Annotated in this window: 58 protein-coding genes and 1 tRNA gene (2 of these 59 running past the window's edge); 29 read left to right on the top strand and 30 right to left on the bottom strand. The window is 68.7% G+C overall.

Translation table 11 applies throughout. From position 1 onward, the window contains the following. A protein-coding gene (locus ACZ5Z2_RS17005) for a hypothetical protein (RefSeq protein ID WP_464759757.1) crosses the window boundary here: on the bottom strand, positions 1–872 show its 5' portion. Its footprint begins 151 nt before the window's first position; the window shows 872 of its 1,023 coding nt (coding positions 1–872); it begins with the start codon at positions 870–872; its stop codon lies beyond the left edge, outside the window. Positions 873–995: 123 nt separating this feature from the next. On the opposite strand from ACZ5Z2_RS17005, the gene hemC reads away from it, so the two are divergent. Further along, entirely contained in the window at positions 996–1,907 is a 912-nt protein-coding gene (hemC, locus tag ACZ5Z2_RS17000; protein WP_464759756.1) for a hydroxymethylbilane synthase, read from the top strand. A 215-nt stretch (positions 1,908–2,122) separates the two neighbouring features. On the opposite strand, the gene ACZ5Z2_RS16995 is transcribed toward hemC, so the two are convergent. Then, positions 2,123–2,935: a DUF481 domain-containing protein gene (locus ACZ5Z2_RS16995; protein ID WP_464759755.1), complete on the bottom strand. Its 813-nt coding sequence runs from the start codon at positions 2,933–2,935 to the stop codon at positions 2,123–2,125. Between the two features lie 247 nt (positions 2,936–3,182). On the opposite strand from ACZ5Z2_RS16995, the gene ACZ5Z2_RS16990 reads away from it, so the two are divergent. Then, a complete protein-coding gene (locus ACZ5Z2_RS16990; protein ID WP_464759754.1) occupies positions 3,183–4,169 on the top strand; it encodes a helix-turn-helix transcriptional regulator in 987 nt (328 codons plus the stop codon). On the opposite strand, the gene ACZ5Z2_RS16985 is transcribed toward ACZ5Z2_RS16990, so the two are convergent. Together ACZ5Z2_RS16985 and ACZ5Z2_RS16980 are read right to left on the bottom strand one after the other, a co-directional pair. After that, a complete protein-coding gene (locus ACZ5Z2_RS16985; protein WP_464759753.1) occupies positions 4,166–4,714 on the bottom strand; it encodes a DUF488 domain-containing protein in 549 nt (182 codons plus the stop codon). The two genes, ACZ5Z2_RS16990 and ACZ5Z2_RS16985, sit on opposite strands and share 4 nt — an antisense overlap. Further along, positions 4,711–4,923, bottom strand: a complete 213-nt coding sequence (locus ACZ5Z2_RS16980) for a hypervirulence associated TUDOR domain-containing protein (protein ID WP_464759752.1) — start codon at positions 4,921–4,923, stop codon at positions 4,711–4,713. The genes ACZ5Z2_RS16985 and ACZ5Z2_RS16980 overlap by 4 nt, the downstream gene beginning before the upstream one ends. A gap of 124 nt (positions 4,924–5,047) precedes the next feature. Here ACZ5Z2_RS16980 and ACZ5Z2_RS16975 point away from each other — a divergent pair, with 124 nt between their 5' ends. Both ACZ5Z2_RS16975 and ACZ5Z2_RS16970 read left to right on the top strand, forming a co-directional pair. Then, on the top strand, positions 5,048–5,803 hold the full coding sequence (locus ACZ5Z2_RS16975) for a Bax inhibitor-1/YccA family protein (RefSeq protein WP_464759751.1): 756 nt from the start codon (positions 5,048–5,050) through the stop codon (positions 5,801–5,803). A 103-nt stretch (positions 5,804–5,906) separates the two neighbouring features. Continuing rightward, positions 5,907–7,781, top strand: a complete 1,875-nt coding sequence (locus ACZ5Z2_RS16970) for an MFS transporter (protein ID WP_464759750.1) — start codon at positions 5,907–5,909, stop codon at positions 7,779–7,781. A gap of 21 nt (positions 7,782–7,802) precedes the next feature. Here ACZ5Z2_RS16970 and ampE read toward each other — a convergent pair whose 3' ends face one another. The 6 genes from ampE to ACZ5Z2_RS16940 all read right to left on the bottom strand — a co-directional run bounded on the left by ampE (position 7,803) and on the right by ACZ5Z2_RS16940 (position 11,559). Continuing rightward, positions 7,803–8,672: a regulatory signaling modulator protein AmpE gene (gene ampE / locus ACZ5Z2_RS16965; RefSeq protein WP_464759749.1), complete on the bottom strand. Its 870-nt coding sequence runs from the start codon at positions 8,670–8,672 to the stop codon at positions 7,803–7,805. A gap of 51 nt (positions 8,673–8,723) precedes the next feature. Beyond that, complete coding sequence (gene nudC / locus ACZ5Z2_RS16960; protein WP_464759748.1) at positions 8,724–9,689, bottom strand: NAD(+) diphosphatase; 966 nt, start codon at positions 9,687–9,689, stop codon at positions 8,724–8,726. A 12-nt stretch (positions 9,690–9,701) separates the two neighbouring features. Beyond that, complete coding sequence (gene erpA, locus ACZ5Z2_RS16955) at positions 9,702–10,079, bottom strand: iron-sulfur cluster insertion protein ErpA (RefSeq protein ID WP_464759747.1); 378 nt, start codon at positions 10,077–10,079, stop codon at positions 9,702–9,704. Positions 10,080–10,155: 76 nt separating this feature from the next. Further along, the gene (gene bfr / locus ACZ5Z2_RS16950; protein WP_464759746.1) at positions 10,156–10,626 is read right to left on the bottom strand and encodes a bacterioferritin; all 471 of its coding nucleotides are present in this window, start codon (positions 10,624–10,626) and stop codon (positions 10,156–10,158) included. A gap of 98 nt (positions 10,627–10,724) precedes the next feature. Continuing rightward, positions 10,725–10,943 carry a (2Fe-2S)-binding protein gene (locus tag ACZ5Z2_RS16945; protein ID WP_464759744.1) on the bottom strand — a complete coding sequence of 73 codons (219 nt, stop codon included), beginning with the start codon at positions 10,941–10,943 and terminating at the stop codon, positions 10,725–10,727. Positions 10,944–10,998: 55 nt separating this feature from the next. Continuing rightward, positions 10,999–11,559, bottom strand: a complete 561-nt coding sequence (locus tag ACZ5Z2_RS16940) for an RNA pyrophosphohydrolase (protein WP_464759743.1) — start codon at positions 11,557–11,559, stop codon at positions 10,999–11,001. A 182-nt stretch (positions 11,560–11,741) separates the two neighbouring features. On the opposite strand from ACZ5Z2_RS16940, the gene ACZ5Z2_RS16935 reads away from it, so the two are divergent. The 16 genes from ACZ5Z2_RS16935 (at position 11,742) to glmU (ending at position 24,238) form a co-directional block, all read left to right on the top strand. After that, positions 11,742–11,818: transfer RNA gene (locus tag ACZ5Z2_RS16935), tRNA-Met, on the top strand. Positions 11,819–11,874: 56 nt separating this feature from the next. Next, a complete protein-coding gene (gene queD / locus ACZ5Z2_RS16930) occupies positions 11,875–12,231 on the top strand; it encodes a 6-carboxytetrahydropterin synthase QueD (RefSeq protein ID WP_464759742.1) in 357 nt (118 codons plus the stop codon). Positions 12,232–12,300: 69 nt separating this feature from the next. Continuing rightward, positions 12,301–13,344, top strand: coding sequence for a phosphogluconate dehydrogenase (NAD(+)-dependent, decarboxylating) (gene gnd, locus ACZ5Z2_RS16925; protein WP_464759740.1), 1,044 nt, complete (start codon positions 12,301–12,303; stop codon positions 13,342–13,344). Between the two features lie 201 nt (positions 13,345–13,545). Then, the gene (locus tag ACZ5Z2_RS16920) at positions 13,546–13,926 is read left to right on the top strand and encodes a phasin family protein (protein ID WP_464759739.1); all 381 of its coding nucleotides are present in this window, start codon (positions 13,546–13,548) and stop codon (positions 13,924–13,926) included. 245 nt (positions 13,927–14,171) lie between these two features. Next, positions 14,172–14,537, top strand: a complete 366-nt coding sequence (locus tag ACZ5Z2_RS16915) for a hypothetical protein (RefSeq protein WP_464759738.1) — start codon at positions 14,172–14,174, stop codon at positions 14,535–14,537. Between the two features lie 3 nt (positions 14,538–14,540). Further along, positions 14,541–15,362, top strand: coding sequence for a F0F1 ATP synthase subunit A (gene atpB / locus ACZ5Z2_RS16910; protein WP_464759737.1), 822 nt, complete (start codon positions 14,541–14,543; stop codon positions 15,360–15,362). Between the two features lie 64 nt (positions 15,363–15,426). Further along, a complete protein-coding gene (atpE, locus tag ACZ5Z2_RS16905) occupies positions 15,427–15,711 on the top strand; it encodes a F0F1 ATP synthase subunit C (RefSeq protein ID WP_449757836.1) in 285 nt (94 codons plus the stop codon). A gap of 93 nt (positions 15,712–15,804) precedes the next feature. Then, positions 15,805–16,275, top strand: a complete 471-nt coding sequence (locus ACZ5Z2_RS16900; protein ID WP_464759736.1) for a F0F1 ATP synthase subunit B — start codon at positions 15,805–15,807, stop codon at positions 16,273–16,275. 3 nt (positions 16,276–16,278) lie between these two features. Further along, entirely contained in the window at positions 16,279–16,809 is a 531-nt protein-coding gene (locus ACZ5Z2_RS16895; RefSeq protein WP_464759735.1) for a F0F1 ATP synthase subunit delta, read from the top strand. 88 nt (positions 16,810–16,897) lie between these two features. Beyond that, positions 16,898–18,448, top strand: coding sequence for a F0F1 ATP synthase subunit alpha (atpA, locus tag ACZ5Z2_RS16890; RefSeq protein ID WP_464759734.1), 1,551 nt, complete (start codon positions 16,898–16,900; stop codon positions 18,446–18,448). Positions 18,449–18,510: 62 nt separating this feature from the next. Beyond that, the gene (atpG, locus tag ACZ5Z2_RS16885; RefSeq protein ID WP_464759733.1) at positions 18,511–19,416 is read left to right on the top strand and encodes a F0F1 ATP synthase subunit gamma; all 906 of its coding nucleotides are present in this window, start codon (positions 18,511–18,513) and stop codon (positions 19,414–19,416) included. A gap of 122 nt (positions 19,417–19,538) precedes the next feature. Continuing rightward, positions 19,539–20,972, top strand: coding sequence for a F0F1 ATP synthase subunit beta (gene atpD / locus ACZ5Z2_RS16880; RefSeq protein WP_464759732.1), 1,434 nt, complete (start codon positions 19,539–19,541; stop codon positions 20,970–20,972). Positions 20,973–21,074: 102 nt separating this feature from the next. Continuing rightward, on the top strand, positions 21,075–21,497 hold the full coding sequence (locus ACZ5Z2_RS16875; RefSeq protein WP_464759731.1) for a F0F1 ATP synthase subunit epsilon: 423 nt from the start codon (positions 21,075–21,077) through the stop codon (positions 21,495–21,497). Between the two features lie 119 nt (positions 21,498–21,616). Then, positions 21,617–22,120: a hypothetical protein gene (locus tag ACZ5Z2_RS16870; RefSeq protein WP_464759730.1), complete on the top strand. Its 504-nt coding sequence runs from the start codon at positions 21,617–21,619 to the stop codon at positions 22,118–22,120. Positions 22,121–22,251: 131 nt separating this feature from the next. Then, positions 22,252–22,773 (top strand): hypothetical protein, encoded by a 522-nt coding sequence (locus tag ACZ5Z2_RS16865; RefSeq protein ID WP_464759729.1) that lies wholly within the window; start codon positions 22,252–22,254, stop codon positions 22,771–22,773. Between the two features lie 94 nt (positions 22,774–22,867). Further along, positions 22,868–24,238, top strand: coding sequence for a bifunctional UDP-N-acetylglucosamine diphosphorylase/glucosamine-1-phosphate N-acetyltransferase GlmU (gene glmU, locus ACZ5Z2_RS16860; RefSeq protein ID WP_464759728.1), 1,371 nt, complete (start codon positions 22,868–22,870; stop codon positions 24,236–24,238). Here glmU and ACZ5Z2_RS16855 read toward each other — a convergent pair. Beyond that, a complete protein-coding gene (locus ACZ5Z2_RS16855) occupies positions 24,235–25,158 on the bottom strand; it encodes a chorismate transformation FkbO/Hyg5 family protein (protein WP_464759727.1) in 924 nt (307 codons plus the stop codon). The genes glmU and ACZ5Z2_RS16855 overlap by 4 nt on opposite strands. Before the next feature lie 156 nt (positions 25,159–25,314). Here ACZ5Z2_RS16855 and ACZ5Z2_RS16850 point away from each other — a divergent pair, with 156 nt between their 5' ends. Continuing rightward, positions 25,315–25,587, top strand: a complete 273-nt coding sequence (locus tag ACZ5Z2_RS16850) for a phosphopantetheine-binding protein (protein WP_464759725.1) — start codon at positions 25,315–25,317, stop codon at positions 25,585–25,587. 12 nt (positions 25,588–25,599) lie between these two features. Next, positions 25,600–26,526 (top strand): LpxL/LpxP family acyltransferase, encoded by a 927-nt coding sequence (locus ACZ5Z2_RS16845; protein ID WP_464759724.1) that lies wholly within the window; start codon positions 25,600–25,602, stop codon positions 26,524–26,526. Positions 26,527–26,534: 8 nt separating this feature from the next. Here ACZ5Z2_RS16845 and pssA read toward each other — a convergent pair whose 3' ends face one another. The 11 genes from pssA to ACZ5Z2_RS16790 all read right to left on the bottom strand — a co-directional run bounded on the left by pssA (position 26,535) and on the right by ACZ5Z2_RS16790 (position 38,939). After that, the gene (gene pssA / locus ACZ5Z2_RS16840; RefSeq protein WP_464759723.1) at positions 26,535–27,932 is read right to left on the bottom strand and encodes a CDP-diacylglycerol--serine O-phosphatidyltransferase; all 1,398 of its coding nucleotides are present in this window, start codon (positions 27,930–27,932) and stop codon (positions 26,535–26,537) included. A 78-nt stretch (positions 27,933–28,010) separates the two neighbouring features. Then, positions 28,011–28,601 carry a hypothetical protein gene (locus tag ACZ5Z2_RS16835; RefSeq protein ID WP_464759722.1) on the bottom strand — a complete coding sequence of 197 codons (591 nt, stop codon included), beginning with the start codon at positions 28,599–28,601 and terminating at the stop codon, positions 28,011–28,013. Beyond that, positions 28,598–29,092: an RNA polymerase sigma factor gene (locus ACZ5Z2_RS16830; protein WP_464759721.1), complete on the bottom strand. Its 495-nt coding sequence runs from the start codon at positions 29,090–29,092 to the stop codon at positions 28,598–28,600. The genes ACZ5Z2_RS16835 and ACZ5Z2_RS16830 overlap by 4 nt, the downstream gene beginning before the upstream one ends. Before the next feature lie 6 nt (positions 29,093–29,098). After that, entirely contained in the window at positions 29,099–29,833 is a 735-nt protein-coding gene (locus tag ACZ5Z2_RS16825) for a hypothetical protein (protein WP_464759720.1), read from the bottom strand. Positions 29,834–29,974: 141 nt separating this feature from the next. Then, the gene (locus ACZ5Z2_RS16820) at positions 29,975–31,432 is read right to left on the bottom strand and encodes an efflux transporter outer membrane subunit (protein WP_464759719.1); all 1,458 of its coding nucleotides are present in this window, start codon (positions 31,430–31,432) and stop codon (positions 29,975–29,977) included. Continuing rightward, a complete protein-coding gene (locus ACZ5Z2_RS16815; protein WP_464759718.1) occupies positions 31,429–32,460 on the bottom strand; it encodes an HlyD family secretion protein in 1,032 nt (343 codons plus the stop codon). The genes ACZ5Z2_RS16820 and ACZ5Z2_RS16815 overlap by 4 nt, the downstream gene beginning before the upstream one ends. Before the next feature lie 8 nt (positions 32,461–32,468). Then, entirely contained in the window at positions 32,469–32,669 is a 201-nt protein-coding gene (locus ACZ5Z2_RS16810; protein ID WP_464759717.1) for a DUF1656 domain-containing protein, read from the bottom strand. Beyond that, a complete protein-coding gene (locus ACZ5Z2_RS16805; protein ID WP_464759715.1) occupies positions 32,659–34,764 on the bottom strand; it encodes an FUSC family protein in 2,106 nt (701 codons plus the stop codon). Before ACZ5Z2_RS16805 ends, ACZ5Z2_RS16810 begins: the two co-directional genes overlap by 11 nt. A gap of 3 nt (positions 34,765–34,767) precedes the next feature. Then, complete coding sequence (locus tag ACZ5Z2_RS16800; RefSeq protein ID WP_464759714.1) at positions 34,768–35,262, bottom strand: MarR family transcriptional regulator; 495 nt, start codon at positions 35,260–35,262, stop codon at positions 34,768–34,770. A gap of 163 nt (positions 35,263–35,425) precedes the next feature. Continuing rightward, on the bottom strand, positions 35,426–35,824 hold the full coding sequence (locus ACZ5Z2_RS16795) for a DUF4156 domain-containing protein (RefSeq protein WP_464759713.1): 399 nt from the start codon (positions 35,822–35,824) through the stop codon (positions 35,426–35,428). A gap of 235 nt (positions 35,825–36,059) precedes the next feature. Then, positions 36,060–38,939, bottom strand: a complete 2,880-nt coding sequence (locus tag ACZ5Z2_RS16790; RefSeq protein WP_464759712.1) for a M16 family metallopeptidase — start codon at positions 38,937–38,939, stop codon at positions 36,060–36,062. A gap of 250 nt (positions 38,940–39,189) precedes the next feature. On the opposite strand from ACZ5Z2_RS16790, the gene ACZ5Z2_RS16785 reads away from it, so the two are divergent. The 3 genes from ACZ5Z2_RS16785 (at position 39,190) to trmL (ending at position 40,167) form a co-directional block, all read left to right on the top strand. Further along, positions 39,190–39,387: a hypothetical protein gene (locus tag ACZ5Z2_RS16785; protein WP_464759711.1), complete on the top strand. Its 198-nt coding sequence runs from the start codon at positions 39,190–39,192 to the stop codon at positions 39,385–39,387. Between the two features lie 87 nt (positions 39,388–39,474). Next, positions 39,475–39,651: a hypothetical protein gene (locus ACZ5Z2_RS16780; protein WP_464759710.1), complete on the top strand. Its 177-nt coding sequence runs from the start codon at positions 39,475–39,477 to the stop codon at positions 39,649–39,651. Between the two features lie 48 nt (positions 39,652–39,699). Next, positions 39,700–40,167 carry a tRNA (uridine(34)/cytosine(34)/5-carboxymethylaminomethyluridine(34)-2'-O)-methyltransferase TrmL gene (trmL, locus tag ACZ5Z2_RS16775; RefSeq protein ID WP_464759709.1) on the top strand — a complete coding sequence of 156 codons (468 nt, stop codon included), beginning with the start codon at positions 39,700–39,702 and terminating at the stop codon, positions 40,165–40,167. Between the two features lie 134 nt (positions 40,168–40,301). Here trmL and aceA read toward each other — a convergent pair whose 3' ends face one another. Together aceA and aceB are read right to left on the bottom strand one after the other, a co-directional pair. Then, a complete protein-coding gene (gene aceA, locus ACZ5Z2_RS16770) occupies positions 40,302–41,597 on the bottom strand; it encodes an isocitrate lyase (protein ID WP_464759708.1) in 1,296 nt (431 codons plus the stop codon). Between the two features lie 143 nt (positions 41,598–41,740). Continuing rightward, the gene (aceB, locus tag ACZ5Z2_RS16765) at positions 41,741–43,369 is read right to left on the bottom strand and encodes a malate synthase A (protein ID WP_464759707.1); all 1,629 of its coding nucleotides are present in this window, start codon (positions 43,367–43,369) and stop codon (positions 41,741–41,743) included. Positions 43,370–43,483: 114 nt separating this feature from the next. Here aceB and ACZ5Z2_RS16760 point away from each other — a divergent pair, with 114 nt between their 5' ends. Beyond that, positions 43,484–44,533: a LysR family transcriptional regulator gene (locus ACZ5Z2_RS16760; RefSeq protein ID WP_464759706.1), complete on the top strand. Its 1,050-nt coding sequence runs from the start codon at positions 43,484–43,486 to the stop codon at positions 44,531–44,533. A gap of 31 nt (positions 44,534–44,564) precedes the next feature. Here the strand turns inward: ACZ5Z2_RS16760 and ACZ5Z2_RS16755 are convergent, their stop codons facing one another. From ACZ5Z2_RS16755 to ACZ5Z2_RS16730, 6 genes are all read right to left on the bottom strand, one after another. Beyond that, positions 44,565–45,161, bottom strand: coding sequence for a 1-acyl-sn-glycerol-3-phosphate acyltransferase (locus ACZ5Z2_RS16755; RefSeq protein WP_464759705.1), 597 nt, complete (start codon positions 45,159–45,161; stop codon positions 44,565–44,567). Beyond that, positions 45,158–45,580: an alternative ribosome rescue aminoacyl-tRNA hydrolase ArfB gene (gene arfB / locus ACZ5Z2_RS16750; RefSeq protein ID WP_464759704.1), complete on the bottom strand. Its 423-nt coding sequence runs from the start codon at positions 45,578–45,580 to the stop codon at positions 45,158–45,160. The genes ACZ5Z2_RS16755 and arfB overlap by 4 nt, the downstream gene beginning before the upstream one ends. Before the next feature lie 119 nt (positions 45,581–45,699). Continuing rightward, positions 45,700–46,416, bottom strand: coding sequence for a pseudouridine synthase (locus tag ACZ5Z2_RS16745; protein WP_464759703.1), 717 nt, complete (start codon positions 46,414–46,416; stop codon positions 45,700–45,702). 118 nt (positions 46,417–46,534) lie between these two features. Further along, the gene (gene ubiB / locus ACZ5Z2_RS16740) at positions 46,535–48,184 is read right to left on the bottom strand and encodes a ubiquinone biosynthesis regulatory protein kinase UbiB (protein WP_464759702.1); all 1,650 of its coding nucleotides are present in this window, start codon (positions 48,182–48,184) and stop codon (positions 46,535–46,537) included. Next, a complete protein-coding gene (locus ACZ5Z2_RS16735; RefSeq protein ID WP_464759700.1) occupies positions 48,181–48,873 on the bottom strand; it encodes a ubiquinone biosynthesis accessory factor UbiJ in 693 nt (230 codons plus the stop codon). Before ACZ5Z2_RS16735 ends, ubiB begins: the two co-directional genes overlap by 4 nt. Before the next feature lie 38 nt (positions 48,874–48,911). Continuing rightward, complete coding sequence (locus ACZ5Z2_RS16730; protein ID WP_464759699.1) at positions 48,912–49,637, bottom strand: ComF family protein; 726 nt, start codon at positions 49,635–49,637, stop codon at positions 48,912–48,914. 155 nt (positions 49,638–49,792) lie between these two features. On the opposite strand from ACZ5Z2_RS16730, the gene ACZ5Z2_RS16725 reads away from it, so the two are divergent. The 3 genes from ACZ5Z2_RS16725 to bioF all read left to right on the top strand — a co-directional run. Continuing rightward, complete coding sequence (locus tag ACZ5Z2_RS16725; protein ID WP_464759698.1) at positions 49,793–51,784, top strand: multicopper oxidase domain-containing protein; 1,992 nt, start codon at positions 49,793–49,795, stop codon at positions 51,782–51,784. A 159-nt stretch (positions 51,785–51,943) separates the two neighbouring features. Then, positions 51,944–52,987: a biotin synthase BioB gene (bioB, locus tag ACZ5Z2_RS16720; protein WP_464759697.1), complete on the top strand. Its 1,044-nt coding sequence runs from the start codon at positions 51,944–51,946 to the stop codon at positions 52,985–52,987. 126 nt (positions 52,988–53,113) lie between these two features. After that, on the top strand, positions 53,114–53,287 hold the beginning of the coding sequence (bioF, locus tag ACZ5Z2_RS16715; protein ID WP_464759696.1) for an 8-amino-7-oxononanoate synthase. The gene runs 1,020 nt beyond the window's last position; only the first 174 of its 1,194 coding nucleotides appear in the window; its start codon is at positions 53,114–53,116; its stop codon lies beyond the right edge, outside the window.

Below are 53,287 nucleotides of genomic sequence, written 5' to 3'. Positions count from 1 at the left end.
CGTGGATCAGTTGCCTCGACCGCGTTCAATAGAATTTGCACGATCTGCCGCTTAGGCACGTCTCGCCCCGAATACGCCTTCATGGCTTGCTGGATGTGCGTGTCGGGCTTGATGAAGCATGTCGCGCCCAAGTCGGCAAAAAAGCTTGGCGCCAGCGCTTCGCCGAAACCGGTTATGTCCTTTCGGGCCTGTTCGACCAGGGCAGACGCCCTGTCACGATCCGATTCGCACGATTCGATGATCGCCCACAGCTTGCCGGCATCCATGTCGAAGCGTTTCTGCAGGTAGACGAGGCCCGTGTGGATGCCGAGTACCACCTTGGCCCAGTTGTCGTGCACCTTGCCGGCATACTGCTTTTTTGCCGCGCCGGGCTGTGGGCCAAGGCGCGCCATCGCTTCGAGCGAATCCGTATCCTTCGCGTCGAACAGTTCAGGGTGCTTTTCGGCAAAGGCCAGCCAGTGCTTCAGCAGGTTCGCCCAATCGGCGAGCGCCAGAGGGTCGAAATCGCCATCGAAGGGGCCGAGCACGCGGCGCGCCAGCGTACGTTCATGCTTCGACTCGCCCCGGGTGACATGGCCGATGCCCTGCCGGTTGAGGTGTGTCCGCACCATCACGCGGCAGATGCCGTGTATCGAGCGCGTGTCCTCGAACTCGATGGCGTGGCGCAGTTCGTCGCTGGACAGGCCTTTGGCAAGGCCGTCTTTCAGGCGCGCCACATCACAGTGGCGGTGCATCGGGAAGTTCCTCGGGTCGAGATGGAGTTCGACCAACTGCTCGGCTGAATTTTCTGGCCAGTCCTTCCCGCAGATGTGCTTGCGTACGAGTTCGACCAATTTCCCGCGAGCGGCTTCGACGGGGAGCGGCTTGTCCATCCGCATTTTCTCCTGATGATCCAGACACGTGCTCCTTATGATCCAGGACACGTGGCCGCATGATCCGCAACGTGTCGATGAGTGACAATAGGCGCCTTGATGAAAGTCCTGCCTGGAGCATCTATGCGGCCCGACACCCTGCGCATCGCCACCCGCCAGAGCCCGCTCGCGCTGTGGCAGGCCGAGCACGTGGCGGCCTTGCTGCTCGCGGCGCATCCGGGTCTGGCGGTGGAGCTGGTGCCGATGACCACGCGCGGCGACGAGATCATCGACCGCCCGCTGGCGACGATAGGCGGCAAGGGCCTGTTCCTGAAGGAGCTGGAAGTGGCGATGCTGGAAGGCCGCGCCGACCTCGCCGTGCATTCGCTGAAGGACGTGCCGGCGGAATTGGAGCCGGGTTTCGCGTTGCCGGCGATCCTGCCGCGCGCGGATGCGGCGGACGCCTTCGTCAGCAACCGCTACGCCGGGCTCGCCGACCTGCCGCAGGGCGCGAAGGTGGGCACGTCCTCGCTGCGCCGGCAGGCGCAGTTGCGCGCGTTGCGGCCGGATCTGGAACTGCTCGACCTGCGCGGCAACGTGGGCACGCGGCTGGCCAAGCTGGACGCGGGCCACTACGACGCCATCGTGCTGGCTTGCGCCGGGCTGGAGCGGCTGGATCTCGCCGCGCGCATCCGCAGCCGGCTCGCCGCGCCGGACTGGCTGCCGGCGCCGGGCCAGGCGGCCATCGCCATCGAGGCGCGCGCCGACCAGCCGCGCACGCTGGCCCTGCTCGCCGCGCTGGACGATGCCGGTACGCGGCAGGAAACCGGCGCCGAGCGCACGATGAACCAGGCGCTGGGCGGCAGTTGCACGGTGCCGGTGGGTGCGTGGTGCACGCTCACCGAGCGCGGCTTGCATCTGCGCGGGCTGGTGGGCGACGCGGCCAGCGGCCGGCTGCTGCAGGCGCAGGCGGATGGCGAGGATGCCGTGGCGCTGGGCCGTGCGGTGGCGCAGGCGCTGTTTGCGCAGGGCGCGGCGGAGTTCCTGGGAGCCTGATTCCGGAACGAAAACGGCCCTGCAGGAGGCTGGGGCCGCTTTGTGTTTCGTGTCCCTTGTTCAATGTCAGGAAAGTGCTTTCCTGCACTTTCCTGACTCGCCAAGCCCAACCTGCGGCCGGCCTTGGCTCCGCTGATCAAGCCTGGGGCTTGATTGGCATGCGACCCATTCGTGGGTCGCGCAGCCCAGCGATCGGTTGATCGCTGGGCTGCGGGTCAGAAGTTGTAGACCAGGTTGGTGGTGGTCAGCGTGTCGGTTCGCTTGATGCCCGGCAGCACGGTGCTGTTGTGGCGTACCTGGAAACCCACCTTCAACGCCAGCTTCTTGGTCATGCTCACGGCCAGGCCGGCGTCGTTCTGCACGTAGGTGTTCTTGGAGCCGGCTTCGGTGAGGAACGTGTCCTCGAACGAGGTGTTGTCGGTGAGGCGGAACTTGTAGTTGACCAGGCCGCGGGCCACCGCCTCGTGTTCCACCGGCTGAACCTGCTTGACGGTGGTACCGTCGATCTCCACCGCCAATGCCGCCGGGCGGTATTCCTTGTAACCGGGGCCGATTTCGAACGACAGCTCGTTGCGCGCGTCCTTCAGCGCGATGTAGCCGTAGCCCAGCGACACCACGCCCTGCCACAGGTTGGCGCCGAACTCGTCGTGGTCGTAGCGCGCCGCGCCCACGATGTAGCTGCGCGGGTCGAGCTTGTAGCCCACCGAGGCGCCGCCGTCGTAGCGGTTGGCGGTGGTGTTGAACTGCTCGACGGTGTTGCCGGCCTGGTCGACCACCTTCTGCTGCACCTTGGTGCGCAGCACGTCGAGGAAGAAGCTGTTCTTCCACTGCTCGTTTTCCTGGCTCAGGCCGAGCTTGGCGTTGACGTTCTGCGAGCGCGTGTTGCCGGTGGCGGAGGCGTAGCCGAACTCGCCCGAGCCAGTCCAGCCGCCGTTGTTGGCGGCATTGCCGGCACCGGCGTCCTGGGCCTGCGCGGCAAGGCTGGTGCATGCCGCCAGCAGCAGGGCGGCCATCAGGGTCTTCTTCATGGGTGGGGATCCCGTTTGTTAAACAAATGTAAGTGGCACACCTTAACGGAAGCGCTTGAATTTGCAATGAACATGGAAGCTCGGGTCGCTGTCGTTGCCCGTGCCCTGGACTGCGCAGCGGTTGCCGCCACCGATCCGCTGGCGGCGGGCTTCGGCTGCGAAGTGCGGGCCGGCGCCCGGCAGGCTTGCGGGTGCCGGCGCGCGTACCCATAGTTCCGGCTTGCCCGCCGCGACTGCCGAGCCTGCCATGGATCGCTACGAACGCACCCTCACACTGCACCGCCTGCTGAAATCGGCGCACTATCCGGTGCCGCTGGCCAAGCTGATGGAAGAACTGGAATGCTCGCGGGCCACGGTGTACCGCGACATCGATTTCCTGCGCGACGCGCTGGGCGCGCCCATCGAGAGCATGGGCGGCAAGCAGAACGCCGCCTGGCGCTACGAGCAGGGCGAAGGCGAGCGCTTCGAGCTGCCCGGCCTGTGGCTCACCTCCGACGAGCTGGCCGCGCTGCTCGCGCTCAACGAGCTGATCGGCCGCAGCGGCCCCGGCGTGCTGGCCGGCTCGCTGGCGCCGTTCAAGTCGCGCATAGAGCAGCTGCTGTCCGGCCACGGCAGTGGCAAGCCGTTGCCGATCGAGCGCATCCGGGTGATCCCGTGGGGCGCGCGCAAGCTCGACCAGCAGGCGTTCCGCGTCGTGGCCGGCGCGGTGCTGGAGCGCAAGCAGCTGCGCTTCCGCTACCGCGCGCGCACCACCGGCTCGGACAGCCGCCGCACCGTGTCGCCGCAGCGGCTCACGCATTACCGCGACAACTGGTACCTCGACGCGTGGGATCACGACCGCGAGGCGCTGCGCAGCTTCGCGGTGGATCGCATCGCCGAGGCGCAGGCGCTGGACGCGCCCGCGCGCGACGTGGCCAAGGAGGAACTCGACCAGGCGCTGGCCTCCAGCTACGGCATCTTCGCCGGCCAGCCCAAGGCCAGGGCCACCATCCGCTTCTCCGCGCACGCCGCGCGCTGGGTGGCCGACGAGCACTGGCACTCGCAGCAGGTCGGCACGTGGCTGCCCGACGGCCGCTACGAGCTGCAATTGCCGTATTCCAACTCGAAGGAGCTGCTGATGGACGTGCTCAAGTACGGCCCGGACGCCGAGGTGGTGGCGCCGCTGCCATTGCGCGAGGAGATGAAGATCCTGCTGCAGCTGGCGCAGGGCGCGTACCAGGGGCCGCCGCGCTAGAGCAGCGGGGGTTGCGGCGCCGCGTAGCGCAGTTCGCCGTGTTCGACATGCGCGGCCGAAGTCCACGGATGCGCCACGCCGTGGTGCAGGTCGAGGATGTGGATCACCTCGATGCCGCGCAGCTTCAGCACGTCGGCGATGATCGAGCGGTGGCAGCGCCACCACAGCGATTCGGCGCACATCAGCGCGGTGCGCTGGCGCGCCGCGAACGCCAGCAGTCCGGCCGGCCCTTCGGCGAATTCCGCGCTGGCGAGGTGGTCGGCGTAACCGCGGAATGCGGCGTTGCGCCAGGCGGTGTTGGGCGAGTCCGGGCGCGTGCGTCGCCGGCCGCCCAACTGGGGAAACCACTGGTAGCCGATGCCGTGCGCGGGCAGGCTGGCGGCCAGCGCGTCGCGCGCGAACTGCGGCTGGCGCCGCGAGCCGGGGAAGCGGCGCACGTCGGCGACCGCCTCGATGGAATACGCCGCGAGCAGGGCGAGGAACTCTTCCAGCGTGCGGGTGGAGTGGCCTATCGTCCAGATCGTGGCGGGGCCGGCGGCGTTCACGCGATCTTCTGCAGCGCCGTGTCCTTGTGCATGGCGACGTGGTCGGTCTTGTCGCTCCTGATCTCGTACTGCGGATCGTCAGGGCTGCAGTGGCGCGGATAACCCTTGTACAGCGTGTCGGCCGTGTGCACCTTCACGATGTGGCCGGTGACGTAGCCGGCCTCGGAGTTCCAGCGTACATGGTCGCCGACGTGGAACTGCTGGCTCATGGTGGCGGTCTCTGTCTGTTGGCGATGCTCGCCATCTTCGCACCATCGGCGTGCAGGCGAGGTTGCTGCCGGCAAACCGTATGGCGACCGGCTAGGATGGGCAGGCACTGATCTGGAGTACGACATGCAAAGTGGCAATCCCGCACTCAACAAGAACACCTTTCTGGACGCAGCCAGCGGCGCGGTGTTCAGCCGCGACGGCAGTGCGATGAGCTTGAACGGCACGGTCAACAAGACCGGCCTGCTGCTGGTGCTGGTGGTGGTCGGCGCGATGTTCAGCTGGAGCCGTTTCGCCGGCCCGGCCAGCCTGCCTGCGATGGCGCCGCTGGCGCTCGTCGGCGCGCTGGCAGGCTTCGTGCTGGCCATGGTCACCGTTTTCAAGAAGACCTGGGCGCCGGTCACGGCGCCGCTCTATGCGCTCGCCGAGGGCGTGTTCGTGGGCGCGCTGTCGGCGATCTTCGAGATGCGCTATCCCGGCATCGTGATGCAGGCGGTAGCGCTCACCTTCGGCACCATGGCGGTGCTGCTGATGGGCTATCGCAGCGGGCTGATCCGTGTCACCGACAAGTTCCGCGCGGGCGTGGTCGCCGCCACCGGCGGCATCCTGCTGGTGTACCTGGCCAGCTTCGTGATGGGCTTCTTCGGCCATTCCTTCGGCTTCATCACCGCCAGCAGCGGCATCGGCATCCTGTTCAGCCTCGTCGTGGTGGTGATCGCGGCGCTGAACCTGGTGCTGGATTTCGACATGATCGAGCAGGGCGTCAATGCCGGTGCGCCGAAGTACATGGAGTGGTACGGCGCCTTCGCGCTGGTGGTCACCCTGGTGTGGCTGTACCTGGAGATGCTGCGCCTGCTGTCGAAGCTGCAGTCGCGCAACTGACGAAGCGTGATCCTGCGCCCTTCCCCAGGGTGCAGCGGGGGGCTTGGATAGGCGAAACGCGCATCGGCTAAGCTGGCCACCGACTCCGCTGCCATGGATCTGCATGAGCCAGTTCGCCCTGCTCGGCCAGCGCCGCTTCGCGCCCTTCTTCTGGACGCAGGCGCTGGCGGCGTTCAACGACAACGCGTTCCGCAACGCATTGCTGGTGCTGGTGGCGTTCCAGCTGGGGCTGGACGACCACGCGGCGGCGATCTACACCAACCTCGCGCCGGCGCTGTTCATCCTGCCGTTCTTCCTGTTCTCGGCCAGCGCGGGGCAGCTCGCCGAGAAGATCGAGAAGACGCGCATCATCCGCTGGGTGAAGCTGTTCGAGATCGCGGCGATGGCGATCGCGGCGGCGGGATTCATCACCCATCACGTGAGTCTGCTGCTGGTGGTGCTGTTCATGATGGGGCTGCACTCCACCGTGTTCGGCCCGATCAAGTACGCGATCCTGCCGCAGGCGCTGAAGCCCGCGGAACTGGTCGGCGGCAACGGGCTGGTGGAAATGGGCACGCAGCTGGCGATCCTGCTCGGCATGATCGCGGGCACCACCGCGATGGGCGTGGCGGGGATCGGGCCGTGGCTCGCCGCCGGCATCACGATAGGCGTGGCGGTGGTGGGCTGGTTCGCCTGCCGCGCGATTCCGCCGGCGCCGGCCACCGCGCCGGAACTGAAGTTCAACCCGAACACGTTCGGCGAGACCGCGCGCGTCATCCGCATCACTCACGCGGATCGCGCGGTGTGGAACGCGGTGCTGGGCATCTCCTGGTTCTGGTTCTTCGGCACCGTGCTGGTCGCACAGTTGCCGATCTACACGCGCGAGACGCTGGGCGGCGACAACACGGTGTACACGCTGGTGCTCACCCTGTTCACCATCGGCAGCGGCACCGGCGCGCTGGCGTGCGAGAAGCTGTCCGGCAAGCGCGTGGAAATCGGCCTGGTGCCGCTGGGTGCGTTCGGGCTCACCGCGTTCGGCGTGGATCTCTACTTCGCGCGCCACGGCGTGGCGCCGGCGCGCGGGCTGGACTGGCTGGCTTTCCTGCGCAGCGCGGGCAGCTGGCGCATCGCGCTCGACCTCGCCCTGATCGGCGCCTTCGCCGGCCTGTACGTGGTGCCGCTGTTCGCCTTCGTGCAGGCGCGCGCGCCGCGCGAGAAGCTCTCGCGCATCATCGCCGGCAACAACATCATGAACGCCGTGCTGATCGTGGCGGCGGCCGGCTTCGGGCTGGGCATGGGTGCGCTGGGTTTCGACGCGGCGCAGGTCTTCCTCGCCGCGGCGCTGCTCAACGTGCTGGTGGCGGCCTATATCTTCACCCTGGTGCCCGAGTTCATCCTGCGCTTCGTCACCTGGCTGCTGACCAGCACGCTGTACCGCGTGCGCGCGGACGGCCTGCGCAACATCCCCGAGGAAGGGCCGGCGCTCTTGGTGTGCAACCACGTGAGCTTCGTCGATCCGCTGCTGCTGATGGCGAACCTGCGCCGGCCCGCGCGCTTCGTGATGTATTACCGGATCTTCAACGTTCCGCTGCTGAAGTTCCTGTTCAAGACCGCCAGGGCCATCCCCATCGCGGGGCAGAAGGAAGACCCGGCCGTGCTGCAGCAGGCATACGACGCCATCGACGCGGCGTTGGCCGACGGCGAACTGGTGTGCATCTTCCCCGAGGGCGCGCTCACCCGCGACGGTGCGATCGCGCCGTTCCGTCCCGGTGTGGAGAAGATCCTGGCGCGCCGCCCGGTGCCGGTGGTGCCGATGGCGCTGCGCGGGCTGTGGGGCAGCATGTGGAGCCGGCGCGATTCCGCGCTGGGCCGCGCGCGCCTGCCGCGGCGCTTCCGCGCGCGGGTGGAGCTGGTGGTGGATGCGCCGGTGTCGCCGGAGCACGCCAACGCAGCGGCGCTGGAAGCGCGCGTGCGCGTGCTGCGCGGCGAGATGGCCTGACGGATGCCCGAGCGGCGAGGCTCAGCGCAGCCAGCCGCCGATCACGATCAAGGCCACCACGCTGAGCCAGGCCAGCAGGGCGCGCAGCAATGCGCCGCGCAGGCGGCCCAGTTCCAGCAGCGGGTCGCTGCGTTCCTCGGCGTAGCTTTCGCCGCCTTCGATGTCGACCTGGATGTCCGCGCGCGCGGCGGCGCCGAGGAAGCCCGGGCCTTCGTTGAGCCAGCTGTTCGGGAGGGCCTGCTGGTGCCAGCGGTTCCATGCGCCGATCACCGCATCCCAGTGGCCCACCAGGGCCAGCGTGAACACCATCAATTGCGCGGGAACCCAGTCCAGCCCGTTGGCCAGCTGGCGGGCGGTGCCGCGCGCTTCCGCATCCAGGCGCAGCGTATCGTCGCGGCCCAGCGCGCGCGCCAGCCGGTACAGCAGCGCGCCCAGCGGGCCCAGCAGGAAGAACCAGAACAGCACGCCGAAGCGCCGGCGCAGCGCGGCATAGACGGTGGCCTCGCCCACCTCGATCGTGCGCCACGGCACATGCTCGCCGTCTTCGCCCAAGGCCTGCGCGGCCGCTTCGCGGCTGGCGTCGTCCTTCGCGGCGAGGATCGCTTCGAGGTCGGCTTCGAACGCGTGCGGGCCGAAGCAGAACAGCAGCACCGCCAGCGCGAACAGCAATTGCAGCAGGTCGGCCAGCGGCATGTGGCGCAGCAGCCAGGTCGCCAGCGCGCACAGCAGCAGCGGAAGCAATAGCGCGAGCACCACGCGGCCGGCGCCGGCGGTGTCGTTCAACTGCGCCACCCAGCGGCGGAAGCCACCATCGTTGCGCCAGTGCGCGAGTCGCGGCTGCCAGTGCAGCAGGCCGAGGGCGATCAGGGCGGCGAGCAGACGTAGGGCCATGCGCGGTGGACTCCGTGGGATGCCCCGCATTGTATGCGAGGCATCCTGCCGTCACATGCCGCCGCGCGCGGCCACCAGCGCATCCAGCTCCATGCCGGCCCGCTCGCGCAGCCAGCCGGCCAGCAGGCGGTACGACACCGACAGCGGCGTGGAGGGAAGGAAACTGCCATCGGCGATGCCGTCGGCGATCTGCCCTGGTGTGAACCAGCGCGCGTCTTCCAGTTCGCCGTCGCGCAGGCGGATCGCGGGGTCGAGCGCCACCGCAGTGAAGCCCACCATCAGCGAGGCCGGCATTGGCCACGGTTGCGAGGAATGGTAGTGCACCTCGCCCACGCGCACGCCGGACTCTTCCATCACCTCGCGGCGCACCGCGTCCTCCAGCGCTTCGCCCGGCTCGATGAAACCGGCCAGCGTGGAGTAGCGCCCCGGTGGCCAGCCGGCCTGGCGGCCGAGCAGGCAGGCGCCGTCGTGTTCCACGATCACGATGATCGCGGCGTCGGTGCGCGGGAAATGCAGGCGACCGCAGGCGGCGTTCGTGCAGTGCAGGCGATGGCCGGCGGAAACGGCGGCGAGCGGTGCGCCGCAGCGCGCGCAATGCCGCGTTTCGCGGTGCCAGTGGGTCAGGCCCTTGGCGTAGGCGAACAGGCCGGCTTCGTCGGCGGGCAGCAGCAGGCCGGCTTCACGCAGGCCCGCGCGGCGGGCCTGCAGGCTGGATTCCAGCGCGGCGGCGTGCGCGCCGTCTTCCAGCGCCAGCAGGAAGTGCGGGCAGCCGCCGGCGATGCCAAGCAGCGACATCGGGGCATCGATGCCCAAACGATGGTGTTCGTCCGCGTCCAGCCAGCGCAGCGCGTCGCGGCCGGCGTGCAGGAAAGCATGGCCTTCGGCATCGAGCAGCAGATAACGCGCCGTCGGCGCTGCGGCCTGCGCGGCCACCCATGCCTCGTCGTCGCGGCGTTCCGCCATGCGGTCGAGGATCAGGCTGAGTCCGGCGAAGGTGTTGGGCGGCGTCGCGGACATGGGCAGCGGCACTCAGGTGGAGAACGAGGAGCCGCAGCCGCAGGTGGTCTTCGCGTTCGGGTTGCGTATCACGAACTGCGAGCCGTTGAGGCTCTCGCTGTAGTCGATCTCGGCGCCGGTGAGGTATTGCAGCGACAGCGGATCGCACAGCAGGGTCACGCCCTCGCGCTCCAGCGCGAAATCGTCCTCGGCCTGGGCCTCGTCGAAGGTGAAGCCGTACTGGAAGCCGGAGCAGCCGCCGCCTGAGATGTACACGCGCAGCTTCAGTTCCGGGTTGCCTTCCTCCGCGATCAGCTCGTGCACCTTGCGCGCGGCAGCCTCGGTGAACAGCAGCGGCGCGCCGCTGCTGCGGTAATCGGGAACGGCGGGAAGCGGGACGACGGTATCCATGGCACTCACGTGGGGACTCTGGCGGGCGATGCAAGCATACTTCGCCCGCCTTGCCGTGGCATGACCGCCGGCGCGGTCAGCCCTGCATCTTGCTTTGCAGGTAGCGCTCCACGCCGATGTCGCGGATCAGGCTCTGCTGGGTTTCCAGCCAGTCGATGTGCTCTTCCTCGTCGTGCAGGATGCCCTTGAACAGGTCGCGGCTGATGTAGTCGGCGATGCCTTCGCTGTAGGCGATCGCTTCGCGCAGATCCTTGGACGCCACCAGCTCCAGGTCGAGGTCGCCCTGGATGCATTCCGGCACGTTTTCGCCGATGCGCAGCTTGCCGAGGTGCTGCAGGTTGGGCAGGCCGTCGAGGAACAGGATGCGCTCGATCAGGCGGTCGGCGTGCCGCATCTCCTCGATGGATTCCTTGTACTCGTGCTCGGCCAGTTCGCCGTAGCCCCAGTTCTTGAACATGCGGGCATGCAGGAAGTACTGGTTGATCGCGGTCAGCTCGTTGTAGAGCACCTTGTTGAGGAATTCGATGACCTTGGCGTCGCCCTTCATGGCCGTCTCCGCTGGTTGGGGATGCGGCGACTATACGAAGTTCGCCGCCCGATGGGCGGAACGCGAATGGCAATGGTTTGCGCGCGGGAGCGCGGGGCTCAGGCGACCGCGACGAAGGCGGGCAGCGCGGCCGTGGCTGCGTGCTGTTCGATGGCCTGCGCGAGGCAGGCGCGGGCTTCGGGTTCGCAGCAGCCGCAGCAGTCCGAGCAGCCGGTGCGCGCCTGCAGTTCGGCGAACGTGCGCACGCCGCCGGCGACTTCGCGGCGGATGTCGTGATCGGTGACGGCATTGCACAGGCAGATGTACATGCCGCGCATCTGAACGCAAATGCGAATGATTGTCAACTATCTGGATTGCGCTGCTGCCGTGCGTTCAGGCGGCGCGCCAGCCGTGCGGCGATTCGCCCGGCGGGGCGCTGTCGTCCGCGCGCGGCGGGGCGTTGCCCAGTTCGACCTGGCACAAGCCTTCCACCAGCGGCGCGAAATGGCGCAGCGCGCGCTCGTACACCTGCCGCTTGAAGTTCACCACGTGGGCGGCCGGGTACCAGAAATCCACCCAGCGCCAGATGTCGAACTCGGGCTTTTCGCACGCGTCCAGCCGCAGCGAGGCCTCGTCGCTGACCAGCTTGAGCAGGAACCACACCTGCTTCTGGCCGATGCAGGTGGGATGCTGGTGGTGGCGCACGTAGCGCTGCGGCAGCTTGTAGCGCAGCCAGCCACGGGTGGACGCCATCACCTCGACATGCTCGGGCGCCAGCCCGGTTTCCTCTTCCAGCTCGCGGTACATCGCCTCCAGCGGCGTCTCGTCGCTGCGCATGCCGCCCTGCGGGAACTGCCAGCCGTCGCGGTTGATGCGGCGCGCCCAGAACAGGCGCCCGTCTGCATTCAGCAGCACGATGCCCACATTCGGACGGTAGCCATCGACGTCGATCATCTCGTCATCCTCGGGCCAAGCCGCGCCGCGGCAGCAGCCGGTGCGCGCAAGGCGATGGCCCGATTCAACCATGCAGCCCGAACCGCGGCAAGCCGGATGGCTTGAACCCGGACGTGCGCGCCATTAAACTGCCGCGCCCCGCCTCCGGCATCGTTGCGATCCGGTGCGGCGGCCCACCCCATGGCTATGTAGCTCAGCCGGTTAGAGCACAGCACTCATAATGCTGGGGTCGGTGGTTCGAGTCCACCCATAGCCACCATGCGCTCCATCCCGCGCCCGTGCGATCCGCGGTCGACGGATCGCCGGAGCAACGGCATGCGTATCTTCAAGGTTTTCCAGATCGAGGCGGCGCACCGGCTGCCCAACGTGCCCGCGGGACACAAGTGCGCGCGCCTGCACGGGCATTCCTTCCGCGTGGAAATCCATCTCAGCGGCGGGATCGGCGACGACAGCGGCTGGGTGATGGACTTCGCCGACGTCAAGGCGGCGTTCCAGCCGCTCTACGACCAGCTCGACCACCACTATCTCAACGACATCGCCGGCCTGGAGAATCCGACCAGCGAGCGTCTTGCCGTGTGGATCTGGGAACATCTCAAGCCCGCGCTGCCGCTGCTCTCCGAAGTCGTCGTGCACGAGACGTGCACCTCGGGTTGCGGTTACCGTGGCGAGTGATGACGCGATGCCCGGCACGGCCGGCGCGTCGATGGGCGAATTCCAACTTGGCGACAACGAGGCGCAAGCATGACAACGGACGCAAAGAGCAGGCTGCAGTTGGGATTCGTCGGCCTGGGCCGCATGGGCCTGAACATGGTGGGCCGCATGCAGGTGGCCGGCATCGACTGCGTGGTTTTCGACACCAACGCCGGCGCGCGTGAGGCCGCCGTCGCGGCGGGCGCGCAGGCGGCCGATTCGCTGGCGGCGATGGTGGGCAAGCTGTCCGGCCCGCGTGCGGTGTGGCTGATGCTGCCTACCGCCGTGGTGGACAAGGTGCTCGACGCCCTGGTGCCGCTGCTCGGCCCTGGCGACATGGTGATCGACGGCGGCAACTCGCACTACGTTGAGGATCTGCGCCGCGCCAAGGCGCTGGGCGAGAAGGGCATCCAGTACGTGGACGTGGGTGTCAGCGGCGGCGTGTGGGGCCGCGAGCGCGGCTACTGCCAGATGATTGGCGGCCCCGAAGCGGCCTACAGGCATCTCGAACCCGCCTTTGCCGCGCTGGCGCCGGGCGTGGCCACCGCGCCGCGCTCGCCTGGCCGCGAGGGCGATCCCACGCCGGCCGAGCAGGGCTACCTCTACTGCGGCCCTAACGGCGCCGGCCACTTCGTGAAGATGGTGCACAACGGCATCGAATACGGCCTGATGGCGGCCTACGCCGAGGGCCTCAACATCCTGCACGGCGCGAACGTGGGCAAGCAGGCGCAGGTGATCGATGCCGAGACCACGCCGCTGGAACACCCCGAGCGCTACCAGTACGACTTCCCGCTGGGCGAGGTGGTGGAGCTGTGGCGCCGCGGCAGCGTGGTGGGTTCCTGGCTGCTCGACCTCACCGCGATCGAGATGGGCAGGGATCCCAGTCTTGCGCACTATGCCGGCCGTGTGTCCGATTCCGGCGAAGGCCGCTGGACGGCGCTCGCCGCCATCGAGGAGGGCGTGCCCGCGCCGGTGCTCACGGCGGCGCTGTTCGGCCGCTTCAGTTCGCGCGGCAACGACGGGTTTGCCAATCAGGTGATGTCGGCGATGCGCCATGCGTTCGGCGGCCACGACGAGAAGCCTGCGCAGGGCTGAGGGCTGCTCCCCATGTCATGCGCCGGCGCGGTGATCGGCGCTGGTTGACGCGTTGCGACGAAGAGATGGTTCTTGCAAACGACCGTGTTTCCTGAACATTTCTGGAGTGGTCTGGTCGCTCCGCGAAAAATATATTGCATTGCACAAAAAAGCTTGCTAGAGTGCTTCCCACTACCCGCACACCCCAGCGAGGGCAAGCACATGACGCAGCAGTTCAACAACCAGTTTTTCGCTTACACCAAGCATGCCACCGAGAGCGCGTTCAAGGCGCAGTCGCTGGCGCTGAAGGGCCTGGAAACGGTCGCCGCGCTGCAGCTCAAGGCATTCGAGCAGCAGACCCGCGATTCCGCCGCGTTCGTGGCCGAGGCGCTGGAAACCCGCGATGCCGACGCCTTGCGTGGCCTGTGGGAAAAGGGCGCCAACCTGAGTCGCGAGCAGGCCGAGCGTGCCGTGGCGGTTTCGCAGGAAATCATCGCTGTGACGCAAAAGACTGCGGAGTCGCTGCAGGCGCTCGCGCAGGAGCAGCGCCAGGCCGCCAACGACGCGGTGGCCGCGCCGGTGGCCAAGAAGGCCGCCAAGTAAGCAACAGCTTCACCCCAAGCAGCATCTGCCGGCGCCTCCCCTCCGCACGGCAGCCTGGGCCGGACTCTCCCCAAGTCCGGCCCTTTTCTTTAAGCGGATCAAGCGACAACCGTAGGCCGCCCGCCCGCGGGGCAAGTTGCCGCGGCGTGCGCGGCTTGTCGCTGCAAGCGCGGGACTGATATACTTTTGCGGATTGAATCGCGGTTCGTGGCTGGTATCGGTGGGAACCGGTGCGGAGAGGGTACGTGCTCAACAGTCTCGATGCCGGTCGGCGACTCGCACTGCGAGCCGTGCTGCTGCAGCTTGCAGCGGCGGTGGCGGTTGGCGCGATGTTTCTGCCGGAAGGTCGTAGGGAGGCGGTTTCGGCCGCGGCCGGAGGTTTCACGGTGGCGCTGGGTACCGCGCTGATGTCCGTGCAGGCCTTGGGCCGGCTGGTTGGGGGCGCGGCGGCTTTTGCCCGCTTGCTGATCGGCCTGCTGCTGAAATGGGCAGTGGTGATCGGCGGGCTGGGGTTGATCCTGTTCAAATACAAGTTGCCGCCGCTGGCCGCCGTGACGGGGCTGGTGGCTGCTTACGCGGTTTATCTGATGGCGTTCAGATCCAAGGGTTGAGGCATGGCAAGCGAGCCGGGCGGTCTTACCGAATACATCCAGCACCACCTCACTCATCTTGTTCCACAGGTGGGCAAGGGTGGGTTCTGGGTGATGCACCTTAACCTTGACTCGATCACGGTGTCGCTGGCGTTGGGCGTGCTGTTTTGCGTGTGGTTCTGGTCGCAGGCGCGCAAGGCCACGTCGGGTGTGCCGAGCAAGGGTCAGGCCTTCGTCGAGATCATCCTCGAGTTCGTCGATGGCCAGGTCAAGGACGTGTTCCATGGTGATCGCAGTTTCCTCGGGCCGCTCGCGCTGACCGTTTTCGTCTGGGTGTTCCTGATGAACGCGATGGATCTGCTGCCGGTCGATCTGCTGCCGTGGATCACCGAGAAGTTCGGCATCGGCCATTTCCGCGCCGTGCCTACCGCCGACGTCAACATGACCTTCGCCATGTCGATCACGGTGTTCCTGCTGATCATCGTCTACAGCTTCAAGGCCAAGGGCTTCGGCGGCTACATGCACGAGCTGTTCACTGCGCCGTTCGGCAAGCACCCGCTGCTGTGGATTCCCAATTTTGCGTTGAACTTGGTCGAGCTGGTGTCCAAGCCGGTGAGCCTGGCGATGCGACTGTTCGGCAACATGTACGCAGGCGAGCTGGTGTTCATGCTGATCGCCGGCCTGTTCAGCGCAGGCGCGGGCGTGGCCGGCTGGGCGCTGTATGGCATGGGCATCATCGGCTACACGGTGTGGGGCATCTTCCACATCCTGATCATCTCGATCCAGGCCTTCATCTTCATGGTGCTGACCATCGTGTACATCTCGATGGCGCACGACCACCACTGATTCCGGTTTCTGTTCCAGTTTTTCAACCCTTCAACGCAACAACTGTTTTTTCGAGGAGATCACCGTGGACCAAGTCGCCGCTCACATCGTTCAAATCGCCCAGGTGCAGGGTTTCACCGCCATCGCGCTCGGCCTCATCATCGGCCTCGGCGCCCTGGGTGCCTGTATCGGCATCGGCGTGATGGGCTCGAAGTTCCTGGAAGCCGCCGCCCGCCAGCCGGAGCTGGTGCCGCTGCTGCAGGGCCGCATGTTCCTGCTGGCCGGCCTGATCGACGCTGCGTTCCTGATCGGCGTGGCTCTGGCCATGTACTTCGCCGTGGCGAACCCGCTGCTGTCGAAGCTGGGCTGATGCCGCTGGCGGCGCTGGGCGCCGCCATCCTTTCGGTGCGGGCCACTCAAGGGCCCGCACCGGTTCCATTCCGTATTTGCAGGTAAGGCAGCGATGGATTTCAACGCGACCCTGATCGGCGAAATGATTGCTTTCGCCATCCTCATCTGGTTCTGCGTCCAGTTCATCTGGCCGCACATCAACAAGGCCATCGAGGAGCGGCAGGTCAAGATCGCCGAGGGCCTCAGCGCCGCCGAGCGCGCGCACGCCGAGCTGAAGGACGCCGACACCAAGGTGGCGGACGAGATCCGCAAGGCGCGCCAGCAGGCGTCGGAGATCATCGACAAGGCGCAGCAGCAGGCCAACGGCATCCTCGACAAGGCCCGTGCCGACGCCATCGTCGAGATCAACCGGCTGAAGGCCGTGGCGCAGGACGACATCGCCGCGATGGCGCAGCAGGCGCGCGAGCAGCTGCGCGAGCGCGTGGGTGCGCTGGCCGTGCAGGGTGCCTCGAAGATCGTGCAGCGCGAGGTGGACGCCTCCACGCACAAGGCGTTGCTCGACCAGCTCGCCGCCGAGGTCTGATCCATGGCGCAATCGATCACCCTCGCCCGTCCCTACGCCCGCGCCGCGTTCGAGCTGGCGCATGCCGGCGGCACGCTGCCCGCGTGGTCGCAGGCGCTGGCGTTCGCCGCCGCGGTGGCGCAGGACGCGCGCGTGGCCGCGCTCGGCACCGACCCGCGCGTGCAGCCGGCGCAATTGGTGGCATTGCACCTGCCCGCCGGCATGCCGGTTGACGCGCCGTTCGCGCATTTCCTGGGCGAACTGGCCGAAAACCGCCGCATGGCGTTGCTGCCGGAAGTGGCGGCGCTGTACGAGCAGTATCGCCGCGAGTCCGAGTCGCAGTTGCTGGTCAAGGTGACCAGCGCGATGGCGCTGGACGCGACGCAGGCCGAGCAGCTCAAGGCATCGCTGAAGCGCCGCTTCAAGCGCGAGATCGAACTGGAAACCTCGGTCGATGCCTCGCTGCTGGCCGGCGTAGTGGTCGACACCGGCAGCGAAGTGATCGACGGCTCCGCACGCGGGCGTCTGGAGCGCCTCGCCGGTGCATTGAATTGATTCCACGCGGCATCCGTGCCGCGAAGAGCAGACCCGGCCATGGCGCCGGACTCTTGAAAAAGCATTCTCAAATTCAGGAAAGCGTCCTATGTCCAGCACCACCCTGAACCCGTCCGAGATCAGCGAACTGATCAAGAACCGCATCGAGCAGTTCAAGCTCGGTGCGGAGGCCCGCAACGAAGGCACGATCATCAGCGTGTCCGACGGCATCGTGCGCATCCACGGCCTGGCCGACGTGATGCAGGGCGAAATGATCGAGCTGCCGGGCAACGCGTTTGCGCTGGCGCTGAACCTCGAGCGCGACTCGGTCGGCGCCGTGGTGCTGGGCGAATACCAGCACCTGCGCGAAGGCGACGTGGCCAAGACCACCGGCCGCATCCTCGAAGTGCCAGTCGGTCCGGAGCTGCTCGGCCGCGTGGTGGATGCGCTGGGCAATCCGATCGACGGCAAGGGCCCGATCAACGCCAAGCTCAGCTCGCCGATCGAGAAAGTCGCGCCTGGCGTGATCTGGCGCAAGTCGGTCGACCAGCCGGTGCAGACTGGCTACAAGTCGGTCGACTCGATGATCCCGATCGGCCGCGGCCAGCGCGAGCTGATCATCGGCGACCGCCAGACCGGCAAGACCGCGCTGGCGATCGACGCGATCATCAACCAGAAGGACTCGGGCATCTTCTCGATCTACGTGGCGATCGGCCAGAAGCGCTCGTCCATCGCCAACGTGGTGCGCAAGCTCGAAGAGAACGGCGCGCTGGCCAACACCATCGTGGTGGTCGCCTCCGCCTCCGAGTCGGCCGCGCTGCAGTACATCGCGCCGTACTCCGGCTGCGCCATGGGCGAATACTTCCGCGACCGCGGCCAGGACGCGCTGATCATCTATGACGATCTGTCCAAGCAGGCCGTGGCCTACCGCCAGATCTCGCTGCTGCTGAAGCGCCCGCCGGGCCGCGAAGCCTACCCGGGCGACGTGTTCTATCTCCACTCGCGCCTGCTCGAGCGCGCCTCGCGCGTCAGCGAAGAGTACGTCGAGAAGTTCACCCACGGCGAGGTGAAGGGCAAGACCGGTTCGCTCACCGCGCTGCCCATCATCGAGACCCAGGCCGGCGACGTGTCCGCCTTCGTGCCGACCAACGTGATCTCGATCACCGACGGCCAGATCTTCCTCGAGACCGACCTGTTCAACGCCGGCATCCGTCCGGCCGTGAACGCCGGTATCTCGGTGTCGCGCGTGGGCGGTTCGGCGCAGACCAAGATCGTGAAGAAGCTGTCCGGCGGCGTGAAGCTGGCGCTGGCGCAGTATCGCGAGCTGGCCGCGTTCGCGCAGTTCGCCTCCGACCTCGACCCGGCCACCCGCGCCCAGCTGGATCGCGGCCAGCGCGTCACCGAGCTGATGAAGCAGTCGCAGTACGCGCCGCTGTCGATCGCTGAGCTGGCGCTGTCGGTGTACGCCGCCGAAAAGGGCTACCTGGACGACCTGCCGGTGAACAAGGTGCTGGCGTTCGAGAAGGGCATGCACGCCTTCTTCCACCAGAACCACGCCGAGCTGATGAAGAAGATCGTGGCCACCGGCGACTGGAACAACGACATCGAGGCCAGCTTCAAGGCGGGCCTGGACGAGTACAAGAAGACCGGCAGCTGGTAATCCCCGGAACGGCGCGCCGGTAGTGAACCGGCATTGCACAGACCCGACAGGTTGAGGCACACGTGGCTAGCGGACGCGAAATCAAAACCAAGATCAAGAGCACGCAGAACATGCGCAAGGTGACGCGCGCGCTCGAAATGGTCTCGGCCTCGAAGATCCGCAAGGCGCAGGATCTGATGAAGGCCTCGCGCCCCTATGCGCGCGCCATGCGCAAGGTGATCGCGCACGTGGCGCAAGCCAGCACGGACTTCAAACATCCGTTCCTGGTCGAGCGCGAGAACGTGGCGCGCGTGGCCTACATCGTGGTCTCCACCGACCGCGGCCTGTGCGGCGGCCTGAACTCCAACATGTTCCGCCGCCTGCTGCCCGCGATCCGCGAGTGGCAGGACAAGGGCGCGCAGGTCGACGTGCTGGCGATTGGCCAGAAGGCGCTGCAGTTCTTCCGCCGCATCAAGGGCGTCAACCTCATCGGCAGCGCCACCCACCTGGGCGAGCGCCCCAAGCTGGAACAGCTGATCGGCGTCATCAAGATCGTGCTGGACGCCTACGAGGCGAATGGCCTCGACCGCGTGTTCCTGGCCTACAACGACTTCGTCAACACCATGACGCAGAAGCCGACCATCGACGCGCTGCTGCCGTTGCCGCTGGTGGCCGCGGAGATGGCGGCGGGCGATTCGGCATACGCCGGCGTCGCGCTGGAGCAGGCCCACGACTGGGACTACATCTACGAGCCCGACGCACAGACCGTGCTGGAGCACGTGCTGGGCCGCTACATCGAGTCGGTGGTGTACCAGGGCGTGCTGGAGAACCTCGCCAGCGAGCACGCTGCGCGCATGGTTGCGATGAAGAGCGCGTCGGACAACGCGAACAAGGTGATCGACACGCTGACGCTGGTCTACAACAAGACCCGCCAGGCGGCGATCACGCAGGAAATTTCCGAAATTGTCGGCGGCGCCGCGGCTGTATAAGTGCGATCGTCCGTGATCGCAGAACAAGATCAAAAAGCGGCCATCCGTGGCCGCACTCGAAATAAGAGCGACGCTTCGGTGGCGCTTTTGAAAAAGTCAAAAAATCATCCGGAGCTATCAGCATGAGCCAGGGCAAAGTTGTTCAGATCATCGGCGCGGTCATCGACGTCGAGTTCGCACGCGATCAGGTGCCGCAGGTGTACGACGCGCTGAAGATCGATGGCACCGAGATCACGCTGGAAGTGCAGCAGGTGCTGGGCGACGGCGTGGTGCGCACCATCGCGCTGGGCTCCACCGACGGCCTGAAGCGCGGCCTCGTGGCGCGCAACACCGGCGAAGGCATCAAGGTGCCGGTGGGCAACGCCACCCTGGGCCGCATCATGGACGTGCTGGGCAACCCGATCGACGAAGTCGGCCCGATCAACGCCGAAGACAAGTGGGTGATCCACCGCGAAGCCCCGTCCTACGATGAGCAGGCGCTGGCCAACGAGCTGCTGGAAACCGGCATCAAGGTGATCGACCTGGTCTGCCCGTTCGCCAAGGGCGGCAAGGTCGGCCTGTTCGGCGGCGCCGGCGTGGGCAAGACGGTGAACATGCTCGAGCTGATCAACAACATCGCGACCCAGCACTCGGGTCTGTCGGTGTTTGCCGGCGTGGGCGAGCGCACCCGCGAAGGCAACGACTTCTACCACGAGATGCAGGACGCCGGCGTCGTGAAGCTGGACAACCTGCCCGAGTCGAAGGTGGCGATGGTCTACGGCCAGATGAACGAGCCGCCGGGCAACCGCCTGCGCGTGGCACTGACCGGCCTGACCATGGCCGAGTACTTCCGAGACCAGAAGGATGAGCACGGTAAGGGCAAGGACGTGCTGTTCTTCGTGGACAACATCTACCGCTACACGCTGGCCGGTACCGAAGTGTCCGCGCTGCTCGGCCGCATGCCGTCCGCCGTGGGCTACCAGCCGACGCTGGCCGACGAAATGGGCGTGCTGCAGGAGCGCATCACCTCCACCAAGACCGGCTCGATCACCTCGATTCAGGCCGTGTACGTGCCCGCGGACGACCTGACCGACCCGTCGCCGGCCACCACCTTCGCGCATCTCGACTCCACCGTGACCCTGTCGCGCCAGATCGCCTCGCTGGGCATCTACCCGGCCGTGGATCCGCTGGATTCCACCAGCCGCCAGCTCGACCCGCAGGTGGTCGGCCAGGAGCACTACGACGTGGCCCGCCGCGTGCAGGGCATGCTGCAGCGCTACAAGGAGCTGAAGGACATCATCGCCATCCTCGGCATGGACGAGCTGTCCGAAGAGGACAAGCAGGTGGTGGCGCGCGCCCGCAAGTGCGAGCGCTTCTTCAGCCAGCCGTTCCACGTGGCCGAAGTGTTCACCGGCGCGCCCGGCAAGTACGTGTCGCTGAAGGAAACCATCCGCGGCTTCAAGATGATCGTGGAAGGCGACGTCGACCACCTGCCGGAGCAGGCGTTCTACATGGTCGGCGGCATCGACGAGGCGATCAAGAAGGGCGAGGAGATGGGCGCCAAGAAAGCCGCTTAAGCGGCTTTCGCAAAGGCACGCTCAAGTCGGCGACAGCGCCGCGATCCGTGCCTGCTCTTCTTCACCTCATCGTTATCCCGCGAACGTGACGAGTAACCAACCATGACCACCATCCGAGTCGACATCGTCAGCGCCGAGGCCGAGATCTTCCACGGCGACGCGTCGATGGTGGTCGCCACCGGCGAGCTGGGCGAGCTGGGCATCACGCCGCGCCACGCGCCGCTGATCACCCGCCTCAAGCCGGGCCACGTCGAGGTGGTGCTGGCCGCGGGCGAGCGCCAGCAGTTCTACGTCTCCGGCGGCATCCTCGAAGTGCAGCCGCAGGTGGTCACCGTGCTGGCCGACACCGCGATCCGTGCCACCGACCTGGACGAGGCCGCCGCGCAGCGCGCCAAGAAGGAAGCCGAGGACGCGCTGGCCAACCGCACCGATGCCGTCGAAGTGGCCGAGGCGCAGGCCAAGCTGGCGATGGCGATGGCCCAGCTGCAGGCGCTGGAGCGCTTGCGCAAGAACCTCAAGCATTGATGGGTGCTCGTATTCAAAGCAGACGCCGGCCTCGCGCCGGCGTTTTCGTGTTCATGGTTGAGCCGCGGCTCGTAGTAGCCTGACGGTATGTGGTCTAAACCGAGGCGAGAGGTTCAGCCGTGAACATGCGCCAGCCATTCGCCCGCCTGGTAGCGTTCTGCCTTGTGGGCTGCGCTTCTGTTCTCATGGCCGAACCGGTGGCCGGAAACGGTTCCGGCGCGAGCAGTATGCCGCCGGGTGTAACCAGCAGCGGTGGTGAACCGCTGAACTGGATGATGCCGTCGTATCCGCCTGCGATGCGGTCGGCCTGCCCCGCGCTTGAAGAAGTCGAAGTGATGGTGCGTGTGAATGCGGACGGCAAGGTGAGCGATGTCATTGGCATCGTGGTCGATATGGCGCTGCCGCCATGGGACACATTCTTCGCTGCCGTGCGTCCGGCGGTCATGCAGTGGCGCTTTGCACCGCTGACCGTGAATCACAGGCGCGCTGACGCCGACGGCAGCCCGCGCATCGTGGGCGGCGGGGCGAGGCCGTTCGAGCGCCAATACCTCTTCGATTTCGTCTGCCACGCTGGTAAGACGAGTGTCTCCGTCAAAGCAAGAGGCAGTGCCTATCCGCGTTGAAAGCGTGCCCTGGCTCGCGCGGCCGCTTTCGTGTCTGCCCGGCGTCGATCGAGGTGCGATCTGGGGCTTTAAATTACAAATGTAGTCTGATAGCGTCGCCTGCATTCGCCCCAGGGAGATGGATCGGGATGATGCACAGGAGTCCGCTGCTAGCGGGTTTGCTCGCACTGGGAGTGGCCGGTTGCGCCACCGTCGCCAAGCCGCCCAACGAGGGCTCGACCAGCTACCACATGGTCGACGACGGCCAGATGGCGCGCTACCAGTTGGCGATGGGCGACGTCGCCACGGGCGGCAAGCCGCTGCAGTTCGTGTTGCCAGCCTATCCGACGGCACAGCTCGCCGCGTGTCCACCGGTCGTGGACGTGCAGGCGCAGGTGATCGTGGACACGCAGGGCAAGGCAAGCGAGGTGCGGCGTCATGCGGTGGCTGGCAACACGGCAGCACCCGTATCGCCGCAATTTTTCGACGCGGTGCGCGCGGCGGTGATGCAATGGCAATTCGCTCCGTTGCAGATCGACCATTGGGCCGCTGACGCGGACGGCAACACCCACGAAGTGGACAACACCATCAAGCCCTTCAGCCTGCTGTATGCGTTCCGCTTCGAATGCCATGCCGGCAAGGCGACGGTGACGTCCGCGCCGACGCAAGGTTGAGCCCGCACCGCCCGCCCGCCGCCACGCGGGCAGCCGGAGTCCGCCAGGACGGGCTGCTAGACTTTCCGGCCAGCACATGCCCAGGCCGACACGCATGAACAACGCTCCGCTGCACGTCATCGTCCTCGCCGCCGGCGCCGGCACGCGCATGAAATCCACGCGCCCCAAGGTGCTGATGCCGCTGGCTGGCCGGCCGCTGCTGGCACACGTGCTGGCCACCGCGCGCGCGCTGCAGCCGGCCGCGATTCACGTGGTGTACGGCCACGGTGGCGACCAGGTGCGGGCCGCGTTCGTTGGACAAAAGGATCTGCACTGGGTGCTGCAGGCCCAGCGCCTGGGCACCGGTCATGCGGTGGAGCAGGCCCTGCCCGACGTGCCCGACGCGGCGCGGGTGCTGGTGCTCTACGGCGACGTGCCGCTGATCCGCGCCGAGACGCTGCATGAACTGACGCAGGTGGAAGGCGGCTTCGGCCTGCTGGCGATCCGCGTCGCCGACCCGCACGGCTATGGCCGCGTGCTGCGCGACGGCAACGGCCACGTGCGTTGCGTGATCGAGGAAAAGGACGCCGACGACGAACAGCGCGCCATCGACGTGGTCAACACCGGCATCCTGGTCGCGCCCGCTGCCGCGCTGCGCGTCTGGCTCGCCGGGATCGACCGCGACAACGCGCAGGGCGAGTACTACCTCACCGACATCTTCGGCATGGCGAACGACGAGGGCCGCCCCGCGCTCGGCATCGAATGCGCCGACCCGGTGGAGGCCTCGGGCGCGAACGACGCGCTGCAACTGGCCGACCTGGAAGCCGAATACCGTCGCCGTGCCGCGCAGGCGCTGATGCTGGGCGGCGTGCGCCTCGCCGATCCCGCGCGCATCGACGTGCGCGGCGAGGTAAGCCACGGCCACGACGTGGAACTCGACGCCGACGTGATCCTCGAAGGCGAGGTAAGCCTCGGCGACGCGGTGCGCATCGGCCCGTTCAACCGGCTCAGGGACGTGCGCCTCGCCGCCGGCACCGTGGTGCTGGCGCACTGCGACCTGGAAGGCGTGGTCACCCACGGCCCCTGCACCATCGGCCCGTTCGCGCGGCTTCGCCCCGGCACCGAGCTTGCCGCCGGCGTGCACGTGGGCAACTTCGTCGAAACGAAGAAGACCCGCATCGGCGAGAACAGCAAGGCCAACCACCTCAGCTACCTCGGCGACACCGTGATTGGCCGCGGCGTCAACGTCGGCGCCGGCACCATCACCTGCAACTACGACGGCGTGAACAAGTTCGCCACCCGCATCGAGGACGGCGCCTTCATCGGTTCCAACGCCGCCCTGGTGGCGCCGGTCACCATTGGTGCGCGAGCCACCATCGGCGCCGGCTCGGTCGTCACCAAGGACGCTCCCGCGGGCGAACTCACCGTGGCGCGTGCGCGGCAGGTCACGCTGCCGGCCTGGAAGCGGCCGACCAGGCAGGGCTAGGCGTAGCGCCAGCCGTCCAGCTCCACCAGCAGCTCGCTGCGGCAGACGTCGCCGTGCAGCAGCAGCACCGGCACGCCGGGCAGGCGCTGCCTGAGCAGTTCGCGCACGCGCGGCGCGTCGGTGGCATGGCGCACGTAGGCCTTCAGCGGTGCGTGGGTGTCGAAGCCGGCCGGCATGCCCGCGCTGGCCAGCAAGGCTTCGAGATTGAGCAGGATTTCGCCGAGCTGTGCGGCGGTGTCGCCTTCGTGCGCGGAGGCGTGGCCCACCACGGCGGCGGTGCCGGAGATCGCCAGCGCGTCCTCGGCGGGCAGGCGCATCGCGCGCGCGAAGCCGGGAGAGGTGCGCCCGTACTGGCGCGGGTAGCGCCAGGCGCTGGTCTGGCGCGGGTTCTCCACCGCGGTGCCGGCGTGCGCGCTGGCGAGCAGGTACACCTGCAGCAGGTGCGGGTCGCCATGGTGGCCGATGGCCGTGGCCGCCGGGTAGCCATCGGCGAACCAGTCGCCGCAGCCCGCGGCGCGGCCGTCGCAGAACAGCTTGTAGCGCTCGGCGTCGCCGTCGCCCTCGTTGATCGCACCCTGGTAGTTCCAGATGCGCAGCACCTGCCGCTCGTCGCGGTCGCGGACGAACCCGCGCAGCTGCGCGTAGGCGGCATGCGCCGCGCCGGCGGGGCCGCCGTGCTCGCGCTCGTCCAGTTCCAGCGCGGCGAACAGCCAGCCGCCGCCGGCCGACCAGCGCAGCGCGCCGTGGCTGCCGTGCCGCACCGGGTCGTCCACCTGCCACAGCTCGCAGGGCGTGGGGGCATCGAAGGCCTCCAGCGGCACGCGCAGCAGGCGCGGGTCGTCGCTGCCGGCGACATGCTTGCCGAAGCCGAACACCGCCAGCGCGCCGGGTTCGGCGAGCAGGGCGATGGCGTCGTCCATGCGATAGGAAATGCGTGGTGCGGATGCCGGGCCGGCGTCGGCCCGCTTGCTTTCACTACCCTCGACCATGCTTGCAACCGGGAATGACAAGGCCGCCATGTTACACTTTGCGGCTGCATTTCACTGATTCGACGACGCTTCCAGAGCTTCCGCCCCATGGCCGAATTGACCGCCGCCCAGCACGAGCTGGCTACCCTGATCGTGGAAAGCCTGAACCTCGAAGCAGTCGATCCCGCGAAGCTCGATCCGGACGCGCCGCTGTTCGGCGGCGAGCTGGGGCTGGATTCCATCGACGCGCTGGAGATCGCCCTGGCGGTGACCAAGCGCTACGGCTTCCAGCTGCGTTCCGACCATCCCGACAACCAGCGCATCTTCGCCAGCCTGCGCGAACTGAGCGCGTTTGTCGAAGCGCATCGCGCCCAGGGCTGAGGCCCGCGAGGCATGGGCGACGCCACGCACTGGCGCGCGCAACGCGAAGGCGGCGGGCGTTTTGCGCTGCGGCTGATCCGTACGCTGGCCCTGCGCGGCGGCCGTCGCTTCGCACGGCTGCTGCTGTACCCGATCACGCTGTACTTCTTCCTGCGCCGCGGCGCCGAGCGGCGCGCCTCGCGGCAATACCTCGCGCGCGCGTTCGGCCGTCCGCCGGGCGTGTGGCCGATGCTGCGCCAGTTCCATGGCTATGCCGCCACCACGCTGGATCGGGTGTTCCTGCTGGCCCATGGCGAACGCGGTTTCGATATCGAGATCGAGGGCCTGGCCGAACTGGAGCGGCGCCTGGCCGACGGGCGCGGCGTGCTGCTGGTCGGCTCGCACCAGGGCAGCTTCGAGGCCTTGCGCGTGCTTGCCGCGCGCCGCCCCGATGCGCAACTGCGCGTGGTGCTGGACAAGGGCAAGACGCCGGCGATGACCGAGTTGCTTGAGGCGCTGGCGCCCGAGGTGGGCAAGGCGGTGATCGACGCTTCGCAGGGCAGCGCCAACGTGGTGCTGGCCGCTGCCGAAGCCTGCGCGCAAGGCGCGATGGTGGCGCTGCTGGCCGACCGCGCGGGCGAGAGCGAGGTGCAGCGCGACGTGGATTTCCTCGGCGCGCCCGCGCCGCTGCCGGTGGGGCCGTGGCTGCTGGCCGCCGCGCTCAAGGTGCCGGTGCTGCTGTGCTTCGGCCTCTATCTCGGCGGCAACCGTTACCGGCTGGTGTTCGAGCCGTTCGCCGAGTGCGTGGAGATCCCGCGCGACGGGCGCGGCCCCGCGCTGGACGCGCTGCTCGCGCGCTACGCAGCGCGGCTGGAGCACTACGTGCGCGTGGCGCCATACAACTGGTTCAACTTCCACGATTTCTGGCGGCGCACCGGGAACGGTTCCGGCACGCCGTAACGCGGCCTTCAAAGCAGGCGGTTCACCAGCCGATCCAGCCGCACGCGGCTCAGGCGCCGCAGCAGGCGCCGCACTTCCGGCGGGTAGCTGCGCGGGCTTTCCAGCGCCCGGAAATCGGCGAGGCGCGTGGCATGCGCGCGCAGCGCCGTCCACTCCGCCTCGTGCATCGCGTGCAGGCGACGCGCGGGATCGCGCAGCAGCAGGCCGTTCTCCAGATCCAGCGCCCACGCGCGCGGGTTGAGGTTGTGGCCGGTGAGCAGGGCGCAGTCGTCGTCCACGAACAGGCCCTTGAGGTGGTAGCTGTTGTCGACGTCGCGCCACAGCCACAGGTTCAACTGGCCGCTGGCGAGCTGGCGCGCGTGCGCGCGGGCAAAGCGGCGCAGGTTGTTCTCGTACAGGTAGGGCAGCAGGCCGATGGTGCGGAACGGTTGCGTGGGCAGGATGTAGAAGTCGTTGGCGGTCTTGTCGCCCACCATGATGTCGACGCTGCAGCCGCGCCGCAGCGCCTGCCCCACCGCCGCGCGCACCGGCCGCGGCAGGTTGAAGTACGGCGTGAGCAGCACGATGCGCCGCCGCGCGCCGCGCAGCAGGGCCAGCATGGTGTCGTTGAGTGCGTTGTCGGCGCGGCCGAAGCCCTTCAGCGGCGTGACGGCCACGGCGCCGGCCGGCAAGGCCGCCACCGGCACCAGGTAGCCCGCCTGCTGCAAGTGCTGGCGGAACGTGCGGATCGCCGGCAGCAGGGCGCGCGTCGGCGGCGGGTCGGGCAGGTCGAGCCGTCGCACCGCCTCGCTGTCGCGGAACTGCCGCAGGGCGAACGCCGCCATGCTGTCGGCCAGCGCGGCATCGCGGATGCGCTGGCAGCGGTCGAGCCGGTAGCGCCCGTGCTTCGCCAGGTAGACGTCGTTGAGGCTGGCGCCGCTGTACAGCACCGTGTCGTCGAACACGAAGCCCTTGAGGTGCAGCACGCCGAACAATTCGCGGCTCTGCACCGGCACTCCCCACACGCGCACGCCGCCGCCGTGGCGTTGCGCGCAGTCGCGGTACATCGCCGCGTTGCCCGGGCTTTTCTGCTTGCCGATCAGGCCGCGCTGGGCGCGGTGCCAGTCCACGAAGACGTCGATCTCCAGCTCCGGCCGCCGCGCATGCGCGGCGTAGAGCGCCTCCATCACCTCACGGCCCGCGTCGTCGTCCTGCAGGTAGAGCGCCACGATCACGATGCGCAGCGTGGCCTGCGCGATCTGCGCCAGCAGCGCCTGGTGCAGGGCCTGCGGCCCGTGCAGGGTTTCGATGGCGTCGGCCGGCACGGCGAAGCCGGGCAGCGTCTCCAGCCACGCCCGCGATTTCGGGCGCAGCGGCGAGACGAGGCGGCGTGCAATCCGCCGTGGTGCGTCGATCAGCGTGTTCATGGGCTAGAGGATACGCAATGGCGGGCGACGAAAGCAGCCGTGCTTGTTTTCTTGCCTCCTGGCGGACAATCCGCCGCCTCACTCCGCATAGTCCCGCAGCATGGCCTCGATGCGGCGCAGTCGCCGCCGCTGCCGCCGGATGTAGAAGGCGAAGAACACCAGCAGCGGCACGAGGACGATGCCGTTGATCCCCACTTGCAGGAGCAGCATCTGTTCCAGCGCCGGATCGTGCCGCCAGCGCGACGGCGCCAGCCAGGGCGCCGCCAGCGGCAGCGTGAACGCGAGCAGCACCGGAAAGCTGGCGATGTTCAGCCATGCCAGCAGGATGCCCGCCTTCGCCCGCTTCGCGGTCAGCCGCAACAGCTCGGGCATGCCGTCGGATGCCGCCTGCCAGGTGCCGCGACGCACGCGCAGAGACAGATACGCCGATGCCGACACCAGCAGCAGCGCCAGTCCAGCCCAGATCTTCCAGCGCAAGCCGATGCCCGGATCGAGCAACAGGCGCAGCACCTGGCCGGTGGCAATCAGCGCGGCGCACCACTCGAAGCCCAGCACGGCCTGCATCTGCCGCCGCTTGCGTCGCACCCGGCGACGCAGGCGATCCGTGTCGGCCGCCGGTTGCCGCTGCCAGTCGTCGCCCCAGCGTGCCCAGTCGTCGCCCGCATTCATGCCGATTCTCCCAATGCGTCCTTCAACGCCTTGCGCGCCCGGTTGAGGCGCACCGCCACGTTGTTGGCGCTGATGCCCAGCGCCACCGCGATCTCCTGCTGGCTGAAGCCTTCCAGCGCCAGCGTCACCGCCTGCCGCAGGGTCAGCGGCAACGTGCGCACCGCGTCCTGTAGACGCAGGCGTTTCTGTTCGAGTTGCGCGTGCGATTCCGGGCCATGGGCCGGGTCGGCGAGGTCTTCGTCCAGTCCGTGCGTCGATGGCCGCCGCGTGCAGCCGATCACGTGGCTGGCGCCGCGGTTGTGCGCCACGCGCGCCACGAAGGTCTTCAGCGCCGCCTCGCCGCGCCATGCCGGCAACGCCTTCCACAGCGCCAGCGCGATGTCCTGCAGCAAGTCGTCGCGCAACGACCGGTCGGCCTCGTAGCTGGCCGCGATGCGCGACAGCAGGCCTGCATGCTCGTGCAGCAGCGCGGCGAATTCCCCCTCGCGCATCCCGTCTCAGCCTTCCGCCAGGCGCAGGTCGCGCCATGCCGCGTAGGCGCACGCCATCGACCATGGCGAGAGGAACAGCACCAGCACGAAAGTCCAGGACTTCGCCAGCATCAGCAGGAACACCGCCAGGTTCACCAGCAGGAACACCGCGAACGGCGCGGCATGGCGGCAAGCCATCCGCACGCTGGCGCAGATCGCCCGCCATGGCGATTGCCCCTCGAACAGGAACAGGCATGGCGCCAGCATCAGCAGGACGGCCGGCAACACGCCGGACAACAGCAACACCCGCTCGAACGTCGGCGTCATCAGCTCGCGATGGGCCATGGCATGCCCCAGCCACGCTGCGTCCACCGCCGGCCAGCCGTACGCCAGCCATGCCACGGCCTGCTGCACCGCGAACACACCCAGCCCCCACAGCGCCGCCAATGCCAGCACCGGTGCGAACGGGCGGCGGCGCACGCCGTCCAGCAGGCACGACCAGCGCATGCGCCCACCCCGTGCCTGTTCGTCCAGCCCCAGCAGGATGCCCATCAGCAGCACCGGCACCACCAGCTTCGACAGTGTCACGCCGATCCACGGAATCAACTGCAGCAGGGTTTCCGCCAGCAGTTGCGCGAAGCACAGCAGGAACAGCCTGAGCGGCACGCGCCGCCACAGGCGCAGGCCATCGAGGCACCAGCGCAGTCCGCGGCTTGCGGGCAGCGGGGCGGTGGCGGACAGGCGATCGGGGATGGCGGACATGGCAGCGGCCTTGCGATGTGGTGGCGACCCTTCCCTAGTCCGCGCCAGCCGCGAAAACCTTACAGCTCTCCGCCCCGCATCACGGCATGCAACTGTCACCATCGCGATGCCGTGCGAGCCGGCCCGGCGACTGCGCTGCACCTATCGGGTACCGCCTGCCGGCACGGCGTCATCCTCGAAGCCGCCGCCCAGCGCCTCGACCATGCGCACGGCCAGTTCGGCCTGGCGGCTCTGCAGCACGGCCTGGTTCTGTTCGGCCGTCAGCAGCACGCGGCGGGCGGTCAGGGTGTTCAGCTCGGTGCCCAGTCCGGCCTTGTAGCCGATCTGCGCGTTGTCGTAGGCGCGCTGCGCGTTGCGCAGCACGTCCTGCTGCGTCCGCAGCTGGCTCTGCACCGAGCGCGACAGGCTGAGCAGGTCGGCCACCTGGTTCACCGCGCGCACCAGGGTCTGGTTGTAGTCGGCCACCGCCGCGTCGTACAGCGCATCGCGGGCATTGAGCCCGGCGCGCAGGCGCTTGCCGTCGAACAGCGGCAGCGACAGCGCGGGGCCGACGCTGTAGGTGCGTGCGGGCAGCTGGAACAGCGGCACGTTGTCGCCCAGCGCGAGGAAGCCGGCCATCGCGCTGATGTTGAGGTTGGGCAGGAACTGTGCCTTGGCCGCCTTGATGTCCTGCGCAGCGGCTTCCACGCGCCAGCGCGCGGCGACCAGGTCGGGACGGCGGCCCAGCAGGTTGGCGGCGAGGTCGGGCGGAACCGCCAGCGACACCGGCTTCGATTCGGCCGGCGGCGCGATCCGCAGGCCGCGATCCGGCCCCTTGCCCAGCAGCACGGCGAGGCTGATGCGCGCGCTGTCGATCGCCGCCTCGGCGGCGGCCAGGTGCTGCTGCGCGATGCCGGCCTCGGCGCGTGCCTGCAGCAGGTTGTCGGGCAGGCCCAGGCCGCTGGCGACCAGGGTGTGGGTGAGCGTGGCGATGCGATCCGAACGCTCCACGTCGCGCTGCGCGATGTCGCGCAACGCGAAGGCCTGGCGCAGCTGGATGTAGGCCAGCGCCACGTTGGCCGACAACTGGATGCGCGCGGCGCGGCGATCCACCTCGGCGGTGCGGCTGCGGCCCAGCGCGGCTTCCCATGCGGCGCGCTGGCCGCCCCACAGGTCGAGGTTCCACGAGAAGTCGACGCCGGCGCTCTGCATCCACGCGAACGTGCCGACCGCTTCCGGCAGCACCATGCCGACTTCCTTCTCGGACAGCCGCGCGCCGGTGGCGGCGTAGCTGGCCACCACGTCGGGATCGCGCGCCGCGTCCAGCGCCTGCGCCTCGGATTGCGCCAGTTGCGCCCGCGCGTCGGCCACGGCGAGGCCGGGATTGTCGCGCAGCGCTTCGGCGATCAGCGCATCGAGCTGCGCGTCGCCCAGTGCGCGCCACCAGTCCTGCCGCGGCCATGCGGCGGGACTCACCGGCGCGCCGGCGAGGCTTTGCCGCGCGTGCAGGCTGTCCGGCGCGATTTCGTGGCCGTTGGGATGCAGGCCGCGGGTGGAGGCGCAGGCGGCCAGTGCCAGCGCCGACGCGGCGATGGCGAGCATTCGCGGAATGCGTTTCATGGCTGCGCCTGCCGCGATGAGCGGCCGTCGTCGCGCGGATGCACGGTGATGGTCGCGGTCATGCCGGCCACCAGCACGTTGCCCGCCGGCATGCGGCTCGCGTCGATGTCGATGCGCACCGGGATGCGCTGCGCCAGGCGCACCCAGTTGAAGACGGGATTCACGTTGGGCAACTGGTTGGGGCTGCCCGGGTTGTCGCGGTCGGCGATGCCGCGCGCGATGCCGTCGATGCGGCCCTTGAGCCGGATGCCGCCGGCCATCAGGCGCACGTCCACCGGATCGCCCACGCGCAGTTGCGGCAGCTTGGTTTCCTCGAAATAGCCGTAGATGTAGTAGCTGCGGCTGTCCACCAGCGCGAGCTGCTGCGCGCCGGCGTTGGCGAAGTCGCCCACGCGCACCTGCACGTTGGTGGCGTAGCCGTCCACCGGCGCGCGCACCTGGGTGCGTTCGAGGTTGAGCTCGGCGGTCTGCATTGCCACCTGCGCCTGCGCCTGCGCCGACAGCGCCTGGTCGTGCGCGGCCTGTGCCTGCTTCAGCGCGGCCTCGGACTGGTGCCACGCCGCTTCCGCCGCCTCGGCGGTGGCGATCGCGTTGTCGCGCGTCTCGCTGGAGACCACGCTGCCCGCCGGCACCTGCATGCGCCGCTTCGCCTGCGCGCGGTACATCGCGTAGTCGGTCTTGCGCGCGGCCACGGCGGCGCTGGCCGCGGCGATGTTGGCCTCGGCGGCGTGCACGCTGGCGCCGGCCGCTTGCAGGTTGGCGCGGGCCTGCGCCAGCGCGAGCCGGTAGCGCGAGGGATCGATCGCCAGCAGCACGTCGCCCTTGTGCACGAACTGGTTGTCGCCCACGCGCACCTCGCTGACCAGGCCGGCCACGTCCGGCGCCACCTTCACCACGTCGGCGCGCACGCGGCCGTCGCGCGTCCACGGCGAGTACAGGTAGTGCTGCCACAGCGCGTGGCCGAGCAGGGCGGCGGCCAGCACCACGCAGGCGGTGATCAGGAAGCGCAGCAGCGAAGTCTTGTTCATGGAGGTACTCAGTTGAGCAGCAGCAGACCGGCGAGGCCGAACAGGCAGGCGAACAGGGCAAGACGGAACAGCGGCGGATGCCACACGTAGCGATGCAGGCCGTAGCGGCCGATCAGCGCGTCCACCAGCAGCATCAGCGGCAGGCAGGCCAGGAAGATCGGCAGCAGGCCGGGCACCAGCACGCCGCCGACGGAAATCTCATGCGGCATGGGCGGGTTCCTCGTTGGCGGTGGCGGCGGCCAGCGGCGATTCGTCGTCGCGCAGCGCGCCCAGCAGCTGGTACAGGTGCGGACGCAACGCGGGGACGGCGGCGCAGGCATCGATCGCGGCGCGCACGGCGTCCTCGGCCTGCTGCCGGCGCGTTTCGTCCGGTTGGCGATAGAGCTGCGCCACCGCCTGCACCGCGCGCTCCGTCGCCTCGCGCGCAGCGGCCGGCGCGTCGCTGGCATGCAATTGCTGGCGCAGCTCGATCAGCGCACGCCCGCATTCCTGCACCGCCAGCGCCCAGCCCAGCAGGGCGCGCGACTGGCGGCTGCCCGGACGGGTATGCGTGATCACCTGGTGGAACAGGTCGCGACTGGTGCTCTCGAAGCGCCAGCGCAGGCCGTCCAGCGGCGCGGTGGCGGCTTCCGCCACCTGCTCGCGCAGCCGGCGGAACTGGCGGCGGCGTTGCCAGCCGCTGCCGGTGACGCGCGGCACGAACACGAAGGACACCGCCGCCAGCGCCACGCCGGCGAGCTGCGCGATGGCGTCGTTCAACGCATGCGTCAGGTCGTACACCATCGGGTTCTTCAGCGCGAGGATGTAGACGATGCCGATCGAGTAGCCTCCGCCCATGCCGCTGAATTCGGCGTGGGCGTTGAGCCACGGCCCGACCAGCAGCAGCGGCAGGGTCGCCGCGACCAGCATCACGAAGCCGTCGCTGCCCGGCAGCAGCCAGTACGCCGCGTAGATGCCGGCCAGGATGCCGGCCGCATAGCCGAGCAGCATGTTGAACGCGGAAGCCAGCGGATTCGGCGCCGCCGCGAGCAGGCCGCTGAAGATGGTGGCCAGCAGCATCGCGCTGGCGCCGAACGGCCAGCCGCTGGCGATCCAGAACGCGCTCAGCACGGTCATGGTGAGGAAGGTGCGCAGCACCGCCACCACGGCGCCGCTGGCGTCGTTGCCGCGGCGGAAGTGCACGCGCTCCACGCCGCCGCGCTGCACGCGCGCGCGCAGCGCCAGTTCCACTTCGACGTAGCCGCACAGCTCGTCGAGGAAGCGCTTCAGCAGGGTGGCGCCGGTGTCGAACGCCAGCTGCGCATGGCCCGGCGCCAGGCCCGCGCGCAGCGTCGCTTCCTGCGCCGGCAGTTGCCGCGCGCATTCGCGCAGGCGCGGCGCCAGCACCGCGGGATCGTGCAGGTCGGCCGGCGCCGTCTCCAGCGCGGCGCCGATGGGCCGGTACAGCGCGATCAGTGCCTCCACCTCGGCGGCGCGACCCTCGCGCTGCAGCCGGTTGATGAGGTGGTGCAGCGACTGGAAACTGGTCGCCGCCGCCATGTTGTGCTGGTTGAGCAGGCGCATGCGCGTGCTGCGCGCGCGGATCTCCGGATCCTCGAAGATCACCGAGGCGCGCATGTCTTCCAGCTGGATCGAGGCGCGCACGAAGCGCAGGTGCGCCTGTTCCATCTCGGCGCGCGGGATGCTGCCGCCGGTGCTGCCGCGCACGAAGTCGATGAAGCTCGCGAAGTGCTCGCGCGCGCTTCGCCGCAGCACCGGGCGCAGGCGCTCGGGAAACACCAGATCGCTGACCAGGCTGGCGACCACGATGCCGAGCATCACCTCGCTCACGCGCATCAGCGCCGAGTCGAACACTCCCAGCGGGTTGCCGATCGCCGGCAGCGCCACGATCGCCGCGGTGTAGCCGGCCAGCACGAAGCCGTAGGACATGAAGTTGCGGTACAGCGTGGCGCCGCCGGCGCACAGCGCCACCCACAGCGACAGGCAGAGCAGGAACAGCTCGCGCTGCTGGGGGAAGACGCACAGCAGCGCGAGTCCGAACGTGCTGCCGCACAAGGTGCCGATGGCGCGGTAGAAGCTCTTCGCGAACACCATGCCGCTGTGCGGGTGCATCACGATGCCCACCGTGATCATCGCGGTGGACGGCGCCTCCAGCCGCAGCCACATCGCCAGCCAGGCGGCCAGGTACACCGCCAGCAGGGTCTTGGCCACGAACAGCCAGGCGCGCTCCTCGCCCGCGAACACTTCCGCCAGCGTGGGCCAGCGGCGTGCCGAGGGTTCCTGGATGGCCGATGCCCCTGTCATCGCTCAGTCCTGCTCCAACTGGTTGAGGAACTTCTTGAGCAGGCGCTCCAGTTGGGCCGTCTCGGCGGGTTTCATGCCGGCGGTCTGGCGCTCCAGCAGCGCGCAGATCGGCGGCATGAACTCGTCGATCATCGTCAGCCCCGCGTGGCTCAGGCTCAGGCTGACCTTGCGCCGATCCGCGTCGCTTGCGCTGCGTTCGATCAGCCCCTTGTCGCACAGGCTGTCTGCAAGCCGCGTGATGTTGGCCGATTTCTCGCCCGCCGCCTCGGCCAGCTGCGAGGGGTTCAGCGCGTAGCCCTCGGTGCCGTACAGCATCATCAGGATGTTGTACTCGGGGTGGCTGATGCCCCAAGGTTTGAGCACCGCGTTGGCATCGTCGTGCACGCGTTTGTAGAGATGCTTGATCAGGCGCACCAGCACCGCCGGCTCGCGCGGGAACGCGGGCTGGCGCCGGCAGGTGACGGCGAGGCGTTGTTCGGTGGGGTCGAAACTGCTCATGGGCAGGCTTTGATGTACGAGTCAGTATTTCATATATGAAATATCAAGAAATGAATCTTATGCCGGATGCCGGCGATCCGCAAGGCCGGCCGGCGCGGATGCCGGGCGCACGAAAGCGAAGGGCGCCTCGCGGCGCCCTTCGTTCCGTGGATGGCGGGCTTGCTCAGCCCTTGATCGGGTAAGTCTGGGTGGCGCCGCTGCTGGCCGGTTGGGCCGGGCTGTTCGCGCCGGCGGGCACGATGGCGCGCGCGCCGCACTGGTAGGCGCCCCACGGCTGCGAGCCGTCGCTGGGATCGGCCAGCGGCTTGATGGTGTCGGCGTGCATGGTGGCGGCCTCGTTGCGTGCCATCACCTGCAGCTCGTCGCGCACCTTGATGTCGTTGCGATCCACCGGGCCGACGTGATCCATCACCGAGACGGTGATCTTGCCGAGGTCGCGGCAGCCGGAGACGTCGCCGTTCCATGCCGTGCGCACGTTCCGCGAGGCTGGCGTGGGGTTGATGCCCCAGGTGCAGGCGCCGAGCAGCAGGGTGGGGACGATCAGCAGCACGGTCTTGCGCATGGACGACTCCGATGTCGGTCTGTGAAGAGGCCGGACGGCGAACCGTCCGGCCTCCATGCTAGCGCGCGAGGCTGGATCGCGCCTGTCTGGGTGTGTGCTCTACCGGCTGTCGGCGGTTGGATGTACACGAACCGTTCGGTTCGTCATCCCGGCGCAAGCCGGGATCCAGTAGCCATTACGCTCGTTCGAGCTTTGCCGTTACTGGATTCCGGCCTGCGCCGGAATGACGGGCAAACTACTTCGACACCGGCTTGCCGTCGGCGTCGAGCACCTGCACGTCGCCAAGGTTGAGCGCGCGCACCGGCGCCTCGATCTGCTTGAGGTCGCCCACGATCACCCAGGTCATCGCCTGCGGCTGCACGATCTCCTTGATCGCGGCCTCGGCCTGCGCCTGCGTGACGGCTTCGAGACGCGGCTTCAGCGTCTGCACATAGTCGTCGGGGCGGCCGTACTCGACGATGCCGTCCATCGCGCCCAGCACCGCGCTGGTGGTTTCGTAGCTGCCCGGCAGGGCGCGGATGCGCTGATCCTTGATCTTGGCGATCTCGGCGTCGCTGAGCGGCTTGTCACCGATCACCGCACGTGCCTCCTTCAGCACCTCGTTGGCGGAAGGTGCGGTCTTGTCGGTCTGCACCGGCGCGTAGAACAGCATCGGGCGCTGGCCCTGGGCGTCCATCAGGAAGCTCTGCGCGCCGTAGGCCCAGCGCTTGTCCTCGCGCAGGTTCATGTTGAGGCGCGAGGTGAAGGTGCCGCCGAAGGCGCCGTTGGCCACCGTGATGGCGAGGTTGTCCGGCGCGCGCGTGGACGGTGCGAGCAGGCCGGCCAGGATCAGCGATTGCGGCGCATCGGAACGGTTGATCAGGAACACGCGCGGTTTCGTCTGTGCGGCCACCTGCGCGATGTTCTTGTGCGGCACCGCGCCGGTCGGGGTCTTCCAGTCGCCGAAGGCGGCGTTCAATTCCGGGATGATCTTGTCCAGCGTGGTGTCGCCGGCGACGAGGATCTTCACGTTGTCCGGGCGCAGCCAGTCGTGCTGGAACGTGCGCAGGTCGTCGGCCGTCAGCGCCTTGATGCTGGCCTCGGTGCCGCTGCCGGTGAACGGGATGCCGTAGGCGTGGTTGGCGCCGTACAGCAGCGGCGGCAGGGTGCGCAGCGCGAGGCCGATGGGCTGGGTCTTCTCCTGCGCGATGTCGGCCAGCCACTGGCCGCGCACGCGATCGATGTCGGCGGCGCTGAACGCGGGGTCGCGCACGATGTCGGCGAACAGCGTCAGCGAAGGCTTGAGCCGGTCGTTGAGCGCGTTGAGCGAGGCGCTGCACGTGTCCAGCCCGCAACCGACGCTGGTGATCGCGCCGAGGCGCTGGCGCGCTTCGGCCACGGCCACCGAATCCATCGTGGTGGTGCTTTCGTTCATCAGCCGCGAGGTGAAGCTCGCGGCGCCGAGCTTGCCGCCCTGGTCGGCGGCGTAGCCGGCGTCGAACAGCAACTGCACCTGCGTCACCGGGATGGTGTGGCGTTCGGCGAGGATCACCTCGATGCCGTTGTTCAGCTTGCCGCGCTCGAGCTTCGGGAAGCTCAGCGACGGGAACGCGTCGACCTGCGGTACGCCCTTGCTGCGATCCACGTCGCTCTTGGTCACGCTGTACTGATGCGCGGCCGGCAGTTTGGGCAGCGGCTTGCCGGCGGCGTCGCCCAGCGGCTTCACGGCCGCGTCCTCGACCGCGGGATCGAAGTCCTTGCCGGCCGGCAGCACGGTGAGCTGGTAGTCGCCCTTGCCCAGCCACGCGTCGGCCGCAGACTTGACGCTGGCCGGCGTGGCCGCGTCGGCGCGGGCGAGATCCTTCTTGTAGGCGCCCGGATCGCCGCGGTAGACCTGACCCTCGGCGAGGATCACCGCCTTGCCGCCGAAGCCGCCCACCTTCTCCAGCCCGCGGATGAACTGTGCGCGGTTGCCGATCTTGGCGCGGTCGAGTTCGTCGGCGCTGGGGCCGCTGGCGAGGAACTGCTTGAGCACCTCGTCGATGGCTGCCTCCACCTTGGCCGGGTCGACGCCCTGCTTCACGTCGGCCTGGATCTGGAACTGGCTGGCCAGCGCGAACGGCGCGATGCTGGCGGAGACGTCGTCCACCAGCTTGTCCTGGTAGACGAGGCGCTGATACAGCCGCGAGGTCTTGCCGCCGCCCAGCACGGTGCTGGCGAGGTCGAGCTGGATCGCGGCATCGCTGCCGAGTTGCGGCACCACCCAGGTGCGGTAGATGCGCGGCTGCGCCACGTGGTCGTGCTGCACGCCGCGGGTGGACTTGGCCAGCGGGGTGATCCACGGCTGCTGGTGCGCCACCGGCTTGCCGGCGGGGATGTCGCCGAAATACTTCAGCGCCTTCGCGCGCGCCTGCGCCACCGTGATGTCGCCGGCCAGCACCAGGGTGGTGTTGGCGGCGCCGTAGTTGGCGTGGAACCAGCCCTTCACGTCGGCCAGCGAGGCCGCGTTCAAGTCGGCCATCGAGCCGATGGTGTCGTGCTGGTAGGGGTGGTTGGCGGGATAGGTGTTGGCGAGAATGTTCTCGTCCACGCGGCCGTAGGGGCGGTTCTCGCCCTGGCGCTTCTCGTTCTGCACCACGCCGCGCTGGGTGTCGAGCTCCTTCTGGCCGATCGCGCCGAGCAGGTGGCCCATGCGGTCGGACTCCATCCACAGCGCCATGTCCAGCGCGGTGGTGGGTACCGTCTCGAAGTAGTTGGTGCGGTCGAACCAGGTGGTGCCGTTCATGTCGGTGGCGCCGGCCACCTCGAACGGCTGGAAGTAGGTGCCCTTGTGGTGCTCCGAGCCCGAGAACATCAGGTGCTCGAACAGATGGGCAAAGCCGGTCTTGCCCTTCGGCTCGTCGGCCGAGCCGATGTGGTACCAGATGCTCACCGCCACCACCGGCGCCTTGTGGTCCTCGTGCACGATCACGGTGAGGCCGTTCGGCAGGGTGAAGCGGGTGTAGGCGATGTCCGGAATCTGCTGCGTGGCCGGCGCGAGATGTTGCGCGGGGGCGGCCATCGCCGCGTTCGGCGCGAGGCCGGCCGAGGCGCTCAGCAGACCGGCGATCAGCACGGCCAGGGGCTTGCTTCCCATCGTGACGCTCCTTTCGGGTTGGGTGTCGGTCGAGCCTAGGCGAGTTCGCAATTTCTTGCCAGATGACCAAAGGCATGCGTCCGGGCGGCCTGTCCGGTTCGGCTGCGCGGTTGTCCGCGGACAAGCGGCAAGCTGCTGAAGGCGATTTGAAAACATGAATTACTTCAATGCTTTGAAGATATTTTTCGACTTGGCACGCGGATTGCTCAGTACCTCGTGCAGGAATCACCTACCCAAGTCGGAGACAGTCATGAAATACGAGAACCTGATGCTGAGCGGCCTGTTCGTCGCCTGCCTGCTGGTTTGCATCCTGGTGCTGGGCACGATGCTGAAGACGCCGTCGTCGCCGCAGCTCGCCACGGGCGGCATCGCCAATGCCTTGCTGGCCAGCCCCGCGCAATGCGCGCTGCCGGCCGACGGCGTGATCTGCCCGCGTCAGCCGGGCTGACGAACCCGCGACTGAACGCATGCGCGCCTTCCACGGATTTTTCCCGGCGCGCCGGACTCCCACCGAAACCTTTGCCGGAGACTTGCCATGAAAAGCGAAACCGTGATGTTGAGCGGACTGTTTGCCGCCTGCCTGCTGGTGTGTGCCCTGGTGCTGGGCTCGATGCTCACCATGCATCCGGCCGCTGCCCACGTGCTGGCCACGACGAACAGCGCATGCGCCGCGACCACCGTGAACACGCCTTGCCCGCTGTCGCGCAGCTGATCCGCTGCCATCTCGCCTGCGCGCCGTCGCGCACGCGATAATCGCCGGATGCTGCACGTCATCCTGTTCCGCCCCGAGATCCCGCCGAACACCGGCAACGCCATCCGCCTGTGCGCCAACACTGGCGCCGCGCTGCACCTGATCCGCCCGCTGGGCTTCGAGCTGGACGACGCCCGCCTGCGCCGCGCCGGCCTCGACTATCACGAGTACGCCCGCGTGACGGTGCACGACAGCCTGGACGACTGCCTCGCCGCCATCGGCCGGCCGCGCGTGTTCGCCTTCACCACGCGCGGCCATGTGCGCCACGTCGACGTGCGCTACGCCGACGGCGACGCGCTGCTGTTCGGCTGTGAAACCGCCGGCCTGCCGGGCGAGGTGCTGGCCGCCATCCCCGAGGCGCAGCGCCTGCGCCTGCCGATGCGGCCGGACAGCCGCAGCCTCAACCTCTCCAACACCGTGGCCGTGGCGGTGTACGAGGCGTGGCGGCAACTCGGTTTCGATGGCGCGGCCATGTAGGCACCGGGACTTTACCCGTCATCCCGGCGCAGGCCGGGATCCAGTGGCGATGACGCTTGTTCGAGCGGTACGGTCGCTGGATTCCGGCCTACGCCGGAATGACGGGCAGGAGGGCAGATGGATCAGGTGATGCCTTACGCCGCGGCGTGGCGCGCGAACTGCGCCTCCTCCGTCGAACCCTTCAGCGCCGTGGTCGACGACTGGCCTTGCTGGATCGTCTGCGTCACCGCGTCGAAGTAGCCGGTGCCCACCTCGCGCTGGTGCTTCACTGCGGTGAAGCCGCGTTCGGCGGCGGCGAACTCCCGTTCCTGCAGTTCCACGAAGGCGCTCATCTGGCGGCGCGCGTAGCCGTGCGCGAGGTCGAACATGCCGTAGTTGAGGCTGTGGAAGCCGGCCAGCGTGATGAACTGGAACTTGTAGCCCATCGCGCCCAGCTCGCGCTGGAACTTGGCGATGGTGCTGTCGTCGAGGTTCTTCTTCCAGTTGAAGCTGGGCGAGCAGTTGTAGGCGAGCAGCTTGTTCGGAAACTGCCTGCGGATCGCCTCGGCGAACTGGCGCGCTTCCTCCAGGTTGGGCTTGCTGGTCTCGCACCACACCAGGTCGGCGTAGGGCGCGTAGGCGAGGCCGCGGCTGATCGCCTGCTCCAGCCCGGGGCGCACGCGGAAGAAACCTTCCACGGTGCGTTCGCCGGTGACGAAGGGCTTGTCGTTGTCGTCGATGTCGGAGGTGAGCAGGTCGGCGGCATCGGCGTCGGTGCGCGCCACGATCAGGGTGGGCACGCCGGCCACGTCGGCGGCGAGGCGTGCGGCGGTGAGCTTGTCCACCGCTTCGCGGGTGGGCACCAGCACCTTGCCGCCCATGTGGCCGCACTTCTTCACGCTGGCGAGCTGATCCTCGAAGTGCACGCCCGCGGCGCCGGCCTCGATCATCGCCTTCATCAGCTCGAAGGCGTTGAGCACGCCGCCGAAGCCGGCCTCGGCGTCGGCCACGATGGGCGCCAGCCAGTCGATGCCGTCCTGGCCCTCGGCGTGGTGCAGCTGGTCGGCGCGCAGCAGGGTGTTGTTGATGCGCTTCACCACCTGCGGTACGGAGTTCGCGGGGTAGAGCGACTGGTCGGGGTACATCTCGCCGGCGAGGTTGGCGTCGGCGGCGACCTGCCAGCCGCTCAGGTAGATGGCCTTCAGTCCGGCCTTCACCTGCTGCATCGCCTGGTTGCCGGTGAGCGCGCCCAGCGCGTTGACGAAATCCTCCTCGTGCAGGCTCTTCCACAGGCGTTCGGCGCCGTGGCGGGCCAGCGAGTGCTCGACGGCCACGGTGCCGCGCAGGCGCACCACGTCGGCGGCGCCGTAGTTGCGGCGGATGCCGGCCCAGCGGGGGTTGTTGTTCCAGTCCAGTTCGAGCTGTTCGGCGGTGGGCAGGGTGGTTTTCATGGCAAGGCTCCGCGGTTTCTGAGCCCCTCTCCCGGCGGGAGAGGGGTTGGGGTGAGGGTTCGGTTCAAGCGAAATGCTTGGCGTTAGCCGAACCCTCATCCGCCCTTCGGGCACCTTCTCCCGAAGGGAGAAGGGAGAGAGATTCAAAGCTGCTCGTAGGCGGGCAAGGTGAGGAAATCGGCCAGCGTGTCGGCGTGGATCAGTGCGGAGATCAGCTTCGCCGCCGCCCCCATGCGCGCCGCGCCGGGTACGTCGCTGTCGCGCAGGCGATGGGCGTGGCGCACCAGGGCGTGGTCGAACAGCGCGAAGTCGATCGGCGCGTGATCGGGGAATTCCAGGCCGCCCCTGGTCGGCGTCCCGCCGGCCGGAGCATCGGCATGGTGCAGCCATTGCCACAGCTGCGCGCGCGCGATCTCGGCGGTGGCGGCGTCTTCCATCAGGTGATGGATCGGCACGCAGCCCTGGCCGTCCAGCCACGCGGCGGTGTAGCGCAGGCACACCTCGACGTTGTTGTCGAAGCCGGCGCGGGTGATGGTGCCACTGCATGGCGCCAGCAATTGCTCGCGGCTCACGCGCACGTCGTCGCGCTCCACGTCGCGCTGGTTGGGCTCGGGCATGTATTCGTCGAACACTGCCTGTGCCACCGGCACCAGCGCGGGGTGCGCCACCCAGGTGCCGTCGTGGCCGGCCTTGACCTCGCGCAGCTTGTCGGCGCGCACCTTGGCCAATGCGGCTTCGTTCGCGGTCGCGTCGCCCTTGATCGGGATCTGCGCCGCCATGCCGCCCATCGCGAACGCGCCGCGCCGGTGGCAGGTCTGGATCAGCAGCTCCGAATACGCCTTCAGGAAGGGCACCGTCATCAGCACCTGGCTGCGCTCGGGCAGCAGGCGGTCGCGGTGGCCGCGCAGGGTCTTCAGGTAGGAGAAGATGTAGTCCCAGCGCCCGCAGTTGAGGCCCACGGCGCGCGACTGCAGCGCGTGCAGGATCTCGTGCATCTGGAACGCGGCGGGCAGCGTCTCGATCAGCACGGTCACCTTCATGCTGCCGGGCGGGATGTCCAGCTCGGCTTCCGCGTGCGCCATCACGTCGTCCCACAGCGCGGCTTCTTCCATGCACTCCAGCTTGGGCAGGTAGAAGTACGGGCCGAGGTCACGGCGGTGCAGGGCGCGCGCGTTGTGGAAGGCGTACAGGCCGAAGTCCACCAGCGCGCCGGCCATGGTCTCGCCGTCCACGGTGAGGTGGCGCTCCGGCAGATGCCAGCCGCGCGGGCGCACCACCAGCACCGCGGGGTTCGCGTTCACGCGGTAGTGCTTGCCCTCGGGCGAGGTGTAGTCGAGCTTGCCGGCCACCGCGTCGCGCAGGTTGATCTGGCCGTCCAACTGGTTGGCGAAGCTGGGCGCGGAGGAATCCTCGAAGTCCGCCATGAACACCTTCGCGCCGGAGTTCAGCGCGTTGATGATCATCTTGCGCTCCACCGGCCCGGTGATCTCCACGCGGCGGTCGCGCAGCGCGGGCGGGATCGGGCCCACCGTCCAGTCCGACTCGCGGATCGCGGCGGTGTCGGCACGGAAGTCCGGCAGCTCGCCGGCGTCCCAGCGCGCTTGCCGCTCGCGGCGGGCGGCCAGCAGTTCGCGGCGGCGGCCGTCGAAGCGGCGGTGCAGGTCGGCGAGGAAGGCCAGTGCCTGCGGGTCGAGGATCGCCTGCTGGGCAGGGCTGGGCTGGGCGTGCAGCTGCACGGCTTCGGTGGCGAGGCGTTCGCGGGGCAAGGCCATGGTCGACTCCGGTCGTTGGGCGACTCGAAGCTAGGCCATGGATTTACAGTTTGACAAAGCAAATGTTTCAATTTTTGCTATTGTCATGGTCAATATGAAATGCAAGTCATTGACATGAAAGAACGTATAGCCCCGACAAAGGCAACGAAATCGCCCAGGAAACCGCGCGGCGGCGCAGCAAAAAAGCGTACGCCGGCGCATGGTTTGGCGAACGAAGCCGCCCGTTTCTACTACAAGGGCAACCGCCACAAGCAGCTGCGAGCCTTCGTGGCCACGGTGAAACTGGGCACGCTGAGCCGCGCCGCCGAGGCGCTGTATCTGTCCCAGCCTTCGGTGAGCCTGCAGCTGCAGGCGCTGGAGCGCGAACTGGGCACGACCCTGCTGGAACGCCGCCGCCGCCGCATCAACCTCACCGACGCGGGCGAGGCGCTGTACGAACTGGCGCGTCCGCTGGTGGAGGGCTGGGACAACCTCGACCGCGATTTCCAGGCCAGGGTGCAGGGCCTCACCGCCGGCCGGCTCACCATCGCCGCCGGCACCTCCACGATCCAGTACCTGCTGCCGGAGCTGGTGCGCCGCTACCGCGAGCGCCATCCCGCCGTGCACCTGCAGCTCGCCAACGTCACCGGCAAGGACGGCATGGCGATGCTGCGCGAGGACAAGGCGGATTTCGCCGTGGGCTCGATGCTGGACGTTCCGCACGACATCGCCTGGGCGCCGGTGCGCCAGTACGACCCCATGCTGATCCTGCCGCCCGGCCACCCGCTGGCGGAGAAGGCGGAAGTCGCGCTGGCGGATCTCTCGCCCTACGGCCTGATCCTGCCGCCGCAGCGGCTGTCCACCTACCGGCAGGTGGATCTGGTGTTCCAGCAGAACCAGGTGCCCTACCAGGTGGCGATCGAGGTGGGCGGCTGGGACGTCATCAAGGAGTACGTGGCGATGGGCTTAGGGATATCCATCGTCACCGGCATCTGCATCACCGACGCCGACCGCGAGCGTCTGGTCGTGCGCAACATGTCGCGCTGGTTCCCGCAGCGCAGCTACGGCGTGGTGATGCGCAAGGGCAAGTTCCTCAGCGCCGAAGCGCGCGCCTTCATCGATCTGATCCGGCCGGGGTTGCTGACCTACCGCGACTACGACGAGCCGGGGCATTCGGGGCGGTGATGCGTCCGGGTGCTGGCCTTTTGCCGCACGCCTACACCCCGTGGTACTTGCCCTTGAACGGCGAATACCACGCCCGCAGCCGCTCGACGTCGGCCACCATGTCGCCAGTGGTATCGAACAGCGGGCCGAGCCGGATGGTCTTGTCGGGGTAGTTGAAGGCGACGGGAAACACCGGCACGCCGGCGTCGTGGGCGATGCGCCAGAAGCCGCTTTTCCACCGCGCTACCGGGCGGCGCGTGCCTTCGGGGGCGATGCCCAGCCACAGCGTCGGCTGCCGGCCGAAGCGTTCGACCATCTGCTCCACCATGCCGGCGGCGGCGCCGCGGTCGATGGGGATGCCGCCGAGCTTGACCAGCAGGGTGCCCAGCGGGCCGCGGAACAGTTCGCGCTTGGCCATGAAGTTGACGTCGGCACCGATGGCGGCCTTGATCAGCAGGCCCCAGATGCCGTCCCACCACGAGGAATGCGGCGCGGCGATCAGCACCAGTTTCGGCACGTCGGGAAACTCGCCGGCCAGGCTCCAGCCGCTGAGGTGCAGTACGCCGCGGCACAGCCTGCGCTGCCACGTGTCGCGCAGGTGGGGCATGTGCGGCGGCAGCTGCGATGGCGCGAAAACCGTCCCCTTCATTCGTACCCCGGCTTCCTGGTGCGCAGTTGCTTCAGCTTGCCGCGCTGCTGCTTGCCGGCGAGGCGGCGCTCCTTGGAGGCGCGGGTGGGCTTGGTCGCCACGCGCTTCTTCGGCACGATCAGCGCGCCGCGGATGATTTCGACCAGCCGCTCGCGCGCGTCGTCGCGGTTGCGGCCCTGGTCGCGGAAGCGGCGCGCCTGGATCACCAGCACGCCTTCGTCGGTGAGCCGGCGGTCGCGTCGCGCTAGCAGGCGTTCGCGCAGCGGTTCCGGCAGCGTGGGCGAGCGCGCCACGTCGAAGCGCAGCTCCACCGCGCTCTCGGTGCGGTTCACGTGCTGGCCGCCCGGGCCGTCGGCGCGCAGGAAGCGCTCGGCCAGTTCGGATTCGGGCAGGGCAAGGGTGTGGCTGATGGTCAGCATGCGGGGAGTGTAGGGGATGGCACAGGCGAAAGAGGGGCATGTATCCGTTCGGGCTGAGCGTAGCGCCGCAGGCGCGAAGTCGAAGCCGCGCCTTGTCCTTCGACTCCGCTTCGCTACGCTCAGGACGAACGGGGCTCGGGCGTGGGAAGCGCCCAACCGAAGCGTTCGAGCACGCCGGCGTATTCGCGATCCAGCGGCGCCTGCAGCGCCATCGGCTCGCCGCTCACGGGATGGCGGAAATCCAGCTTCCACGCGTGCAGCAGCATGCGGTGGCAGGCGAAGTGCTGCTTGTAGAGGCGGTTGTGGTCGCCGCGGCCGTGCTGGCAGTCGCCGATCACCGGGTGGTGGATGTGCGCGAGGTGCTTGCGGATCTGGCGGAAGCGGCCGCTCTCCGGCTCGGCCAGCAGCAGGGCATAGCGTTGCTGCGGGTAGCGGCCGAGCTCGATCGGCACTTCCACCGTGGCGAGGCGGCGGTAGCGCGTGCGCGCCTCGCGGCGCGGGCCGGTGTCGCGCGAACCGGGCAATGCGTAATCGATCACGCCTTCGTCCGGTTCCGGCCAGCCGCGCACGACGACGAGGTATTGCTTGCGCACGTCGCGGCCCATGAACTGCTCGCCCAGCGCGGCGGCGACTTCGCTCGACCGCGCCACCAGCAGCACGCCGCTGGTGGCGCGGTCGAGCCGGTGTGCGAGGTAGACGCTGCCGCCTACCTGCTCGCGCAGCACGTCCACGAGGTATTCCTCGGCGTCGTTCACCATCTTCGAGCGGTGCACGGGCAGGCCTGCGGGCTTGTTCACCGCGATCAGGGCGTCGTCCTGGTGGAGTATGTCGAGCATGGGTTGTATCGCCGAGTTGGCTCGTCATTCCGGCGCAGGCCGGAATCCAGCGGCTGCATGGCTTACACATGCGTGGTCGCCACTGGATCCCGGCCTGCGCCGGGATGACGGTGAGGATTTACGAGCGGCGCGGCCAGCCGGCAAGAAAGGCGAGCGCGCCAACAACCGCCGTGATGGCGGGCGGCCACATACCCAACGTCGTCGCCTGCGACCACAGGATCGCGCTGCTTGCCAGCAGGCTGCCGCCCAGCAGCCCGAAGGCCAGCGTGCGCCGGCCGCGCCGCGCATCCTGGCGTTGTTGGGCGAGCAATTGCGGATCGGCCAGCTGGCGCAGTTCGCCTTTGGCTGCCTGGCCCAGCGCGCCGTGCACCAGCTCGGGCAGTTGCGGTGCGAGGTGGAACCACTCGGGCAGCCGCCTGCGCACCTCGCGCAGGGTGCGCAGCGGGCTGTAGCGCTCGCGCAGGATGCGCTTGAGCACCGGATGCGCCACCGCCCAGATGTCGATCTCGGGATCGAGCATGCGGCCCACGCCCTCGATGTTGAGCAGGGTCTTCTGCAGCAGGATCAGCTGCGGCTGCAGGGTCAGCTCGAAGCGGCGCGCGGTCTGGAACAGCTTCACCACCAGCTCGGCCAGCGAGATCTGCGACAGCGGGCGGGTGAAGTACGGCTCGCACACCGTGCGCACGGCGGCTTCCAGTTCGTCCAGCCGCACGGTGGCGGGCATCCAGCCGGCGTCCACGTGCAGCTTGGCGATGCGCGCGTAGTCGCGCTCGAACAGCGCGATGAAGTTTTGCGCCAGCCAGTACTGGTCGGCCTCGGGCAGCGAGCCCATGATGCCGAAGTCCAGCGCGATGAAGCGCGGCTCGGTGGGGCGCGTGGCATCCACCCAGATGTTGCCGGGGTGGGCGTCGGCGTGGAAGAAGTTGTCGCGGAACACCTGCTCGTAGAACACCCGCACGCCCTTGGCGGCCAGCGCCTTGCGGTCGATGCCGGCGGCGTCGATGGCGGCGACGTCGTCGCTGCTGATGCCGTGCACGCGCTCCAGCGTGAGCACGCGCTGCGCGGTGAGATCCCAATGCACCTCGGGCACGTAGAGGTCGACCCCACTGGCGAAGTTGCGCCGGAGCAGGCTGGCGCTGGCGCCTTCGCGCTGCAGATCCAGCTCGTTCTCCAGCATCTTCTCCACTTCCGCCACCACGTCGAGCGGGCGGATCTTGTCGGCGTTGGGGTGCCAGCGATTCGCCAGCTCGCCCAGCGAGCGCAGCAGCTTCACGTCGCGCGCGATCCGCGCGTCGATGCCGGGACGCAGCACCTTCACCACCACGGCGCGGCCGTCGGGCAGCTCGGCGGCGTGCACCTGGGCGATGGAGGCGGAGGCCAGCGGCGTTTCGTCGAAACGGACGTATAGACGGCCGACTGGCGCCTTCAGTTCGCGCTCCACGATGGCACGCGCCTCGCTGCCGGGGAAGGGCGCTACCTGATCCTGCAGCAGCGCCAGTTCGTCGGCGATGTCCGCGGGCACCAGGTCGCGGCGGGTGGACAGCACCTGTCCGGCCTTGACGAAGATCGGCCCCAGCTCGGTGAGCGCGAGGCGCAGCCGTGCGCCGCGCGGCAGCCCGCGCACGTCCATGGCGGGGCGGCCCAGCAGCGGACGCACCAGTTTCAGCGGACGGAACAGGTGGGCGGCGTCCACCAGTTCGTCGAGCCGGTAGCGCAGCAGCACGGCGGCGACACGCAGCAGGCGCGGCACGACGGCAAGCGAGGTCATGCGCCCGCTCCCTTGGCGTGATTCCCCTTGACGCCAGCCCCCTTGATGCGCGCTTCGAGCCGGGCCAGCCGCGCCTCCAGCCGCTCGCCGCGGTCGCGCAGCGCGTCCACGCCGTCGAGGAAGGCTTCCGCCTCGCCGGGCGCCAGCGCGAGGCGCGATTCGTCGCGCAGCCATGCGGCGCCATCCTCGGTGAGATGGGCGGCGGTTTCCTTGGCGTGGATCAGCGCCTTGCGCACGGCGCGCGCCAGCGGCACGCCGAGCACGTCGCCGAAGCTGCGCGCGAAGGCTTCCTCGAAATCGGGGGCGAACTGGCTGGCGAGTTTTTCCAGCCGGCGCGCGAGGTCGGCGTCGCCGGCGATCTCCACCTTGCCCGGCGCCACGCCGTCGTCACCGCGGCGCAGCGCCATCGCCAGCAGGCTGCCCGGCGTGGCGGCCACGCGCAGCGTGCTGGCGGCGGTTTCGCCGTCGTCCGGCGGGCCCACGCGCAGGCGGCCTTCCTCCACGTTCACGGCCAGCGCCAGTTCCGGCCCGCGCAGGTGCAGCAGCACGCGGCGGCCGTTGAGGCCGGCGAGTTTCTGCTGCGTGTCGGGATCGAGCGACAGCGTGTGGTTGAGCGCGGTTTCCAGCGCGCGTGCGGCAAGCCTGCGCAGCGGCGCGGGCAGCCAGGCGTTTGGGGCGGGGGAAGTCATCCGCCGATTGTAGCGGCGTGTCGTAGCGGCGTGGCCGCCTACGCGCGGCCCGCCGGCGAGGGCGCGCGCGCCAGTGCCCACACGTCCACCCGCTGTGCGCCGGCATGCTTCAGCGCGCGGGTGCACTCCGCGAGGGTGGCGCCGGTGGTCATCACGTCGTCGAGGATCGCCACGTGCGCGGGCAGCGCGGTGCCAGCGCGCACGGCGAAGGCGCCGCGCACGTTGCGGCGGCGCGCGGCGGCGTCGAGTTCGGTCTGCGCCGCGGTGTCGCGGCGGCGCAGCAGCAGGTCGTGGCGCAGCGGCACGCCGAGCTGGCGCGCCAGTGGCTTCGCGAGTTCCAGCGCCTGGTTGTAGCCGCGCTGGCGCAGGCGATCGCGATGCAGCGGCACCGGCAGCAGCAGGCCGGGCTTAGCCAGCGGCATGGCTTCGCGTTGCCACAGCGTCGCCAGTGCGCGGCCGGCGGCAAGGTCGCGGCCGAACTTGAAGCGCGCTTCAAGCCGATCCAGCGGCCAGTCGTAGCGGAATGGCGCCCACGCCGCGTCCCACGGTGGTGCATGGCGCTGGCATTCGCCGCACAGCGCGGCGGGCACGGCCAACGGCAGGGCGCAGCGTGCGCAGCAAGTGCGGTTGCGCGGCAGTTCGGCGGCGCAGGCGGCGCACAGATCCACGCCGTCCGCGCCCGCTGCGCTGCACAGCAGGCAACGCGGCGGCAGCAGCCAATGCAGGAAACGATGCGGGAATCGCCGCAGACTCGCCTTGTCCATGTGCCCTCCTTTCGTGCCGCTCGATGGTAGCGGCAAGGCGATTGACGCACGTCACGGCAGTCCGGCACGGCAGTCGTACACTCGACCATGGCCGGTGGCAACCGCGCCGGCGTCGTACTCGTCCGCAACCGCTCATCCGCTTCGGGAGACCTCGCATGATCGTGTCAGACGGCGACAAATCCACCCATGCTTCGACCTGGCCGGCGGCAGCCGGCACTGCGCTGCGCGTGGCCTTCGGCATCATCTGGGCGGTGGGCGCCGCGCTGACGTGGACGTCCGATTTCGCCAGCCATTACGTGGGCTACCTGCACAACGCCGCCACCGGGCAGCCGGCGTGGTCGGCCTGGTGGTTCCAGCTGTGGATCGGGCTGGTCACGCCGCACGCGGGCTTCTTCGTCTGGGCCACGCGGATCGCCGAGACCGCACTGGCGCTGGCGCTGCTGCTGGGCTTCGCGCGCAAGCTCACCTACATCGCCGGCCTCCTGTTCAGCCTGCTGGTCTGGAGCACCGCCGAAGGCTTCGGCGGTCCTTATTCGGTGGGCGCGCACAACATCGGCGCGGCGATCAGCTACGTGCTGGTCTTCGCGGCCCTGATCGTCATCGACCTGCGCTCCGGCCCCGGCCCCTACAGCCTCGACTACCTGATCGAGAGCCGCTGGCCGGGCTGGCGCAAGTTCGCCGGCTCGAACGAAAAGATTCCTCTCGGCCAGGCGCAGCCCCTGCCGTGGCGCGTGCAGGCGCCGGCGCTGGCCGGCGTGCTGCTGCTGGTGGCGCTGCTGCTGGCAGGCCTGCACAGCGCGCTGAACGTGAAGTCGGCCAGCCCGGAGGCGGCGGCCGCGGCCGTGACGCCGCTGTCGCTGGCCTCCAGCCAGCCCGTCGAGAAAGCCCGCGACGCGCGCCTGCCGCCGCTGCAGGAAGGCGACAGCGCGGCGGTGAACATCGACGTCTCCGACCAGAGCGTGGAAATCGCCAGTGGCGTGCAGTACCAGGCGTGGACGTTCGGCAAGAGCGTGCCCGGCCCGGTGATCCATGTGCGCCAGGGGCAGACGGTGAACGTGGTGCTCACCAACCACGGCACCATGCAGCACTCGATCGACTTCCACGCCGCGATCACGCCGCCCAGCCTGCACTACGTGGACATCATGCCGGGCGAGTCGATCAGGTTCTCGTTCGTGGCCAGGGTGCCGGGCGCCTTCCTCTACCACTGCGGCACGCCGCCGGTGCTGCTGCACATCGCCAACGGCATGTACGGCGCGATCGTCGTCGACCCGGCCACGCCGCTGCCGCCGGCGCAGGAGAGCTACGTGCTGGTGCAGGGCGAGTGGTATACCCAGCAGGTGGCCGGCAAGCTGATGGCCGCCGACTTCGACAAGGCGCGGGCGATGCGGCCGGACGAGGTGGTGTTCAACGGCACCGCCTTCCAGTACCGCGACCATCCGCTCACCGCCAGGCCCGGCGACCGCGTGCGCCTGTACGTGGTGAACGCCGGCCCCAGCCTGTGGAGCGCCTTCCACGTGATCGGCGCGATCTTCGACAAGGTTTATCCGGGCGGCAATCCCGCGCAGGCGATCGACGGCGTTTCCACCTGGTCGGTGGGCCCGGGTGAGGGCGCGGTGTTCGACCTCACGCTGGACGAACCGGGCAAGTACGCCTTCGTGGATCACTCCATGGCGCACATGATGCTGGGCGCGCAAGGCGTGCTGCAGATCGAGCAGCCGGCAGGCACCACGGCGGCCAAGCCGGACATCAGCCAGGCTTCCGCCCCGGCGGCTGCGCCCGCACCGGCTGCCCCGGCTGCGCCTGCCGGCCCGTACGCGTTCGACGCCGCGCGCGGTGCCTCGCTGTACGCCGCCAACTGCGCGGCCTGCCACCAGGCCACCGGCATGGGCCTGCCCGGCGCGTTCCCGCCGCTCAAGGACAACCCGGCAGTGCTCAGCGACGACCCCTCCAAGCAGATCGCCGTGATCCTCGACGGCCTGCACGGCGAGGCCATCAACGGCACCAGCTACCCCAGCGTGATGCCGCCGTTCGGCGCCACCCTGAGCGATGCCGACATCGCCGACATCGCGAACCACGAGCGCAGCTCGTGGGGCAACCAGGCCAAGGCCATCACCGCCGAGCAGGTGAAGGCGGCCAGGGGCAAGTGAACAGAGGCGGCGAGGCGCGCCCTGGTGCGCCCCGTCTTGCCCGGGCAACGGCTTCGGGCGGGCATCTGGCGGCTTCCGTCAACCTGATTGCCGGCGATCCAGGTTGACGGTGGCTGGCGCGCCTCCCACACTTCGCGGCCTCAGCCACGGAGCCACCCCATGTCCGAAGCCCACGTCCGCCACGACTGGAGCCGCGAGGAAGTCGCCGCCCTGTTCGCGCTGCCGTTCAACGAGTTGCTGCATCGTGCGCACACCGTGCACCGCACGTACCACGACGAGAACGCCGTGCAGGTGTCCACCCTGCTCTCGATCAAGACCGGCGGCTGCCCCGAGGACTGCGCCTACTGCCCGCAGGCGGCGCGCTACGACACCGGCGTGCAGGCGCAGAAGCTGATGGAAGTCGACGCCGTGCTGGAACGCGCCAAGGCCGCCAAGGCCGCCGGCGCCAGCCGCTTCTGCATGGGCGCGGCGTGGCGCGGGCCGAAGGATCGCGACATTCCCAAAGTGGCGGAGATCGTGCGCGCGGTGAAGGATCTGGGCCTGGAAACCTGCGCCACGCTGGGCCTGCTCGGCGACGGCCACGCGCAGCAGCTCAAGGACGCCGGCCTCGACTACTACAACCACAACATCGACACCGCGCCGGAGTTCTACGGCGAGATCATCCACACCCGCGAATACCAGGATCGCCTGACCACGCTGGAGCAGGTGCGCGACGCCGGCCTGAAGACCTGCTGCGGCGGCATCGTCGGCATGGGCGAGACGCGCGCGCAGCGCGCCGGCCTGTTGCAGGCACTGGCCAACTTGCCCGAGCACCCGCACTCGGTGCCGATCAACCAGCTGGTGCCGGTGCCGGGCACGCCGCTGGGCAACGCGGAGAAGCTCGACCCGTTCGAGTTCGTGCGCACCATCGCGGTGGCGCGCATCCTGATGCCGCTGTCCGTCGTGCGCCTCTCGGCGGGCCGCCAGCAAATGGACGACGCGGTGCAGGCGCTGTGCTTCCACGCCGGTGCCGGTTCGATCTTCTACGGCGAGAAGCTGCTCACCACCGGCAACCCGGACACCGAGCACGACCGCGCGCTGTTCCGCCGGCTCGACCTGCACGCGATGGAAGTGGTGGAGGAAGCGGGCACGGTGCATGCGGACATCATGGAGGACGCCGCCGCCTGCTGCGGCAGTGGTTGCGGCTGCAGCGCAGCGGCGTGATTGCCACGCCATTTCAACGCCGTCATCCCGGCGAAGGCCGGGATCCAGTGACTCCAGCCTTGTCGCTGGATAAGGGCCCTGGATCCCGGCCTTCGCCGGGATGACGATCAAAAGCTCGACAGACCCATGACCCGCCCCGACCTGCTCGAGCGCTTGGCCGTCCAGACGGCCGAACGCGAAAACGCCAGCCTGCGCCGCCGCCTGCGCGTGGTCGAGCATGCCGAAGGCCCGTGGCTGGAAAGCGACGGATGCCGCCTGCTCGGCTTCTGCAGCAACGACTACCTCGGCCTGGCCCAGCAC

It is taken from the genome of Rhodanobacter sp. G1, from assembly GCF_055397855.1.
This window is presented reverse-complemented; position numbering and strand designations above follow the sequence as displayed.

Excerpts from the sequence above, each read along its gene's own strand:
- ACZ5Z2_RS16945 (WP_464759744.1), bottom strand. The coding sequence starts at position 10,943 with ATGCGCGGCATGTACATCTGCCTGTGCAATGCCGTCACCGATCACGAC.
- ACZ5Z2_RS16875 (WP_464759731.1), top strand. The coding sequence starts at position 21,075 with ATGACCACCATCCGAGTCGACATCGTCAGCGCCGAGGCCGAGATCTTC.
- hemC (WP_464759756.1), top strand. The coding sequence starts at position 996 with ATGCGGCCCGACACCCTGCGCATCGCCACCCGCCAGAGCCCGCTCGCG.
- ACZ5Z2_RS16735 (WP_464759700.1), bottom strand. The coding sequence starts at position 48,873 with ATGACTTCCCCCGCCCCAAACGCCTGGCTGCCCGCGCCGCTGCGCAGG.
- ACZ5Z2_RS16850 (WP_464759725.1), top strand. The coding sequence starts at position 25,315 with ATGGCCGAATTGACCGCCGCCCAGCACGAGCTGGCTACCCTGATCGTG.
- queD (WP_464759742.1), top strand. The coding sequence starts at position 11,875 with ATGCGTATCTTCAAGGTTTTCCAGATCGAGGCGGCGCACCGGCTGCCC.
- glmU (WP_464759728.1), top strand. The coding sequence starts at position 22,868 with ATGAACAACGCTCCGCTGCACGTCATCGTCCTCGCCGCCGGCGCCGGC.
- ACZ5Z2_RS16745 (WP_464759703.1), bottom strand. The coding sequence starts at position 46,416 with ATGCTCGACATACTCCACCAGGACGACGCCCTGATCGCGGTGAACAAG.
- trmL (WP_464759709.1), top strand. The coding sequence starts at position 39,700 with ATGCTGCACGTCATCCTGTTCCGCCCCGAGATCCCGCCGAACACCGGC.
- ACZ5Z2_RS16805 (WP_464759715.1), bottom strand. The coding sequence starts at position 34,764 with ATGACAGGGGCATCGGCCATCCAGGAACCCTCGGCACGCCGCTGGCCC.
- ACZ5Z2_RS16800 (WP_464759714.1), bottom strand. The coding sequence starts at position 35,262 with ATGAGCAGTTTCGACCCCACCGAACAACGCCTCGCCGTCACCTGCCGG.
- ACZ5Z2_RS16900 (WP_464759736.1), top strand. The coding sequence starts at position 15,805 with ATGGATTTCAACGCGACCCTGATCGGCGAAATGATTGCTTTCGCCATC.
- aceA (WP_464759708.1), bottom strand. The coding sequence starts at position 41,597 with ATGAAAACCACCCTGCCCACCGCCGAACAGCTCGAACTGGACTGGAAC.
- ACZ5Z2_RS16760 (WP_464759706.1), top strand. The coding sequence starts at position 43,484 with ATGAAAGAACGTATAGCCCCGACAAAGGCAACGAAATCGCCCAGGAAA.
- ACZ5Z2_RS16790 (WP_464759712.1), bottom strand. The coding sequence starts at position 38,939 with ATGGGAAGCAAGCCCCTGGCCGTGCTGATCGCCGGTCTGCTGAGCGCC.
- bfr (WP_464759746.1), bottom strand. The coding sequence starts at position 10,626 with ATGAAGGGCGACGCCAAGGTCATCGAATTCCTCAACAAGGTGCTCTAC.
- atpD (WP_464759732.1), top strand. The coding sequence starts at position 19,539 with ATGAGCCAGGGCAAAGTTGTTCAGATCATCGGCGCGGTCATCGACGTC.
- ACZ5Z2_RS16785 (WP_464759711.1), top strand. The coding sequence starts at position 39,190 with ATGAAATACGAGAACCTGATGCTGAGCGGCCTGTTCGTCGCCTGCCTG.
- ACZ5Z2_RS16990 (WP_464759754.1), top strand. The coding sequence starts at position 3,183 with ATGGATCGCTACGAACGCACCCTCACACTGCACCGCCTGCTGAAATCG.
- ACZ5Z2_RS16825 (WP_464759720.1), bottom strand. The coding sequence starts at position 29,833 with ATGTCCGCCATCCCCGATCGCCTGTCCGCCACCGCCCCGCTGCCCGCA.
- ampE (WP_464759749.1), bottom strand. The coding sequence starts at position 8,672 with ATGGCCCTACGTCTGCTCGCCGCCCTGATCGCCCTCGGCCTGCTGCAC.
- ACZ5Z2_RS16795 (WP_464759713.1), bottom strand. The coding sequence starts at position 35,824 with ATGCGCAAGACCGTGCTGCTGATCGTCCCCACCCTGCTGCTCGGCGCC.
- ubiB (WP_464759702.1), bottom strand. The coding sequence starts at position 48,184 with ATGACCTCGCTTGCCGTCGTGCCGCGCCTGCTGCGTGTCGCCGCCGTG.
- ACZ5Z2_RS16780 (WP_464759710.1), top strand. The coding sequence starts at position 39,475 with ATGAAAAGCGAAACCGTGATGTTGAGCGGACTGTTTGCCGCCTGCCTG.
- ACZ5Z2_RS16980 (WP_464759752.1), bottom strand. The coding sequence starts at position 4,923 with ATGAGCCAGCAGTTCCACGTCGGCGACCATGTACGCTGGAACTCCGAG.
- ACZ5Z2_RS16975 (WP_464759751.1), top strand. The coding sequence starts at position 5,048 with ATGCAAAGTGGCAATCCCGCACTCAACAAGAACACCTTTCTGGACGCA.
- ACZ5Z2_RS16820 (WP_464759719.1), bottom strand. The coding sequence starts at position 31,432 with ATGAAACGCATTCCGCGAATGCTCGCCATCGCCGCGTCGGCGCTGGCA.
- ACZ5Z2_RS16730 (WP_464759699.1), bottom strand. The coding sequence starts at position 49,637 with ATGGACAAGGCGAGTCTGCGGCGATTCCCGCATCGTTTCCTGCATTGG.
- ACZ5Z2_RS16995 (WP_464759755.1), bottom strand. The coding sequence starts at position 2,935 with ATGAAGAAGACCCTGATGGCCGCCCTGCTGCTGGCGGCATGCACCAGC.
- ACZ5Z2_RS16845 (WP_464759724.1), top strand. The coding sequence starts at position 25,600 with ATGGGCGACGCCACGCACTGGCGCGCGCAACGCGAAGGCGGCGGGCGT.
- ACZ5Z2_RS16895 (WP_464759735.1), top strand. The coding sequence starts at position 16,279 with ATGGCGCAATCGATCACCCTCGCCCGTCCCTACGCCCGCGCCGCGTTC.
- atpB (WP_464759737.1), top strand. The coding sequence starts at position 14,541 with ATGGCAAGCGAGCCGGGCGGTCTTACCGAATACATCCAGCACCACCTC.
- bioB (WP_464759697.1), top strand. The coding sequence starts at position 51,944 with ATGTCCGAAGCCCACGTCCGCCACGACTGGAGCCGCGAGGAAGTCGCC.
- ACZ5Z2_RS16725 (WP_464759698.1), top strand. The coding sequence starts at position 49,793 with ATGATCGTGTCAGACGGCGACAAATCCACCCATGCTTCGACCTGGCCG.
- atpA (WP_464759734.1), top strand. The coding sequence starts at position 16,898 with ATGTCCAGCACCACCCTGAACCCGTCCGAGATCAGCGAACTGATCAAG.
- erpA (WP_464759747.1), bottom strand. The coding sequence starts at position 10,079 with ATGGATACCGTCGTCCCGCTTCCCGCCGTTCCCGATTACCGCAGCAGC.
- arfB (WP_464759704.1), bottom strand. The coding sequence starts at position 45,580 with ATGCTGACCATCAGCCACACCCTTGCCCTGCCCGAATCCGAACTGGCC.
- ACZ5Z2_RS16970 (WP_464759750.1), top strand. The coding sequence starts at position 5,907 with ATGAGCCAGTTCGCCCTGCTCGGCCAGCGCCGCTTCGCGCCCTTCTTC.
- ACZ5Z2_RS16920 (WP_464759739.1), top strand. The coding sequence starts at position 13,546 with ATGACGCAGCAGTTCAACAACCAGTTTTTCGCTTACACCAAGCATGCC.
- nudC (WP_464759748.1), bottom strand. The coding sequence starts at position 9,689 with ATGTCCGCGACGCCGCCCAACACCTTCGCCGGACTCAGCCTGATCCTC.
- gnd (WP_464759740.1), top strand. The coding sequence starts at position 12,301 with ATGACAACGGACGCAAAGAGCAGGCTGCAGTTGGGATTCGTCGGCCTG.
- ACZ5Z2_RS16835 (WP_464759722.1), bottom strand. The coding sequence starts at position 28,601 with ATGAATGCGGGCGACGACTGGGCACGCTGGGGCGACGACTGGCAGCGG.
- ACZ5Z2_RS16865 (WP_464759729.1), top strand. The coding sequence starts at position 22,252 with ATGCACAGGAGTCCGCTGCTAGCGGGTTTGCTCGCACTGGGAGTGGCC.
- ACZ5Z2_RS16855 (WP_464759727.1), bottom strand. The coding sequence starts at position 25,158 with ATGGACGACGCCATCGCCCTGCTCGCCGAACCCGGCGCGCTGGCGGTG.
- pssA (WP_464759723.1), bottom strand. The coding sequence starts at position 27,932 with ATGAACACGCTGATCGACGCACCACGGCGGATTGCACGCCGCCTCGTC.
- ACZ5Z2_RS16755 (WP_464759705.1), bottom strand. The coding sequence starts at position 45,161 with ATGAAGGGGACGGTTTTCGCGCCATCGCAGCTGCCGCCGCACATGCCC.
- aceB (WP_464759707.1), bottom strand. The coding sequence starts at position 43,369 with ATGGCCTTGCCCCGCGAACGCCTCGCCACCGAAGCCGTGCAGCTGCAC.
- ACZ5Z2_RS16830 (WP_464759721.1), bottom strand. The coding sequence starts at position 29,092 with ATGCGCGAGGGGGAATTCGCCGCGCTGCTGCACGAGCATGCAGGCCTG.
- ACZ5Z2_RS16815 (WP_464759718.1), bottom strand. The coding sequence starts at position 32,460 with ATGAACAAGACTTCGCTGCTGCGCTTCCTGATCACCGCCTGCGTGGTG.
- ACZ5Z2_RS16810 (WP_464759717.1), bottom strand. The coding sequence starts at position 32,669 with ATGCCGCATGAGATTTCCGTCGGCGGCGTGCTGGTGCCCGGCCTGCTG.
- ACZ5Z2_RS16940 (WP_464759743.1), bottom strand. The coding sequence starts at position 11,559 with ATGATCGACGTCGATGGCTACCGTCCGAATGTGGGCATCGTGCTGCTG.